This is a genomic window from Streptomyces sp. NPDC020192, assembly GCF_044388685.1.
In the GTDB taxonomy this organism is placed as follows: domain Bacteria; phylum Actinomycetota; class Actinomycetes; order Streptomycetales; family Streptomycetaceae; genus Streptomyces.
This window is the reverse complement of record NZ_JBIRXG010000033.1, coordinates 1-55,220: the sequence shown is the minus strand read 5'-3', so window position 1 is coordinate 55,220 and position 55,220 is coordinate 1. Positions and strand designations below refer to the sequence as shown.

General features: G+C 69.0%; 56 protein-coding genes and 8 pseudogenes (1 of these 64 running past the window's edge). 28 read left to right on the top strand and 36 right to left on the bottom strand.

The annotated features are described in order from the left end of the window. The 4 genes from ACH47Z_RS39595 to ACH47Z_RS39580 form a co-directional block, all read right to left on the bottom strand. Positions 1–231, bottom strand: partial view of a hypothetical protein gene (locus ACH47Z_RS39595; protein ID WP_399082967.1) — the 5' portion only. It extends 30 nt beyond the left edge of the window; 231 of the gene's 261 nt are visible here — the first part of the coding sequence; the start codon lies at positions 229–231; the stop codon falls past the left edge of the window. Between the two features lie 24 nt (positions 232–255). Beyond that, positions 256–891 (bottom strand): SDR family oxidoreductase, encoded by a 636-nt coding sequence (locus tag ACH47Z_RS39590; RefSeq protein WP_399082964.1) that lies wholly within the window; start codon positions 889–891, stop codon positions 256–258. Between the two features lie 3 nt (positions 892–894). Then, on the bottom strand, positions 895–1,323 hold the full coding sequence (locus tag ACH47Z_RS39585; RefSeq protein ID WP_399082961.1) for a PPOX class F420-dependent oxidoreductase: 429 nt from the start codon (positions 1,321–1,323) through the stop codon (positions 895–897). A 171-nt stretch (positions 1,324–1,494) separates the two neighbouring features. Continuing rightward, positions 1,495–2,514, bottom strand: coding sequence for an FAD-dependent monooxygenase (locus ACH47Z_RS39580; protein WP_399083048.1), 1,020 nt, complete (start codon positions 2,512–2,514; stop codon positions 1,495–1,497). Positions 2,515–3,215: 701 nt separating this feature from the next. Here ACH47Z_RS39580 and ACH47Z_RS39575 point away from each other — a divergent pair. Then, entirely contained in the window at positions 3,216–3,821 is a 606-nt protein-coding gene (locus ACH47Z_RS39575; RefSeq protein ID WP_399082958.1) for a dihydrofolate reductase family protein, read from the top strand. 16 nt (positions 3,822–3,837) lie between these two features. Here ACH47Z_RS39575 and ACH47Z_RS39570 read toward each other — a convergent pair whose 3' ends face one another. Together ACH47Z_RS39570 and ACH47Z_RS39565 are read right to left on the bottom strand one after the other, a co-directional pair. Then, positions 3,838–3,984 (bottom strand): hypothetical protein, encoded by a 147-nt coding sequence (locus ACH47Z_RS39570; protein WP_399083054.1) that lies wholly within the window; start codon positions 3,982–3,984, stop codon positions 3,838–3,840. 776 nt (positions 3,985–4,760) lie between these two features. Beyond that, positions 4,761–5,165: an ATP-binding protein gene (locus ACH47Z_RS39565; RefSeq protein WP_399082954.1), complete on the bottom strand. Its 405-nt coding sequence runs from the start codon at positions 5,163–5,165 to the stop codon at positions 4,761–4,763. Positions 5,166–5,529: 364 nt separating this feature from the next. Between ACH47Z_RS39565 and ACH47Z_RS39560 the strand changes: the two genes are divergently transcribed. The 4 genes and pseudogenes from ACH47Z_RS39560 (at position 5,530) to ACH47Z_RS39545 (ending at position 8,445) form a co-directional block, all read left to right on the top strand. Continuing rightward, complete coding sequence (locus ACH47Z_RS39560) at positions 5,530–6,396, top strand: helix-turn-helix domain-containing protein (RefSeq protein ID WP_399082951.1); 867 nt, start codon at positions 5,530–5,532, stop codon at positions 6,394–6,396. 29 nt (positions 6,397–6,425) lie between these two features. Further along, entirely contained in the window at positions 6,426–6,644 is a 219-nt protein-coding gene (locus ACH47Z_RS39555) for a DUF397 domain-containing protein (RefSeq protein WP_399083045.1), read from the top strand. A gap of 82 nt (positions 6,645–6,726) precedes the next feature. Further along, a complete protein-coding gene (locus tag ACH47Z_RS39550; RefSeq protein WP_399082948.1) occupies positions 6,727–7,542 on the top strand; it encodes an SAM-dependent methyltransferase in 816 nt (271 codons plus the stop codon). 265 nt (positions 7,543–7,807) lie between these two features. Beyond that, positions 7,808–8,445: pseudogene (locus ACH47Z_RS39545) on the top strand (helix-turn-helix domain-containing protein). A 178-nt stretch (positions 8,446–8,623) separates the two neighbouring features. Here ACH47Z_RS39545 and ACH47Z_RS39540 read toward each other — a convergent pair. After that, positions 8,624–8,938 carry a hypothetical protein gene (locus tag ACH47Z_RS39540; protein ID WP_399082945.1) on the bottom strand — a complete coding sequence of 105 codons (315 nt, stop codon included), beginning with the start codon at positions 8,936–8,938 and terminating at the stop codon, positions 8,624–8,626. Between the two features lie 163 nt (positions 8,939–9,101). On the opposite strand from ACH47Z_RS39540, the pseudogene ACH47Z_RS39535 reads away from it, so the two are divergent. Next, positions 9,102–9,718, top strand: a pseudogene (locus ACH47Z_RS39535) (transposase). A 6-nt stretch (positions 9,719–9,724) separates the two neighbouring features. Here ACH47Z_RS39535 and ACH47Z_RS39530 read toward each other — a convergent pair. Beyond that, a complete protein-coding gene (locus tag ACH47Z_RS39530; protein ID WP_399082942.1) occupies positions 9,725–10,636 on the bottom strand; it encodes an ADP-ribosylglycohydrolase family protein in 912 nt (303 codons plus the stop codon). Between the two features lie 101 nt (positions 10,637–10,737). Between ACH47Z_RS39530 and ACH47Z_RS39525 the strand changes: the two are divergent. Next, positions 10,738–10,848: pseudogene (locus ACH47Z_RS39525) on the top strand (IS5/IS1182 family transposase); the annotation flags it as partial. A gap of 84 nt (positions 10,849–10,932) precedes the next feature. Here the strand turns inward: ACH47Z_RS39525 and ACH47Z_RS39520 are convergent. Next, positions 10,933–11,859 carry an NmrA/HSCARG family protein gene (locus ACH47Z_RS39520; protein WP_399082939.1) on the bottom strand — a complete coding sequence of 309 codons (927 nt, stop codon included), beginning with the start codon at positions 11,857–11,859 and terminating at the stop codon, positions 10,933–10,935. A gap of 148 nt (positions 11,860–12,007) precedes the next feature. On the opposite strand from ACH47Z_RS39520, the pseudogene ACH47Z_RS39515 reads away from it, so the two are divergent. Continuing rightward, positions 12,008–12,217: pseudogene (locus tag ACH47Z_RS39515) on the top strand (helix-turn-helix domain-containing protein); the annotation flags it as partial. Positions 12,218–12,626: 409 nt separating this feature from the next. On the opposite strand, the gene ACH47Z_RS39510 reads toward ACH47Z_RS39515, so the two are convergent. The 6 genes from ACH47Z_RS39510 to ACH47Z_RS39485 form a co-directional block, all read right to left on the bottom strand. Beyond that, on the bottom strand, positions 12,627–14,474 hold the full coding sequence (locus ACH47Z_RS39510) for an RICIN domain-containing protein (RefSeq protein ID WP_399082936.1): 1,848 nt from the start codon (positions 14,472–14,474) through the stop codon (positions 12,627–12,629). A gap of 63 nt (positions 14,475–14,537) precedes the next feature. Beyond that, complete coding sequence (locus tag ACH47Z_RS39505; protein WP_399082933.1) at positions 14,538–16,274, bottom strand: amylo-alpha-1,6-glucosidase; 1,737 nt, start codon at positions 16,272–16,274, stop codon at positions 14,538–14,540. An 81-nt stretch (positions 16,275–16,355) separates the two neighbouring features. Further along, positions 16,356–17,180, bottom strand: coding sequence for a carbohydrate ABC transporter permease (locus ACH47Z_RS39500; RefSeq protein ID WP_399082930.1), 825 nt, complete (start codon positions 17,178–17,180; stop codon positions 16,356–16,358). After that, positions 17,177–18,160: a carbohydrate ABC transporter permease gene (locus ACH47Z_RS39495; protein WP_399082927.1), complete on the bottom strand. Its 984-nt coding sequence runs from the start codon at positions 18,158–18,160 to the stop codon at positions 17,177–17,179. The genes ACH47Z_RS39500 and ACH47Z_RS39495 overlap by 4 nt, the downstream gene beginning before the upstream one ends. Positions 18,161–18,180: 20 nt before the next feature. After that, on the bottom strand, positions 18,181–19,428 hold the full coding sequence (locus tag ACH47Z_RS39490; RefSeq protein ID WP_399082924.1) for an extracellular solute-binding protein: 1,248 nt from the start codon (positions 19,426–19,428) through the stop codon (positions 18,181–18,183). A 140-nt stretch (positions 19,429–19,568) separates the two neighbouring features. Further along, positions 19,569–20,582: a LacI family DNA-binding transcriptional regulator gene (locus ACH47Z_RS39485; protein ID WP_399082921.1), complete on the bottom strand. Its 1,014-nt coding sequence runs from the start codon at positions 20,580–20,582 to the stop codon at positions 19,569–19,571. Positions 20,583–21,001: 419 nt separating this feature from the next. On the opposite strand from ACH47Z_RS39485, the gene ACH47Z_RS39480 reads away from it, so the two are divergent. Together ACH47Z_RS39480 and ACH47Z_RS39475 are read left to right on the top strand one after the other, a co-directional pair. After that, the gene (locus ACH47Z_RS39480) at positions 21,002–24,667 is read left to right on the top strand and encodes a LamG-like jellyroll fold domain-containing protein (RefSeq protein WP_399082918.1); all 3,666 of its coding nucleotides are present in this window, start codon (positions 21,002–21,004) and stop codon (positions 24,665–24,667) included. Between the two features lie 344 nt (positions 24,668–25,011). Further along, positions 25,012–25,509: a hypothetical protein gene (locus ACH47Z_RS39475; protein ID WP_399082915.1), complete on the top strand. Its 498-nt coding sequence runs from the start codon at positions 25,012–25,014 to the stop codon at positions 25,507–25,509. On the opposite strand, the gene ACH47Z_RS39470 is transcribed toward ACH47Z_RS39475, so the two are convergent. Together ACH47Z_RS39470 and ACH47Z_RS39465 are read right to left on the bottom strand one after the other, a co-directional pair. Next, positions 25,462–26,163 carry a carbonic anhydrase gene (locus tag ACH47Z_RS39470; protein ID WP_399082912.1) on the bottom strand — a complete coding sequence of 234 codons (702 nt, stop codon included), beginning with the start codon at positions 26,161–26,163 and terminating at the stop codon, positions 25,462–25,464. The two genes, ACH47Z_RS39475 and ACH47Z_RS39470, sit on opposite strands and share 48 nt — an antisense overlap. Positions 26,164–26,348: 185 nt before the next feature. Beyond that, on the bottom strand, positions 26,349–26,483 hold the full coding sequence (locus tag ACH47Z_RS39465; protein WP_399082909.1) for a hypothetical protein: 135 nt from the start codon (positions 26,481–26,483) through the stop codon (positions 26,349–26,351). Between the two features lie 210 nt (positions 26,484–26,693). On the opposite strand from ACH47Z_RS39465, the gene ACH47Z_RS39460 reads away from it, so the two are divergent. Continuing rightward, complete coding sequence (locus ACH47Z_RS39460) at positions 26,694–26,969, top strand: hypothetical protein (protein WP_399082906.1); 276 nt, start codon at positions 26,694–26,696, stop codon at positions 26,967–26,969. A gap of 137 nt (positions 26,970–27,106) precedes the next feature. Here the strand turns inward: ACH47Z_RS39460 and ACH47Z_RS39455 are convergent, their stop codons facing one another. Further along, the gene (locus ACH47Z_RS39455) at positions 27,107–27,706 is read right to left on the bottom strand and encodes a hypothetical protein (protein ID WP_399082903.1); all 600 of its coding nucleotides are present in this window, start codon (positions 27,704–27,706) and stop codon (positions 27,107–27,109) included. A 349-nt stretch (positions 27,707–28,055) separates the two neighbouring features. Here ACH47Z_RS39455 and ACH47Z_RS39450 point away from each other — a divergent pair, with 349 nt between their 5' ends. Next, positions 28,056–28,691 (top strand): hypothetical protein, encoded by a 636-nt coding sequence (locus ACH47Z_RS39450; protein ID WP_399082900.1) that lies wholly within the window; start codon positions 28,056–28,058, stop codon positions 28,689–28,691. Between the two features lie 50 nt (positions 28,692–28,741). Here the strand turns inward: ACH47Z_RS39450 and ACH47Z_RS39445 are convergent, their stop codons facing one another. Together ACH47Z_RS39445 and ACH47Z_RS39440 are read right to left on the bottom strand one after the other, a co-directional pair. Next, positions 28,742–29,179, bottom strand: coding sequence for a VOC family protein (locus tag ACH47Z_RS39445; protein WP_399082897.1), 438 nt, complete (start codon positions 29,177–29,179; stop codon positions 28,742–28,744). A gap of 430 nt (positions 29,180–29,609) precedes the next feature. Then, positions 29,610–30,014, bottom strand: a complete 405-nt coding sequence (locus ACH47Z_RS39440) for a hypothetical protein (RefSeq protein WP_399082894.1) — start codon at positions 30,012–30,014, stop codon at positions 29,610–29,612. A 68-nt stretch (positions 30,015–30,082) separates the two neighbouring features. On the opposite strand from ACH47Z_RS39440, the gene ACH47Z_RS39435 reads away from it, so the two are divergent. After that, positions 30,083–30,211: a hypothetical protein gene (locus tag ACH47Z_RS39435; RefSeq protein WP_399082891.1), complete on the top strand. Its 129-nt coding sequence runs from the start codon at positions 30,083–30,085 to the stop codon at positions 30,209–30,211. A 612-nt stretch (positions 30,212–30,823) separates the two neighbouring features. Here the strand turns inward: ACH47Z_RS39435 and ACH47Z_RS39430 are convergent. Then, positions 30,824–30,946, bottom strand: coding sequence for a hypothetical protein (locus tag ACH47Z_RS39430; protein ID WP_399082888.1), 123 nt, complete (start codon positions 30,944–30,946; stop codon positions 30,824–30,826). Further along, positions 30,946–31,311: a hypothetical protein gene (locus tag ACH47Z_RS39425; RefSeq protein WP_399082885.1), complete on the bottom strand. Its 366-nt coding sequence runs from the start codon at positions 31,309–31,311 to the stop codon at positions 30,946–30,948. Before ACH47Z_RS39425 ends, ACH47Z_RS39430 begins: the two co-directional genes overlap by 1 nt. Positions 31,312–31,856: 545 nt before the next feature. Here ACH47Z_RS39425 and rox point away from each other — a divergent pair. Then, a complete protein-coding gene (rox, locus tag ACH47Z_RS39420; protein WP_399082882.1) occupies positions 31,857–33,401 on the top strand; it encodes a rifampin monooxygenase in 1,545 nt (514 codons plus the stop codon). 117 nt (positions 33,402–33,518) lie between these two features. On the opposite strand, the gene ACH47Z_RS39415 is transcribed toward rox, so the two are convergent. Then, positions 33,519–34,379: a hypothetical protein gene (locus tag ACH47Z_RS39415; protein WP_399082879.1), complete on the bottom strand. Its 861-nt coding sequence runs from the start codon at positions 34,377–34,379 to the stop codon at positions 33,519–33,521. Between the two features lie 127 nt (positions 34,380–34,506). Here ACH47Z_RS39415 and ACH47Z_RS39410 point away from each other — a divergent pair, with 127 nt between their 5' ends. Further along, on the top strand, positions 34,507–35,040 hold the full coding sequence (locus ACH47Z_RS39410) for a GNAT family N-acetyltransferase (protein WP_399082876.1): 534 nt from the start codon (positions 34,507–34,509) through the stop codon (positions 35,038–35,040). A gap of 753 nt (positions 35,041–35,793) precedes the next feature. Here ACH47Z_RS39410 and ACH47Z_RS39405 read toward each other — a convergent pair. From ACH47Z_RS39405 to ACH47Z_RS39390, 4 genes are all read right to left on the bottom strand, one after another. Beyond that, on the bottom strand, positions 35,794–36,366 hold the full coding sequence (locus tag ACH47Z_RS39405) for a TIGR03086 family metal-binding protein (protein ID WP_399082873.1): 573 nt from the start codon (positions 36,364–36,366) through the stop codon (positions 35,794–35,796). Next, complete coding sequence (locus tag ACH47Z_RS39400) at positions 36,341–36,571, bottom strand: hypothetical protein (RefSeq protein WP_399082870.1); 231 nt, start codon at positions 36,569–36,571, stop codon at positions 36,341–36,343. The genes ACH47Z_RS39405 and ACH47Z_RS39400 overlap by 26 nt, the downstream gene beginning before the upstream one ends. A gap of 105 nt (positions 36,572–36,676) precedes the next feature. Continuing rightward, entirely contained in the window at positions 36,677–36,817 is a 141-nt protein-coding gene (locus ACH47Z_RS39395) for a hypothetical protein (RefSeq protein WP_399082867.1), read from the bottom strand. Positions 36,818–36,892: 75 nt separating this feature from the next. Continuing rightward, a complete protein-coding gene (locus ACH47Z_RS39390) occupies positions 36,893–37,102 on the bottom strand; it encodes a hypothetical protein (RefSeq protein ID WP_399082864.1) in 210 nt (69 codons plus the stop codon). 228 nt (positions 37,103–37,330) lie between these two features. Here ACH47Z_RS39390 and ACH47Z_RS39385 point away from each other — a divergent pair, with 228 nt between their 5' ends. The 3 genes from ACH47Z_RS39385 to ACH47Z_RS39375 all read left to right on the top strand — a co-directional run bounded on the left by ACH47Z_RS39385 (position 37,331) and on the right by ACH47Z_RS39375 (position 39,739). Next, positions 37,331–38,443 carry a hypothetical protein gene (locus ACH47Z_RS39385; RefSeq protein WP_399082861.1) on the top strand — a complete coding sequence of 371 codons (1,113 nt, stop codon included), beginning with the start codon at positions 37,331–37,333 and terminating at the stop codon, positions 38,441–38,443. 52 nt (positions 38,444–38,495) lie between these two features. Next, on the top strand, positions 38,496–38,792 hold the full coding sequence (locus tag ACH47Z_RS39380) for a hypothetical protein (protein ID WP_399082858.1): 297 nt from the start codon (positions 38,496–38,498) through the stop codon (positions 38,790–38,792). A 281-nt stretch (positions 38,793–39,073) separates the two neighbouring features. Further along, entirely contained in the window at positions 39,074–39,739 is a 666-nt protein-coding gene (locus ACH47Z_RS39375) for a hypothetical protein (protein ID WP_399082855.1), read from the top strand. Between the two features lie 349 nt (positions 39,740–40,088). Here ACH47Z_RS39375 and ACH47Z_RS39370 read toward each other — a convergent pair. Then, positions 40,089–40,268: pseudogene (locus ACH47Z_RS39370) on the bottom strand (IS630 family transposase); the annotation flags it as partial. Positions 40,269–40,302: 34 nt separating this feature from the next. On the opposite strand from ACH47Z_RS39370, the gene ACH47Z_RS39365 reads away from it, so the two are divergent. Continuing rightward, entirely contained in the window at positions 40,303–40,683 is a 381-nt protein-coding gene (locus ACH47Z_RS39365; protein WP_399082852.1) for a hypothetical protein, read from the top strand. A gap of 47 nt (positions 40,684–40,730) precedes the next feature. On the opposite strand, the gene ACH47Z_RS39360 is transcribed toward ACH47Z_RS39365, so the two are convergent. From ACH47Z_RS39360 to ACH47Z_RS39330, 7 genes are all read right to left on the bottom strand, one after another. Next, a complete protein-coding gene (locus ACH47Z_RS39360) occupies positions 40,731–41,252 on the bottom strand; it encodes a hypothetical protein (protein WP_399082849.1) in 522 nt (173 codons plus the stop codon). Further along, complete coding sequence (locus ACH47Z_RS39355) at positions 41,236–41,727, bottom strand: RNA polymerase sigma factor (protein WP_399082846.1); 492 nt, start codon at positions 41,725–41,727, stop codon at positions 41,236–41,238. The genes ACH47Z_RS39360 and ACH47Z_RS39355 overlap by 17 nt, the downstream gene beginning before the upstream one ends. 120 nt (positions 41,728–41,847) lie before the next feature. Continuing rightward, the gene (locus tag ACH47Z_RS39350) at positions 41,848–42,468 is read right to left on the bottom strand and encodes a class F sortase (protein ID WP_399082843.1); all 621 of its coding nucleotides are present in this window, start codon (positions 42,466–42,468) and stop codon (positions 41,848–41,850) included. Then, positions 42,465–42,866, bottom strand: coding sequence for a sortase-dependent protein (locus ACH47Z_RS39345; protein ID WP_399082840.1), 402 nt, complete (start codon positions 42,864–42,866; stop codon positions 42,465–42,467). The genes ACH47Z_RS39350 and ACH47Z_RS39345 overlap by 4 nt, the downstream gene beginning before the upstream one ends. Positions 42,867–43,510: 644 nt before the next feature. Further along, positions 43,511–44,269, bottom strand: a complete 759-nt coding sequence (locus ACH47Z_RS39340; RefSeq protein WP_399082837.1) for a hypothetical protein — start codon at positions 44,267–44,269, stop codon at positions 43,511–43,513. A 363-nt stretch (positions 44,270–44,632) separates the two neighbouring features. Next, positions 44,633–44,953, bottom strand: a complete 321-nt coding sequence (locus tag ACH47Z_RS39335; protein WP_399082834.1) for a hypothetical protein — start codon at positions 44,951–44,953, stop codon at positions 44,633–44,635. Between the two features lie 44 nt (positions 44,954–44,997). Next, complete coding sequence (locus ACH47Z_RS39330) at positions 44,998–45,222, bottom strand: hypothetical protein (RefSeq protein WP_399082831.1); 225 nt, start codon at positions 45,220–45,222, stop codon at positions 44,998–45,000. An 82-nt stretch (positions 45,223–45,304) separates the two neighbouring features. On the opposite strand from ACH47Z_RS39330, the gene ACH47Z_RS39325 reads away from it, so the two are divergent. From ACH47Z_RS39325 to ACH47Z_RS39285, 9 genes and pseudogenes are all read left to right on the top strand, one after another. Then, positions 45,305–46,111, top strand: coding sequence for a VOC family protein (locus ACH47Z_RS39325; protein ID WP_399082828.1), 807 nt, complete (start codon positions 45,305–45,307; stop codon positions 46,109–46,111). Positions 46,112–46,425: 314 nt separating this feature from the next. Continuing rightward, positions 46,426–47,628, top strand: a pseudogene (locus ACH47Z_RS39320) (FAD-dependent oxidoreductase); the annotation flags it as partial. Further along, positions 47,623–48,537 (top strand): LysR family transcriptional regulator, encoded by a 915-nt coding sequence (locus tag ACH47Z_RS39315; protein WP_399083042.1) that lies wholly within the window; start codon positions 47,623–47,625, stop codon positions 48,535–48,537. The pseudogene ACH47Z_RS39320 and the gene ACH47Z_RS39315, both read left to right, overlap by 6 nt. Positions 48,538–49,244: 707 nt before the next feature. Then, positions 49,245–50,219, top strand: a complete 975-nt coding sequence (locus ACH47Z_RS39310; protein WP_399082825.1) for an aldo/keto reductase — start codon at positions 49,245–49,247, stop codon at positions 50,217–50,219. A gap of 496 nt (positions 50,220–50,715) precedes the next feature. After that, entirely contained in the window at positions 50,716–51,201 is a 486-nt protein-coding gene (locus tag ACH47Z_RS39305) for a hypothetical protein (RefSeq protein WP_399082823.1), read from the top strand. 287 nt (positions 51,202–51,488) lie between these two features. After that, positions 51,489–52,673, top strand: a complete 1,185-nt coding sequence (locus ACH47Z_RS39300) for a YbfB/YjiJ family MFS transporter (protein ID WP_399083039.1) — start codon at positions 51,489–51,491, stop codon at positions 52,671–52,673. Positions 52,674–52,766: 93 nt separating this feature from the next. Next, positions 52,767–53,326 (top strand): annotated as a pseudogene (locus tag ACH47Z_RS39295) (flavodoxin family protein). Positions 53,327–53,569: 243 nt separating this feature from the next. Next, positions 53,570–53,872, top strand: a complete 303-nt coding sequence (locus ACH47Z_RS39290; protein ID WP_399082819.1) for a muconolactone Delta-isomerase family protein — start codon at positions 53,570–53,572, stop codon at positions 53,870–53,872. A 162-nt stretch (positions 53,873–54,034) separates the two neighbouring features. Further along, positions 54,035–54,277: pseudogene (locus ACH47Z_RS39285) on the top strand (nuclear transport factor 2 family protein); the annotation flags it as partial. A 694-nt stretch (positions 54,278–54,971) separates the two neighbouring features. Here ACH47Z_RS39285 and ACH47Z_RS39280 read toward each other — a convergent pair. Next, a partial coding sequence (locus ACH47Z_RS39280; protein WP_399082816.1) for a SpoIIE family protein phosphatase occupies positions 54,972–55,220 on the bottom strand: 249 nt, incomplete at its 5' end.

The window sequence follows — 55,220 nt, the reverse complement described above, 5'->3', positions numbered from 1 at the left end:
AGCGAGGCGGGCGATGGTGTCCTCGGCCGTGGGGGCGGGCCCGAACAGCTGGATCTGGCGGATGGTGTCGGCGACGTAGCGGCCGGTGTCGAACCAGCGGAACATGGCGGCCATGTCCTTGACGATCGGCTTGAACGGGCCGACGAGGGCGCCCGCTGCCCGGATGACCGCGGATGGCACGGCCCGTACCTTGATCGGCTCTCCGGCCCGGCTGCCGAGCAGGCGGGCCACCTCCCGCATGCTGACCGGCCGGTCTCAGCCGATGTCAACGCGCTCGGCGGGCGAGGCGTCGGCGTCGACCGCGGCCGCCAGGTAGGCGGCGAGGTCGGAGGTGTGAACGAACGTCAGGGGGATGTCGGGCTTGGCCATCCAGAGCACCCACCCCTTGTCGAGGGGGTTGCCCGCCAGCGTGGTGACCTGGGCGAGGAAGGCTCCAGGGCGCAGGGCGACGAAGGGGACGCCGAGCTGTTCGAGCTTGTCCTCGGCGAGTTTCTTGTGCCAGAAGTGCGGCACGTCGGGTGTCTGGTCGCTGGTGAGGATGCTGGTGAGGGCGAACCGGCGTATGCCGGTGCGGTGGGCGGCCTCGGCGAGGTTGGCGTTGCCGAGCGTGTCGACGTCCTGTGCCTTCTTATCGCCGCCGGTGTAGCCGGCGGCGGTGGTGATGACGGCGTCGGCACCCTGCATGGCGGCGGTGAGGGAGTCGAGATCGAGTATGTCGCCGCGGGCGATCTCGACGCCCTTGTCCTGGAGCTTGCTCGCGTCACTGGTGGGACGGACCAGCGCACGGACCGTCTTGCCGCGGGCGAGGAGTTCATCGACGACCCGGCCGCCGAGCGCACCGGTCGCGCCGACAACGAGGACGGGGGGTGCGGTGGGGGCGGGGGCGCTCATGCGTCACTCACTTCCGTCGGGCTGCTGATGCTGGGTTTTGCGGGGGCGTAGCTGGTGGGCGCTGCCGGGAGACCAGGTCGCGGACAGGTTCATGCTCCAGGAGGTGACCGGAGTGATCTTCATGATCTGCTGCCCCCCGGTACGGGTTGCTCGGGCCACCAGCTCGGCTGTGCCGTGTACGCGCAGGTAGCGTGGTGTCCACGGCTCGGTGGAGGCGAGATCGTCGATGACGAGAGCCACCTTGTGGTTGCCGTCACGCACGTTGCGCGCGCGACGGGTGTTGGTCGGGTCGAAGCCGCCGATGTAGAAGTGCTCGCTGTCGAACTCGAACACGACCGGGGTGACGTCGGGCTGGCCGGCCGCCGAGACGTTCGCGATGCGAGCCAGGCGCTGTGAGCGGATGTAGGTGATCTCTTCTCCGGTGAAGGACATGGTGAGGGTCGTCCTTTTCGTCAGGGGGGAGTGAGCGGCCATGTAGGCACGTGCTGTCAGGAGGTGAGGTAGCCGCTGTTCCTCGACGGCCTCGGCGGGACGGAAAACTCCCCGGCCGGGTGACCGGCGCGAGGGCCCTTCGCCTCCGACGCCGTGGGCCCGAGGCTGCGGTCAGGAGGCCCCCCAGTCGGTAAGTGCCGCCCTGACCTGGTCGGCGTCCGCCACGCTCCACGCGCGGGCGATGTATCCGTCGGGGCGTACCAGCGCGGCTGCCAACCCGGACCAGGGCCCGGCCGGGACCACCTCCACCGCCGACGAGTCCAGCGCGGCCAGCTCCCCGGCCGGGGTGAAGTCCAGCAACAGGAAGCGATCGACGCGCAGTCGGCGCAGCACGGTGTCCCCGTCCGGCAGACGCAGGTTCGGCGCGCGGTGCCCGTCCAGGGGATGGCCTGCATCGGGGGTGTCGTAGGACACGCTGAGCCCCGACAGCAGTCCGGCCAGGTGTGCGTTGGTCTCCGGCCGGGCGAGCAGCGTGCTCATCAGCTCGCGCAGGGCCGCGCCTTGGGGCGTGAACGTGGTCATCAGCGCCGTCTGGGCCTGCGTGTTCTGCGCCAGGGACTCGGCCACCGGGCGGCGTTCACGGTCGTAGGAGGCCGCGCCGCCGGTGATCAGCGGGGTGGCCTGGCCCTTGATCTCGGCCGCGAGCTTCCATGCGAGGTTGACGCCGTCCTGCATGCCGACGTTGACTCCCTGGCCACCCGCCGGGAAGTGCACGTGCGCGGCGTCACCGGCCACGAAGACACGGTTGACCCGGTACCGGGTGGCGTGGCGGGTGGTGTTACCGGCCGTGGAGATCCACACCGCGTTGCGCAGCCCGTAGTCGGTGCCGGCGACGCGCTTGAGGATGCCGCGCAGGTCCTCGAGGGTGAGAGGTTGGCTCCGCCTGGCGGTGACCTTCTCCGGCGTCAGGCCGGTGTCCTCGGGCAGAACGCCGAACACGCGGTGGATGCCGTCGAAGAGCGGCACGATACTGACCCAGCCGTCCGCGTGGTCCCACACGTGGGTCGCGTTTTGTGGTGCCGCGTCCAGTTCGACGTCTGCAAGGTAGGACACCGTGTTGCCGGGCGGGCCGGGAAACTCGATGCCGGCCTGCTGCCGGACCGGACTCCACGCGCCGTCGGCTCCGACCAGGTATCGGGCGAACTCCGCTCGCCCCCGGGTGATGTCGAGCTAAGCGCAGCCAGGGGCAGGCCCGATCGCGTTGTGCACCAAAGCGTTTCGATCTCGGCCGGATCCGGTGCCTCGACCACCTGCGGGCTGACACCGTGGTGCACTGCCGGGATACGGCCACTGACCTAGAGATGCCGATGAACGAGACCGTGCCGGACAAAGCGTCCGCCGCGCTACATGAGAACCTGGGGCACGTGCTGTAGACGTGCGCACTGATGTGCGTCATCGCTCCCGACAACGTCCAGGGCAAAGCCGTCCTCCAGGCCGCCCCGCCCCCGCCAAGCGGCACGGACGCAGGACGCGATCGAGGAACAACTCGGGCGACACCCCCGGCCGGCAGCCATCGTCCACAACGCCCATCTTCTGCACACCGACGCCCTCTACTACCTCTACCGGCTATGGGACTCCTTCCAGGAACACGAGCCACGCCTGCCCGTCGCCCTCGTCGGGCCCGAACGGCTCCAGGCCGTCCTGAACCGGCCCGCGCTTGCCAGCCTGAAAGGCTGCGTCTACGTCTGGCACCACCTCACGGACAGCTGAAGCAGTCCAGGCCGGGGTGCCGGGTGACCAGACTGTCAGCGGGCCAGCGGGCCAGCGGGCCAGCGGCTGCCGATGAGTTTCCGGCGGTTGTGCGGTCTGCCCGTCGACGAAGGGAGCGCACCATGCGCAAGATCATCGTTTGCACGTTCCTGACGCTGGACGGCGTCATGCAGGCGCCGGGCGGTCCGGATGAGGACGCTCAGAGCGGCTTCGAGCACGGTGGCTGGCAGAAGCCGGTGGCCGACGACGAGGTCGGCACGGCCATCGCCGGTTGGTACGAGTTCTCCGACGCGATGCTGCTCGGCCGCAAGACGTACGAGATCTTCGCGTCGTACTGGCCGACCGCCGATCCCGACAACCCGTTCACCATTCGGATGAACAGCATGCACAAGTACGTGGCGTCTCGGACCCTGACATCCGTCGAGTGGCAGAACTCCACGCTGCTGGAGGGCGACATCGTCGATGCCGTACGCAAGCTGAAAGCGTCCGACGGCGGCAACATCAACGTCGTGGGCAGTGGCGACCTCGCCCAGACCCTCATGCAGCACGCCCTCGTCGACGAGTACCGGCTGACCATCCATCCGGTGATCATCGGCACCGGCAAGCGGCTGTTCGCCGACGAAACGATCCCCACTGCGCTGGAGCCGGTCAGCGTCTCGACGACGAAGGGCGGCACCATCGTCGGCGTCTACCGGCCGAACGGTAAGCCCAGCTACGACAGCTATTAGGGCGGCTCCGTTTGGATCACCGGACAGACCACAGGAAGATACCCGCGACGTGGAGTCCGGCCAGATGGATGGTCGCGGTCTTCTCGTAGCGGGTGGCGATGCCGCGCCACTGCTTCGAGCGGTTGATGCATCGCTCGAGCATCTCGGCGATCTTCGCGAGCACACCCGCTCCGCTGCCGCCTCCTTCTCCGCCCGCGAACCGCGCCGCGTCGCCGCCTTCTTCTGCTCCTGCGCGTGTTCCTTCATCGCGGCCCGCTCCTCGGCGGTGAATCCGTTGTACTGCTCGGCGGCCGTGCCGGAGTTGTCGACCAAGGCGACAAAGCGGAAGAATTACCCCGAAGACTTCAAGTGGGATGCGGTGGGTCTGGTGCGCTCCTCGACGCCAAGGGCGCCCAGGTGTACCAGACGCGCACACCGTGGTCGTGGAGCCAGGCGGTCTCGCGGTACCGGAGATCATGCGCGGACTCCGGTGCAATGGCGCTGGGCCAGCGGACGAGTACCGCGGTGACGTGGCCAGTCTGTACCAGCTGTCTCACACGCCGCCACCCTCTGCGCTGGGCCGGGTCGGGCTCACCGTACGTGTCGGTGACGACCTCGGCGATCGCCAGTCCGCGCTCCCGGGCGAACGCATGGCCTTCTGCCCGCGCGCACTGCGTGGCTGCCCCGGGCGCGCCCGGGGCTCGGTCGGCGCATACGTAGAGCACGACAGGAGAAGCGGTTTCGCCGTGGGAAGTCATGGGCGCCTTCTGTAGATGGATCGAGGAGAAGGGATTCCTCGCAGCGCGAAGCGCACGTAGCGGGGCCGTGCGGTGCCGACTGCGTCTCTGCCGTTGGACGGGCAACTGGTCCGGAGCGCAGCCGGCCGGTCCTGGCCACGCCGTATCCGGGCTGTCGCTGCCGGGCGAGCCCCATATTCAGCACCGACCGGTGCCCATGGCATCAGGGGTAGGCCGTCAACTCCGCCCAGACAACCTTTCCTTCGGCCCGCGTCGAGCATGCGGAACCCCAGCGGTCGGCGAGTTGCTGGACGAGGAACAGGCCCCGCCCGCTCTCCTCGCCGAAGCCGGCGTGGTGCTGGGGCGGCCGGACCGGGGTGCGGCCGTCGTCGTGGAGTTCGATACGCAGGCGCCGCTCGTCGCCGGTCAGCGTGAGGCCACACAGGACATGACCGCTGTCGGTGTGGAGTACAGCGTTCGTGGTCAGCTCGGAGACCAGCAGCACCGCGTCGCAGCAGGTGTCGCCGGGTACCTTCCAGGCACGGAGCCGGTCGCGCACGGTGTCGCGGGCGGATCTCACACTGGTGCGCAGGGCGGGTAGGCCGAACCAGTACTCCCGACGAGGCATGGTCGTGGCTAAGGCGGGGGCCGGGGCTGAGGGCGTGGGCAGAGTCACGGATGTCGCCTTCCAGTGCCTTCTCGAGGGCGGGCGCGGCGTGCGGATGGGGGCTCCAGCTTGCGTGGTGAGAGGCGTATGACGAGGCAGGCGCCCTGCGCTGGGGTGCCGACGACGGCATCAGCATCACGTGTCCCGTCCAGGCCGGATGCTGCGTCAGAGCTGTGACTTGACCGCTCACATGCCAACTATGCGCGTGATCGCGCTCACGCTGCAACCGACTCCCTGATAATTTCAGCAGCGCGGGTATCACCTTGGCGTCGACATCAAGTCACTGTCACAATGGAGTTGTTGATGGCCCCTCAGGAGGGTGGGCGTGAGCGAAGCCCGTTCCAGCACCAGCGCACCGACAGTCCTGCGTATGATCCTCGGCCGTCGGCTGCAGGACATGCGGCTCGACGCCGGTGCCTCGCTGGAGGACGCGGCACAAGCCCTGCGCGTGAAGACCCTGACGATCCGCCGGCTGGAAAAGGCCGAGGTCGCGCTGAAGCCTCTCTACGTGGAGAAGCTCCTGGAGACCTACGGGGCGGACCGTCAGGTGATCGACGAGTTCGTCGACCTGGCCGAGCAGGCCAACCAGCCCGGCTGGTGGCACTCCTACCGCGACGCCGTCCCCAGCTGGTTCACCGCCTACGTCAGCCTGGAGACCAGCGCCAAGACCCTACGCACCTATGAACCCCAGTACGTCACCGGCCTTCTGCAGACCCCCGACTACGCCCGCGCCGTACTGCGCGGCGGGTTGCCGCACGGCAGCGAGGAGGAGCTCGCGCGCCGCGTGGAGCTGCGGCTACGCCGCCAGAGCCTGCTGGAGCGGGAGGACGCCCCCACGTTGTGGGTGGTCATGGAGGAAGCCGTCCTGCACCGGGCAGTGGGCAGCCCCGACGTGATGCGGGAGCAGATCGAGCGGCTCCTGGACATGTCCGAGCTCGCGCACGTCAGCGTGGACATCGTGCCCTTCGCCGCGGGTGCCCATGTCGGGGCATGCGCGCCGTTCACGTATTTCCGGTTCGAGGAACCCGAGCTGCCCGACATCGTCTACAGCGAACTCCTGTCCGCCTCCGTCTACCTGGACCAGCGCGCGGACGTCGTCGCCCATCTTGAGGCGCATTCCCGTATGGCTCTGCTGACGTCGTCCGAGGACAGCAGAGCGCTCTTGAACCGCATGCGCAAGGAGTACTCGTGACATTCACCGACGAGGGCGTCTACAACGGGATGCCGGCCCGCGACCTCGGGGAACAGGGCTGGGAGCGGCCCTGGAGCGGACCGAACGGCGGTCAATGCGTCGAGACGAAACTACTCGCCGACGGCCGCGTGGCCGTACGGCAGTCGACCGACCCGACAGGGCCGGCGCTGATCTACTCGCCGGAGGAGATCGCCGCTTTCGTCCGCGGGGTCAAAGAGGGCCTGGCCGATCACTTGGCCGCCGGGTGAACCGGCGGCGGACATGAGGGACGACGACACCGGTCCCGCTCCTGGCCTGCGGGCCGACAGACACACGCGTGAAGGGGAGAACATGACCACCAGGCAGGCCGGCCGGGATCTCGACACGAGCAAGGCGCACTCGGCCCGGATGTACGACTACTTCCTCGGCGGCAAGGACCACTTCGAGATCGACAAGGAGGCGGCCCTGGTCGCCGCCAAGGCCCACCCCGGCATCTACGTGACCGCCCGCGAGAACCGGGCGTTCATGCACCGGGCCACCCGGGTCCTGGCGCAGGAGCACGGCATCCGCCAATGGCTCGACATCGGCACGGGCATCCCGACCGAGCCCAACCTGCACCAGGTCGCCCAGTCCGTCGCGCTCGATGCCCGCGTCGTGTACGCCGACAACGACCCTCTCGTCCTGAAGTACGCCGAACGCCTCATGCGCAGCACGGCGCAGGGACGCACGGCCTACGTCGAAGCCGACGTCAGGGACCCCGATGCGCTGATGAGCGCCGTGGAGGCCTCGGAGGTCCTGAACTTCGACCAGCCCATCGCCCTCTCCCTCAACGCGCTCATGCACTTCATCACCGACCCGCACGACCCGTACGCCATCATCCGCCGGCTGCTCGACCCGCTCCCGGCGGGCAGCGCCCTCGCCATGAATCACTGCACGCCCGACTTCGACCCCGTCACCTGGAACAAGGTCGCGGAGGTCTACACCAAGTCCGGGTCTCCGGTGCAGTTCCGTTCGCACAGCGACGTCCGCCGCTTCTTCGACGGACTCGACCTGATCGACCCCGGCATCGTCTGCTGCCACCGCTGGCGGCCCGCCGGACCCGCCGACGGAACGGAGCCCACGGACGCCCAGATCAGCCTGTTGGCGGGCGTAGGCATCAAACGCTAGTGGCTCGTCACGCACCCTTGGCCGGGTAATCGGTCCATGAGCGGATTGGTGAGTCGGGTGCGAAGGCCGTCTTCGGTTCGGCGCAGGCATTGCGCCAGCGGACGCAGGCGGCGATGGCCGCGTTCTGCTCGTCGTGGCTGCGGTGGTGGGTGCCGTTGAGGGCAAATTGGCGCAGGGCTGCGAACTCGGCCTCAAAGTTGTCAAGGCCCGGGCCCGCATACGGCGGCGGGCCCGGTGCGCGTCCGGATCCGCGTATCCCAACGACCTGCTCAGCCGTGTGCCGGCGTCACCGCCCGGTCCAGGACCGGCAGAAACAGGCAAAAAACGCCGCGCCGAGGTCAGCCCCGAGGAATCAGGGCTCGTCACAGCCGGTCGGGCGCGCCGTGTCCCTGGCCTGCGCCGCGAAGAGGTCGCCCAGCTCGCCGCGATCAGCACCGACTACTACACCCGCCTGGAGCAGGGCCGCCTCCAAGCCTCCGAGCCGATCCTCGCCGAGCTGGCCAAAGTACTGCGGCTCAACGAAGATCAGCGCATCTACTTGTTCAATCCCGCCGGGAAGGGAATGGCAACACTGTCGGCCCCGGAAGAATGACACCAGGTACAGATCCAACTGCGCCGCATGCTCGACGACCTCAACACCACGCCGGCCTTCGTCGTCGGACGGCGCACCGACATGCTCGCCCAGTCGCCCATCTGAGGATGGAGGCCGCCCGACACCCCGGCGACCGACGACTGGCCGAACTCGTACGTGAACTCTCCCAGCGAGACCCCGACTTCGGCGAGATCGAGGTTGACTGGGCCACCCTTCTCTGCGCTGAGGACCCCGACCAGTAACTCGTCATGTGGACCGCCGAACCCGGCACCCCCGCCCACGACGCCTTCCGCCAGCTCAGCGCACGATGAACGTCCTCAACGCCGACCATGACTGGGCACCCACCTGCGCGGCTTCTCATTGGTGGATGCGTTCTCCTTCAACGCTGCTCCGACGTCCTTCGGGCGAGATCGGTGATCCAGATCCGGGTCGCCGATGCGGGATGGGGATCCCCTCGGCCGTCCCGCCGGGCCGACTCGGCAGTTGTCCTCAGACGTGTCGCCTCTCGGGGTACGGAGACAGGGCATATCCCGGCAGCCGTACCTGGCGTGAGTACACCGGCAAAGTGCCCTCGGCGGGAGCAGGCTCTGTGTAACACTCAAGAAGCAGGTCGCCCCGCAGGTCGTCGAGCTCGTCGGGTGAATCCTCCAGCAAGGCGTCGGCCCACACTTCGAGGGACGCGTTCTTCAGGGCATCGTTCGGAACCTGGCCGACCGGCTTGGGACCCAGCACCGTGAACTCCGGCTCACCGTCCGCACGGAACAGCAGCCGCCACCAATAGGGTTGCCAGGAGGTCTTCTTCAACGAGAACCAACCTCCCGACTTCGTTGTGGACGGTGGCTGCCCGGTCGGAGTGGGCCTCCATGCCTGGTGACGCTTCGTCGATCAACAATAGCTCCAGCATCCGGACATGACTCCGTTGCCCCCGTCGACGGGCCTGGACAACCCACCGCCGGGACGTGGTTGGATTGCTCCGGGCCTGGTGATCGAGCCGCTGCTGAAGGTGGAGCGTCGGAGCCGGCTTCCTGGGCGCAAGCGGCATCCGGTCCGGCCGGTGTTCCAGGGCATCCTGTTCGTGCTGCATACCGGGATTACCTGGGAACACCTGCCGCAGGAGCTCGGCTTCGGCTCGGGCATGACCTGCCGGCGCCGCCTGCCGAATGGACCGGGCCGGTGTGTGGCCCCGCCTGTACGAGGTCCTCCTCGCCAAGCTGCGCGGTGCGAACGCCCTGGACTTCTCCCGGGCGGCCGTCGAGGCTCCCGCATTCGGGCGTTAAAGGTGCGAGGCAAGCGCGGCCGGCCCCGGCGCCGACCGAACATCGTACTGGCGACCGCGGCTACGAGCACGACACGTACCGCCGCCTGGTCCGGGACCTCGGCGTGAGACCGTTGATCGCCCGCCGAGGCACCGAGCACGGCTCCGGCCTCGGCACCCAGCGTTGGGGCGTGGAGCGCGCGTTCGCCCACCTGCACTGGTTCCGCCGCCTACGGATCCGCTGGGAGATCCGCGACGACATCTACGAAGCCCTCCTCAGCCTCGGATGCGCACTCATCTGCTGGAGACGCCTGAACTCATCCCGATAGGAGTGCTTACTCCGTCACGACCGGGGGCAGCGGTTCACAGGCTGCGTGCCAGGCGGGAGGGAGCGCGGCGACGCCCGTGCGCGCGGCGATCACCCCGCCCGCAATAGCGCAGGTGGTGTCGATATCGCCGCGCCCAGCGACCGTGAACCACAAGCCCTCGTGCAGGTCGTCGAGGTGCCCCGCCGCGCACCACAGGGCGTACGGAACGGTGTCAGGCCCTGACATCCGGTAGCCGGAGCCCAGGACCTCCGCGGCGTGCCGAACCGACGTGCGCTCCGGCATCCGGGCCGCGACCCGCACTCCCGACCGGACGTCGCTGTCCGGGAGTCGTTCGGCGACTGCCTGAAGGAAGTCCGACCTGGCCGGGGTGTGCCCGCCCCGGCTGCGGGTGGCCAGCGCCGCGGCAAGGGCGACCGCCACCGCTGCGGCGACCGCCTCCGGGTGATGGTGCGAGACCGCGCCCTGGCGGGCGGCCTGCTCAGCGACCGCATCGAGGTCGGCGGAGTGCCAGGCGCCGAGCGGGGCGGCGCGCATGGCTGCGCCGTTGCCCCAGGAGCCTTGGCCGCCGAACTGTCCGGCGACCACCTCCTGCCAGGGCTCGCCCGCGCCGATGCGGCGGAGCACGTCATGCATCGAGGCTCCGTACCCGCGGTGCGTGTCGTCGGCGTAGGCCGCCGCGAAGCGAAGGGCGAGGCGGTCCTGGTCGACGGTGCCGCCGCCCTCGACGAGTTCCCGGACGAGAACGAGCGCTTGGGCGGTGTCGTCACTCCACCGCCACAGCGGTTCCGGGGGCAGCGTCCGCGCCTCCAGGCATGCCGAACCGTCCCGGCGCAGGATGCCGAACCAACGGTCACCGAAGGCGTCGCCGAACGCGAGCCCGTACAACGAATCCAGCACAGCAGTAGGCACGGTGATCATCGGGACAGTGTCGCAGCGCGACGGCGCTTCTGCGCTCCTTTTTTGGAGCGGACAGGCTCCTGATCTGGACATGGTGCCGGGCAGCCTGGTCTGGGACCTCGAAGCCGCCGAACGCTCGCCGGTGTACCGAGCACGGCTCCGCACTCGACACCCAGCGTTGGATCGTGGAGCGCGCGTTCGCCCACCTGCACTGGTTCCGCCGCCTACGGACCGACGACTGCGCAGCCCTGCCGCGGGGTAGGTGTCGAGGTCGCCCGCCCAGATCCCGACGCGCCCGAGGTCGGGTATACCGGCGCTCATGCGTGCCGCCCTGTGGTGGGCTGGGTGGCCAGGAAGGCGGCGATCTGGGCAGCACCCGTGCGCTCCAGCCAGGTGAGGAAGTCCATCGCTCCGGGGTGGATACGGCGGGTTGCGGTGATGTCTGCGCGGTAGCCGTGTTCGTTGAGCCACTCGTTGGCGAACGCGAAGTCCTCACGGAGGGCCCGGATTGCTGCGATCGGGATCCGGACGTACGGCAGCGGGCGTCCGAGTGCGTTCTCGATGGCCGCGGCGATCTGGACCGGTGCGAGTTCGTCTCCGGCCAGGGCGACTTCGCGGCCGATCCAGTCCTCGGGCCGGGAGAAGGCCAGTGCGGCGACGAAGCCGACGTCGTCCACGGCCATGATCTGCTGCGGAACCTCGGGGGCGAGGGCGGTGGCCAACGCCCTATCCTGCAGGGCATATGCGTCGGTGAAGTTCTCCATGAAGGAGACCGGCCGCAGGATCGTCGCGGGCAGACCGAGCGCGGCGATGTGCTGCTCAATCCGCCACTTGCTGACCAGGTTCCGTGGCAATCTCTCGCTGCCGTGACGGTCCGCGCCGGCCACCGAGGTGAAGACGAAGTGCTCGATGTCGGCGGCACGCGCAGCCTCGGCGACGTTGATCCCCCAGCGGACCTCGTCATCGGCGCTGAAGTCCGGCGCCGTCCCGGGGCAACCAACCGTGGGCTGGACGCTGAACATGCCGTATGCGCCGTCTGCCGCGGCGATCAACGAGGCGACGTCCTCCATCTGCGCGCGCACGATCTGCGCACCGGCGCTCACCAGGTCCTTGGCCGGTGTCCCATCCGGATCGCGGGTGAGTGCGCGTACCTGCCAGCCGTCGCTGAGCAAGTGCCGTGTCACCGCCCGGCCCTGCAGGCCGGTCGCCCCCACCACCACGACGATCTTTCCTGTCGGTTCCACGAATCTCCCCGCGTCGCATGCCGACGAGGGCCCACGCCCATCACTGGGGTGGCCCTCCGGTTATCGGCCGATATGGAGGACCACCCCAGTTGGCAAGTCGTCAGGAGTTTCCGTGCCCAAGAGCCCAGCTGACCCGGCTTCGCGGCCGATGCGTGCCGACGCACGCCGCAACTACGACCGGATCGTGGCCTCCGCCGAGCGCCTTGTCGCCGAACACGGCGCCGAAGCCTCACTGGAGGAGATCGCCCGGCACGCCGGAGTCGGCTCAGCCACACTCCACCGACACTTCCCCTCACGGCAGTTGCTCCTGGAAGCCGTCTTCAAGGGCCGGGTGGACGCCCTGTGCGCCAAAGCGCGATCAGAGCACGGCGCACAGCACAATGCCTTCTCCCAGGAACACGTGCCCGCCTGTCTGCCTGCCCGCCGCGAACGGACGCACCACAGGCCCGTGATTCACCCGACCGGGGACGTCCGCGCACCTGCGCACGGCTCTCGCTGTCACGCGAGTCCACGGCAACGACCTCGACCAGGACTAGGACTAGGACTAGGACGCGTCGGACACGGGCGGCACGCGGAAGCGGTCCGGCACCTGCGGTTCGCCCTCGCCGCGCCGCAGCATGGCCGTTTGCGCAACGACTACCCGTCCGCGTCACGGGTTGGGGAAGCGAACGCCCGAGAGCAACGGCAACCGGCGAAGGAAGCGCGGCCGTCCCACAGCGATATCGGACGGCCACGCGTGCCAGACAGGTCTGGAGAGGTACCGGGTGTCAGCTCTTGCCGGAGAGACGCCAGATCTGGTTCTTCTTGGTGCTCAGTGCGCTGGCCGGGTCGCAGGTCCACTGGTGGATCAGGGCGCCGGCCGTGGTCGAGACATTGCTGACGTCGACGCACTTGCCGCTGTGAACGGCAACCAGCTGGTAGTCCTTGCTGTTGCCCAGTGCAGCGACGGGGTTGAGCGTGAACTGCTGGTTGGTGCCGCCGTTGCAGGTGTACTGAATGACGGCGGCGCCGTCGGCGGTGGACGCCCCGGAGACGTCGAGGCACTTGCCGCTGAGCTCGTTCACCACGGTGTACGTGTTGGTCTTGCCGCTCACCGGCTTGAGGTCGAGCATCTGCTGGTAGCCGCCCTCACAGTAGTACTGCTGGTACTGCGTGCCGTTCGCGGTGCTCAGGTTGGTGTCGTCCAGGCACTGCCCGCTGTTCTCGCTGACCGCGACGGTCGAGATCGTCGTGTTGGACGGCGGAAGGAGGGTGACGGTGTAACCGTCCTTGGCGTTCGACCAGGGGATGTTCACCGAGGCTGTGTTGTTGCTGACGTTCAGGGTGGTGTCGGAGATCGTCTCCGGTCCGGCCACCGGGGCGCCGTTGTTGTACGAGACGCGCTGGACGACCGCACGGACCTGACTGTTCTCCACCACCGACGTGGTGTTGAGGCCGGTGAGGTTGACGGTGACCGTGCCGGTGTTGCCGTTGCTGCCGAGTAGGATCCTGGCGTTCTTGGCGGTGTTGTCCTTGGTGGCCAGGCCGTCGGTGTTGGTGCCGGGGACGAAGTTGACGATGTTGCCGGTCTGCGAGCCGTAGTAGCGGTACATGAACCACTCCCCCAGCGGCAGATACTGGCCGGCGCTGTTCTTGGTGAGCAGGTTCGCCTCGTCGTCGTGCAGTCCGGTGCCGGAGGCCCAGTTGCCCCGCAGACCGTCGGCGCCGGCTCGCTCCAGGCGGCCGATGAACCAGGCGCCGCCGCCCGGGGACTGCATGGACAGGGTGGCGTACTCGTTGATCTGGTACGGGCGGGTGTTGGTCAACCCGGCCGCTGACAGCGTGGAGTTGGCGCGGCCGACGTCGGTGGCGGGGTCGCCCGGCTCGTCGTGCCAGCTGTAGATGTCCGGGGTGACGTTGTTGGCCTTGACGTAGTTCAGGTAGGTGGTCCACCAGGTGTTGGAGGAGTTCGGCTGGGAGGCCGTGCTGGGTCCGACGATGAGCTGGCTGGGGAAGGCCGCCCGGACCCGGGCGTAGAAGCGCGACCACATCTGCAGGTACTGCGCCTGCGAGGGTTTCCAGAAGCCGGCGCCGTCGGGCTCGTTCCACAGATCCCACTCGACGGTCATGTTGTTGGCCTTCACGTCGTTGATGAGCTGCGTGACGAAGTTGTCGAACTGCGTCCAGTCACCGTTGTCGCCCGGCCAACCCTGGTTGGTGGTCCCGTCCGCGCCCCACAGGTCGTGCGGGAGCAGCACGAACGTGCCGCCGAGCGCGACGGTCCGCTTGTACTGCGCGAGGGTCGAGTTCCAGCGGGTCTGGTAGTCGGCCAGGCTGGTGGCGTACCCGCCGCTGTTGAGCTGCGCGCCGCCGGCCCGCATGAAGTGCCACTTGATGTCCTTGAAGAAGTGGTCCTGCGGCAGCGAACCGTCCGGCGTCATGCCGTAGATCATGCCGGACGCGTGGTAGGTCGGCGCGCCGCCGGCGGTGGCGAAGTCGACGGTTACGCTGGTGTCCGCGGCCTGCGAGGGGGTGGCGGGCACCAGGGTCGAGGCGACGGCGGCCATGAGGACGGCGACGGTCGGGAGGGCTCGGCGTCCGGTGTGGGTGGCGGTTCTGGGGGTGGGCGACTTCATTGTGCGGCTCCTGGGGAATGAACCGGGGCCCGAGTGGTCCCGGGGCTGTAGCGAGGCAACCGGTCAGTGGCCGTCTCGGTGTGCGTGCGCTTCCGCAAGGAGGAGGTAGCTCGCGGCGGTCCAGGTGTAGGCGCGGTCGCGCAGGCCCGTTCCGGTGAGGGCGTCGAAGTTCTCGGCGAAGCCGTGGATTTCGCACAGGGCGCGGAAGCGGACGCTGATGTCGTCCGCCAGCCGGTGGTGGCCGGCACGGCGCAGGCCATCCTCGATCAGGACGGTGGCAGGTGCCCAGATCGGGCCGCGCCAGTAGCCGTCGGCGAGGTAGTGCGGCGAGGTGGTCAGTTCGGTGGCCAGGCCGTACGGCGTCAGGTGGGCCTTGATGCGGTCGGCCAGCACACTGCTGATCTCGCCGGGCAGGTGCTCGCCCAGCGCGATGGGCATCAGATCGAGGAGACTGGCGCTGCTCCAGGTGTCCCCGGTGTCGGCCCCCCGGGCGACGAACCGGTCGCCGGTCCAGAGCTGGTCGAGCAGGGCCGTCTGCATCTCCTCGGCCGTGCCTGTCCACCGGGCCGCCTCGTCCGGCCTGCTCAACTCGATGGCCAGATCGGCGAGTTCGTGCAGCTGGAGAATGAGGAATGCGGCCAGGTCGGCGGTGACGACCACCCGCTCGGGGTCGAAGGTGGTGGCGTTGTCCCAACCGCTGTCGTTGCCGTGCTGGTAGTAGGCGAGTTCGGCTTCGGGCGCGCGCCGTGCGGTGAGCCAGAAGTCGGTCCAGCGCGTCAACCGGTCGTATGCCTCGGCCAGTTCGTCCTGGCTGGGCGGTGTCGCAAGCCGGCGGCGGAGGTGGCCGAAGGCCCAGCCGTGGATGGGCGGCTTGACGAAGTTGTGGAGGACCTCGGAGTGGGTGATCGAATCTGGCAGGGCGCCGGCGGCGTCCTGGTGGTCGAAGGGCAGGTGGAATTGGTCCAGGGCCAGCTCTGGTGATCCCGGGGCCAGGGCGAGAGCGTTGAAGCAGTGGTCCCAGCTCCAGACCTTGTCCATCCAGTGCTTGGACATCAGCACGCCGGGCCGGGTGACCAGGCCCTTCGGCTGTACGGTCGCCGACCAGAGGACGTAGGTGGCGAGTTCGGCAGCCGGGGCGGCGGACGAGCGCCAGGGGGCCACCGCGTCCACGAAGTCCGCGAACCCGCCCCGCGCGGACTCCACGATGTCGTCGAAGCCCGCTGAGGACGCGTACGGCGGGCGGGCGGTGTCGAGTTCCTCGACCGCGATCTCCCAGGTGTCGTTCGCCTCCGCGGTCACGGCGACACCGCGTTCGGCTCTGCCCAGGGCCTGGGCTCCGGCTGCCTTGGCGAGAGTGCCCGAGAGCAGGGTGACGCGGTAGCGGCGGCCAGTCTCGTATGACGTGAAGATGTGCGCGTCCGCCGCGGGGTCGTGAAAGAAGTACGTTCCGCTGAACGGGGTCAGGGTCTGCGCGACGGCGAAGACACCGATGCCCAGGCCGCTCCCCCGCAGGCGCACGGTGTCCGGCGACTCGTAGGCGAGGTCGACGCGCCCGCTCTCGCCGATCCAGCCGAGCAGGGCTGGGGTCGCCTCGACGCGGGTCTCGGCGCGGTCGCCCGTCGTCGGGTCCAGCGGGACCAGACGCAGGACGCCGTGCATGCCGTTCTGGTGCGAGACGAGGTGGAGGTCCTCGGCGTACGTCTTCTCGGCCACCACCGGCGAGATGTCGAACCAGGATCCGTACGTGCTGAACGGGATGTCGTGGACGGAGAAGGCCGGGCCGGATCGGGCGGCGGTCATGTGGTGTGACTCGTTTCTGGAGCAGGGGGCGATGGCCGGCCGACGCGCGAGTGGGTCGGCCGACGTGGCGGGGGTGGGGGCTCAGTCCTTGACGGCGCCGGCGGTCACGCCGGCGGCGACGTAGCGCTGGGCGAGGACGAGGATGACCGCGGCCGGCAGCGAGGCGACGACGGCGGTGGCCATGATGGCGTTCCACTGCTGGTTGTTGTTGCCGATGTAGTGGTAGATACCGAGGGTGATCGGCTCGTGGTCGCCGCCGTTGACCAGGGTGCTGGCGAAGACGAAGTCGGACCAGGACCACAGGAACGCGAAGAGGGACACCGTGACGACGGCGTTGCGGCTGATCGGCAGAACGATGGACCAGAAGGTCCGCAGTGGCCCGGCGCCGTCGGTGGTCGCGGCCTGGAGCAGTTCGCCGGGGATGCCGGACATGAACGCGGTGAAGATGAGGACGCCGAAGGGCACTGCCAGGGTGGAGTCGGCGACGATCAGGCCGGGCACGGACTGGAGCTGTCCGAGCTGGAGGTAGATGGCGTAGAAGCCCATCGCCATGATGATGCCGGGGATCATCTGGGCGGCCAGGAGTACGAAGTTGAGGATGCCGCCGCCGCGGGGGCGCAGCTTGGCCAGGGCGTAGCCGGCGGGGGCGGACAGGGCGATGGTCAGGACGACGGTGCCGAGGCCGATAACGAGGCTGGTGCCGAGGTAGGGCAACTGCTCGTCGAGGACGGTGCGGTAGCCGGCCAGGGTGCCGTGCAGCGGCAGCAGATCCGGTGGGCTCTTGCGCATGTCCTGGTCGCGGGTGAGAGAGACGTTGAGCATCCAGTAGACCGGGAAGAGCATGATGCCGGTGAGCACGACGCCGATCGTGGTCTTCACCCACGTACGCCTGCGGATTCGGTTCATGACAGGGCCTGCTTTCTCTGGGCCCGGACGTAGACCAGGCCGAAGACCAGTGCGGCGACCACGAGCAGGTTGCCGACGGCCGCGCCGGGGCCGAAGGCCGGCAGGAGGTTGCCGAAGCCGAGCTGGTAGGACCAGGTGGCGAAGGTGGTGGACGAGTCCGCCGGGCCGCCCTTGGTCATGATCCAGATGATGTCGAAGACCTTGAGCGTGTAGATCAGCCCCAGGAGCAGGGTGATCGCCGACACCGGGCGCAGCAGCGGGAAGGTGACGCGCCAGAAGCGCTGCCAGGCGTTGGCGCCGTCGATGGCGGCGGCCTCGTACAGGCTCGTGGGGATGGACTGCAGTCCGCTGTAGAGCACGACCAGGTTGAACGGGACGCCGATCCAGATGTTCGCGATGATCACCGAGGCCAGCGACCAGGACGGCGAGGTCAGCCAGTTCACCGGTCCGATGCCGATGGTGTGCAGGGCGGAGTTGACGACGCCCGATTCGCTGTTGAGCATCCACGACCAGGTGGAGGCGGAGACGATCAGCGGCAGCAGCCAGGGCACCAGGAACAGGGCGCGCAGGGTGGCCGAGAGCCGGAAGTTCTGGTTGAAGAAGACCGCGAGGGCGAGTCCGATGGCGTACTGGAAGACCAGGCACACGGCGGTGAACACCACGGTGTGGAGCAGCGCCGGAGCGAAGGTCGGGTCGTCGAAGACCTTGCGGTAGTTCGCCAGGCCCGTGAACGGCGCATCGCCCTGGACGAAGGAGCGGACGGTGTAGTTGCGAAGGCTCAGGTCGAGGTTGCGGTAGAGCGGATAGGCGTAGAAGAGGGCGAGATAGACGGTCACCGGGGCGAGGAAGCCCCAGGCGGCCCACTGTGTGGAGGGGGGCCGGCGGCGTTTCGTGGCGGGGGCCGGGGGCGGGGCGGCGGCGGCCGCCCCGTTCCGGACGCGCTCGGACCGGTGTTCCGGCAGGTTTGTCGTGTGGTTCATCAAGGACCCTTGGGGGCGGGTTACTTGGCGGCGGACTGTGCTTCGGACAGCGCGTCCTTGGGCGACTTGGACCCGCTGAGTGCGGACTGGACGGCCTTCCACATCTGCTCGGAGATCTTGGGGTACTTGGTGCCCAGGTCGTCACTGGTACGGCCCTTGGCCGCCTTGACCGCGTCGACCCACGGCTTCAGGTCGGCGTTCGCGGCGATCTGCTTGTCCTGGACCTCGCTGGCGGGGGCCACGTAGGACAGGGTGGTGTCGGTGTTGTAGAGGTTGTCGGTGCTGGTCAGGCAGGTCACCAGCTTCTGGGTGGCGGCGTAGCGGGCGGTGTCCTTCTGGGCCGGGACGGTCACGAATTCGCCACCGGTCGGGGCGGCGGCGTTGCCGCCCGCGGCGGCCGGGATGGGCAGCACCCCGTAGTCGAAGCCGGCCTTCTTGGCGTTGGCGAGCTGCCAGGTGCCGTTCTCGCTGAACGCGTAGTCGCCGCTGGCGAACTCCTGCCAGCTGGTGGTCTGGGTGTTGTTGAGGACCGAGTTGGGGGCGTAGCCGTTCTTCAGCCAGTCCTTCCACAGGGTCAGGGCGGATACGGCCTGGGAGGAGTCGAGTTCGGTCAGCTTGGCGCCCGAGCCCCAGAACCACGGCAGGAACTGGAAGCTGCCTTCCTCGGTACCGATGGCGGAGAAGGTGATGCCCTTCTTGCCCGCCTTCTTGACCTTTTCCAGCGCCGCCGTCAGCGACTTCCAGTCCTTGACCGAGCCGATGTCGACGCCTGCCTTCTTCAGCACCTCCTTGTTGTAGTAGAGGGCGAGGGTGTTGGCGCCGATCGGCGTGCCGTAGGTCTTGCCGCCGGACTGGCCGGCCGCGAGCAGATTGGGGTCCACCTTCGAGGTGTCCAGCTTGGTGTCGTCGGTCGCGGTGAGCACACCGGCCTCGGCGAGGGTCGACACCACCGGGTTGTCGACGATGAGGACGTCCGGGGAGTTGCCCTGCTGCGCTGCCAGCAGGGTCTTGTTGCCCAGGTCGCTGGTGTCGAAGGCGGTCCGCTTGATCTTCACGCCGGCCTTGGTGCCGCACTGGTCGAGCAGCTTCGCCCAGGCCGAGGTCTTGTCGAACTGCGGGTACGGGTCCCAGATGGTGTACGTGCCGCTGCTGGCGCTCTGGGTGCCGCTGCTGCCCGAGCCGGAGGAGCAGGCGGTGGCGCTCACGGCCACGGCCAGGGCTGCCACGGCTGCGGCGGTCAGACGGCGCTGTCTGGAGGAGCGGTTCATGGCGAGGGTTCCTTTGTTCTGGGCATGCGGGTGCCGAGGGCACGGGATGGTGAGGAGGAACGGGCACGCCGAACAGCACCGATGAGCTGTCGGGCGATCGGCGGTGGAGTAAGTGCGCGGGGGTTACCCGTGGGGTGGGGTCAGGACGCCGTGGCGGGCCCGGTGCTGGCCCGCAGGGAGATGGGCGGCGCGAGGAGGTGGTGCCGGGGCGGCGCGTCGGGATGGTCGAGCCGCTCCACCAGCAGGTCGACGGCGCGCCGCCCCATTTCCTCCGCCGGTACGTCCGCCGCCGTGAGCTGCGGGGTCACCGTCTCCGCCCAGCGGCCGGCCACGACCCCGGTGATGGAGAAGTCGCGCGGCACATGGCGGCCCGCCTGGGCGAGCCCCCGGTACAGGCCGCCCAGCGCGGCCTCGTTCAGCGTGACCAGGGCAGTCGTGGCGGGGTCGTCGTGCAGAATCTGCTCCAGGCATGCCTGGCCCGAAGCCGCGTCGTCCCCGCAGCAGTACGTCCGCACCGTCAGCCCGCGCTCGGCCGCGGCCTTGGTGAAGCCGTCCAGGCCGCGGTGCGCGGACTCGTATCCGGCCCGTAGCAGCTGCTCGGGACGGTTGACGAAGGCGACCCGGCGGTGGCCGAGATCCGCGAGGTGGTGGACGCACGCCGCCGCCAGCGCTGTGTGGTCCAGGCCCACCCACCAGCTGCCCTCCGGACGGGCGGTACGGCCGATGGCGACGGAGGGGAAGTCCAACTCGGCCAGGTGATCGACCCGGTCGTCCTCCAGCCTGATCTCCATCAGGATCGCGCCGTCGACGCGCCGCTCTCCCAGCAGCCGCTGGAAGGAACGGTCGCTGTCCACGCCGCTCGGTGAGAGCAGGACGTCGTAGTCGTAGGCCGCGGCGGCCTCCACCACGCTGCCGATGAAGTCCAGCTGCATGCCGGTGTAGTGGTTGCCGGCCGGCGGGAAGACCAGGCCGATCGTGCTGGTCCGGCCGTTGGCCAGGGCGCGGGCGCTGGCGTTGGGCCGGTAGCCCAGCTCGTCGATGACCTGCTGGATCCTCCGGCGCGTGTCATCCGAGACCGGGCGCTTGCCGCTCAGCGCGTAGGAAACGGTGCTCCGCGAGACACCGGCCCGCCGGGCGATCTCACCGATGTTCACGGTGACTCCTTGCTCGAACCGGCTCGACACCTCCGAAGAGGGAGCGGCCGCCGGTCGTGAGGGCGTGGATGGGTGAGGGGCGAGAGCCGGCTGTCGAACCGGTTCGCGTTGAAGCGAACGTAGGAACTCCTCGAACTCCTGTCAACACTTCTGGATCGACCTTTCCGACCCGTATCGCTCCGCGGAGAACCTTGTGCCGGAGGGATTGCCGGTCAGCCTCACCAGTGCTAGCTTCCCGAACCGGTTCGATGAAGCAATCCTTCCGACAGCCATGGCCGTACGCCGCGCCTCCCCCGGAACACGGGGGCGGGGCCCCGCCATCCGGAAGATCTTCATAGCGCCGTCGCTGTGGAGTCGAACCGGTTCGATGAGCGCCGCCATCGAGATTCACGTACTTCAGGAATCGGAGGACGCAATCCATGCCATCCGCTGACAGACCCGCCCGGCGACGCCGGGCGTCGGCCGCCGTGGCCGTCGCTCTGGGCGCGGGCCTGCTGGCCACGCCGGCCGCCCCCGCCCAGGCGGCGGACCCGCCCCAGCCGGCGGCCCACTACACCTTCGACCAGGACGACCTCGCCTCCGGAAAGATCGCCGACAGTTCCGGCAACGGGCTCACGGCGAGCCTGGTGAACGGCTCCACCGCCCAGTCCGTCGCGGGTTCGGACGGTGGCAAGGCTCTGGCCTTGCCCGGCGGGGCGCCCGACTCCGAGGGTGCGTACGTCCGTCTGCCTCGCGAAGTCCTCGGGGGCGCGGCCGACCTGACGGTCTCCGCCCGGGTGAGGTGGAGCGGTGACGCCTCGCCCTGGCAACGGATCTTCGACCTGGGCACCAACACCACGAAGTACCTTTTCACCACCCCGTCCAACAACGGCGGAGTGCTGCGCACCGCCGTCACCACCGGCGGTGGCGGCGCCGAGGCCCAAGTGAGCGGCTACGCCGCGCTTCCCGCGGACCAGTGGCGAACCGTCACCGTCACCCTCGACAGCTCCGCCCAGCGCATCACCACCTACCTCGACGGCGTCGCCGTGTCCTCCGCCGCGACCGGCGTCAAGGCCAAGGACCTCCTGGACAGCTCCGCCACAGCCGCCGGCTACATCGGCAAGTCCCTCTACCCGGATCCCCTTTTCAAGGGCGCGATCGACGACTTCACCGTGTGGCACACCGCGCTCACCCCCGAGCAGGTGGCCGGTACGGTCGAGCACGTGCCCACCCTCCAGCAGCTCTCGCAGGCATCGTTCGAGGTCCGTACGACGACGGGGACCGCCCCGCCCCTCCCGGCCGCCGTCCGCTCCTCCTTCTCCGACGGCTACGACCGCGACACGCCGATCACCTGGGATGCCGTCCCCGCCGAGAAATACGCCCAGCCGGGCACGTTCACCGTGGCAGGAATGGCGGCCGGGCAGGCCGTGAAGGCGACCGTCACCGTGGTCCGCGAGGGCCGGCTGAGCGTCGACCTCGGCTCGGACACCGGCGCCTTCCACGGCGGCGCTTCCGGCACCCTGTACGGCGTGTACGGACCGGGCGTCCCGACCAACAACCTCATCGAGGGCATGGGCCTGCGCACGGTCTCCACCAAGGCGCAGGACGGCCCACAGCACCCCGGTGCCGACGCGCTGGAGGTGGTGAAGCCGCTCGCCGACTCCACCCACGGTGACGTGTACGTCTACATGACCGACATCCACCGCGGCTTCCCGTACGAGTGGCCGGGCGACACCCCCGCGGAGAAGCTCAAGCTCTACGAGGAGAAGATCGCCAAGCAGGTCGACCAGGTCCTGCAGCTGCCGAAGCAGTACCAGGACCACATCGTCTTCGTGCCGTTCAACGAGCCCGAGGGCAACATGTTCGGCACCGGCGAGTGGAGCTACGACAAGGTCAGCTGGCTCAACGACCCCAAGGACTACTTGGCCGCCTGGGACGAGGTCCACAAGCTGATCAAAGGCAAGATGCCCGGTGCCCGCATCGCCGGCCCCAACACCAGCGTCCTGTTCGACCAGGTGAAGGGCTTCCTCAGCCACGCTCTGGCCGCCGGCACCCTCCCGGACGTCATCACTTGGCACGAGCTGAGCCACCCGGAGGCGGTGCGTCAGAGCGTCGCCACGTACCGGGCGTGGGAGAAGGAGCTGTTCAAGGGCACCGACAAGGAAGGCACCCAGCTCCCGATCAACATCAACGAGTACGCCTTCAACTACCACACCTCGGTCCCCGGCCAGATGATCCAGTGGGTCTCCGCGATCGAGGAGTCCAAGGTGGATGCCGACATCGCCTACTGGAACATCGACGGCAACCTCTCCGACTCGGCGGTGCAGTCCAACCGCGGCAACGGCCAGTGGTGGCTGCTGCACTCGTACGCCTCGATGAGCGGGCACACGGTGAAGGTGACCCCGCCGTTCCCGGGCGAGAACTACACCATGCAGGGCGTGGCCACTCTCGACAATCAGAAGAAGCAGGCGCGGCTGCTCTTCGGCGGGTCCAACGGGAAGGGCCACATCACCTTCACGGGCGTCCCCAAGAAGGTCTTCGGGGATCGCGTGCACGCCTGGGTGCGGGAGATCGAGTGGAGCGGGCAGATCGGCGACAACTCCGGCCCGAAGCTGCTCACGGAGACGAACCTGAAGGTCGATGACGACGGCAAGGTAGTCGTCGACTTCGACGACGGCGCGCTGCCGAAGCTGAAGGAGTCATCGGCGTACGAGATCGTCCTCAGCCCGGCCGGCAAGGCGAAGGGCACGCAGTCCCCGCCTGTGCGCTGGCAGGGATCGTGCGAGGCGGAGGACGCCGCCCACACCGGGTCCGGCTACTCCAGGAACGGCCCGGAGGGCTCGACGAGTGACGTGTCGAAGTTCTACACCTCCGGCGGCTACGACGTGGGCGGCCTGCGCACCGGCTCCGACGTCATGCTCGACTTCAGCGTGGACGTGCCCGAGGACGGCACCTACGACCTGAGCGTCTTCGCCAACTCCCTCAACACCTTCGACAAGGTGAAGGAACAGGGCCCCACCAATGTCTTCCTACGCGTGGACGGCAAGGCGGACAGCGAGCAGGAGCTCTACCTGCCGCTCGGCTACAAGTGGGTGGTGTGGGACCACACCGACACCCAGGTCCACCTCACCAGGGGCAAGCACACCCTGACGCTCGCCGCGAAGAGCCTCGACGGCAAGCGCGCCACCAAGGGCGACGCCATCGTCGACCGCCTCACGCTGTCCTTGCCTGAGGCGTCGGCGTCCACCCAGGTCTACGAGGGTGAGCTGGCCTGGATGAGTGGTGGGGCGCGGCCCGTTTACGACCTGCCGAAGCACACCACGACCCCCGCGACCGGCTCGGGCGCGGTCCGGCTCGCGAGGAACCAGACGGCCACGTTCTGGGTCTACTCCCCCGCCGACCGCGAGGCGACCCTCAGGGTCGACACCCTTGGCGGCACGGGCGCCCGGCTCTCGGTCAACGGGTACGACGTCCTGCGCCTGTCCAAGGGCAAGGACGAGGTGGCCGTCTCCCTCTCGGGCGGCATCAACAAGGTGACGGTGACCGGCGGTTCGTCCGCCACGTTCGTCGACCGGCTCACGGTCAGGCTCACTGACGGCACGCTGAAGGCGCGTACGTACGAGGCGCAGGAGGCCAAGCTCAGCGGCTCGGCCATGCTGACCCCGCTGTCCCTGGCGACCGACGGCACGGCGATCACCGGCATCGGCGGCGATCCCGGCAACGAAAACACGGCGACGTTCACCGTCACCGCGGACAGGGCGGGCCTGTACGCGCTGCGCATCCGCTACTCCAACCCCGAACAGTCCGAGGCCACCCACTACAATCCGGACCCGCTCGCCCGGCACGCCGACATCACCGTCAACGGCGGCGCGATGCAGCGCGTCAGCTTCCCGCACACCTTCCACCAGAACAACTTCTGGGAGCTGACCGTCCCGGTCCACCTCGAGAAGGGACAGAACACGGTCACCTTCCGCTCAGAGGAACTGCCGAACTTCGACGGCACCACCTACGCCTCGGACACCTTCCCCGGCGTACTGCTCCGCTCCCGCTATGCGCCGCTGATCGACCGGATCAGGGTCGCGCCGTACGCACGAGAACGTCGATGAGGTGTGATCGTCAACGGCGGCGAGGCAAGGCGACGATGGCGTGCCCTGCAGGTCATCATCGACGCCAAGAGCAGCTCCGTCGTGACGGTCAGGGCCCGGCAGTCGCAATGGCTGCCGGGCCTTGACCGAGTCCGGTGTCGACCGGGACTCACAGCCGATCGTCGCCATCGCCGGCCCCGGTCCAGAGTGGTTCGTCACTCCACCGCAACCTCTGGGAGAAACTCGCCGACATCAAGCCGGAGCGTCCTGTGATCGCGGATCCGCTGTGAGCCACTGCCCCTCGTCGAAGTCGGTGCCGGCCGTGGTGCGGCCGTCCAACCCGCGACGATGACCGTGGTGAGGCCGTGATTGACCGTCCCCAGCTGCTGACCAGCGTCAGGCACGAAGCCCCCACTCCTGCGATCCTGCGTTTCATCGGCGAACTCGTCACCGGCGGCGCCCCCGTCGTGAGGCTGGCTTGCCCGCGCTGCCACGGAGTGAAGGCGCTGTCGAAGCTCCTGGACGGCCGGCGGATCTGCCGGGCCTGCTTCGCCAAGCACGCGGCCGTCCCCTGCGCACGCTGCGGCGCCGTCCGCGAACCCGCCACCCGGGACGCCGACGGTCAGCCGCTGTGTCCCAACTGCCTGATCCGCGACCCTCTCAACCTGGAAGTCTGCGTCGGCTGCGCTCGCCGTCAACCGGTCGCGGTCCGGCTCGCCGGCGTTCGCCCGTACGTCCGGCGGCGCGGGGCCGGGGACCTGCGATGGCGCGAAGTGCAGGATGCCGTCCTACGCCCGTCCGTCTCTCCGAGCGGTTCAGGAGGGCGGGCCGGCCAGGACTTCCACCTTGCCGGTGTCGAGTGAGTAGTACGCGCCGACCACCGCCAGGGAGCCCTTGCGTACCAATGGGGCGAGGTCCGCGTTGGAGCGAAGCGCATTCGTGGTGAGCTTCGCCTGAGCTCGGGCCATCGTCTCGACCGGGTCGGCGCCGCCTTCCCTCACTGCCTGCTCGTACGCCGGCCGCAGAGCCGTGACGATCGCTTGGAGGGTGCCGGTCAGGGGTTTGCCGTCACGCAGGGACTGGTACGCCGCTTTGACGGCGCCGCAGCGTTGATGCCCCAGGACGACGACGAGCGGGGTGCCACTCGTCATCGGGCCGTACTCGACAGAACCAGTGACCACCGGACCGACCGCCTGCCCTCCCGTGCGCATCACGTAGAGGTCACCCAGTCCGGTGTCGAAGAGAAGTTCAGGCGGAACCCGGGAATCGATGCACGACAGAACCGCCCCAAAGGGCTCCTGTTCCTGAGCCACGAGCTGACGCCGGTCGGGGTCCCGGTCGGGGTGCTGGAGGTTTCCGCTCACCCAGCGCCCATTGCCATCCATCAGTCTCGCGAACGCTGCGGCGGGCGTGGTCGGGCGCGGACTGGGCGAAGCGCTGAACGCCGACGTGGCGGCGCTCGTCGATGAGCACCCCGCAAGGGCGGCCGCGGCGCCCGCGAGCGAGCCGGCCAGCACAGCCCTACGGTCCAAACGCCCAACTGTGCCCATCGGTCGGTCCCTTCTGCGCCGTACGAACCCCTGTGGCCGCCTACGGACCAGGGCCATTGTCCGGCGTGGTGCGGCGGCCCGGCGGCAGGCACAAGTGGACACGGCCGCAGTGCACACTGACGGCCCACAGAGACGGGCTCTTCCCACCAGGATCAGCCGAGCCGCACCATCGAGCGCAGCAGGGCGTGACGTAACGCCTCCGGGGCGGGGAGGCCACCGTGGCCGGCCTTCTGCTCCTGGTCGTGCCGCTCCTCCTGACGACGCTGGCCGCCCGGCTGGGGCTGCACGCGTCGACGGCCCCTGCCGGGGGGCTGGTTCGTCGTAGGTGGCCATGGAACCCGGGACAGTCACCGGGTTCGGCCCGAACCGCAGGCGGTCACCATCCACGGTCTGGACGAGGGTACGGCCTCGGCGAGGCGTGGCGGCCGGTCGTAGAGCGGCTCTCCGAGCGGGTCGCGACCTGGCCTCCTGCGGCCCCGGAACCGGAGGACTTCGGCGTGGACGCACCCGTCGACGTGCTGTGGCACGAGGGAGTGCTCGTCTGGGCACACACCGGTGCGGGCGGTGCCGTCCTTCTCGGCGGCCAGTTCGACGCCGAAGGTCTGCGGTGCGGAGCACTCAACCCACACAACCCGGGAGACCACCTCGACACGTGGCACGTGGTGATGCGCCGTGGAAAGTCACTGGAGGCCCTGGCCGACGAGTTCCTCGAGTGGATCGCCCACGAGAACTCGGCACCGCCGACCCCACCGACTGCGGCAACTCCCCCATGACCAATGCGTTCCGTGTCCTCGTCTCCGCGTTGGCCGCCGGCGACACCCGCCGCAACAAGACATACTGCAAGGGCACCTGCGGACACGCATGACACAGCCTTCCCCCGACAGCCCAGGGGGCGTCTTTCAGAAGTGGATCAAGCCTCGTGGTCGGTTGGGCGGGGTGTCTCGTCTGTCCAGCCTCGGGTCAGGGCCAGTCGGCCTGACCGGTGTGCCTCGCGCTGTTCGGTGACCCATCGCTCGACCCGGTTCACGGATGTCGCGAGCGACTGGCCGGTGGTGTCGATCAGGTGGGTGCGCCATCGCGGGTCCTCGGCGGTCCACGTGGCCCACCGGTGCCAGGCCATCTCCGGCCAGCTCCCGTCGATGATGACGTCAGGCCGGAAGCGCGGATCGCGGGCGTGCCCGCGGTGCCAGGCGGCCCAGCCGCAGAAGGCGTCGGTGGCGGCCTGATCCCATCGGCCGCCGTCGCGTGCGGCGAGTCGGTCGCGCCGGTCCTGGTCGGCGACGTCGATCAGGCAGACTGCGATCCCGTTCAGCGACGGGGCCGAGAGGGCGGCCAGGACTTCGCCCAGCGGCGAGTTCCCGGACAGCAGCAGGTCCATTCCACGGACCTGATACTCCAGCGCGCGGCGCACCCACACCTCGGTCATGCGATTGCGCCAATGGGGAGGGATCGGAGGGTCCGGGACACCGACTTCGTCGAAGGATCCGTGCTTGTACAGCACGGTCAGCATGTCGGCTCGATCAAGGCCGGCAATGTCGATCCCTCGTTCTGCATAGGTCGAGACCGGGATCAGCACTACGACAAGTGAACGAACAGACGGGAGTTGTCCCGTCTCATCCCAGCTGGCAACTGCTGGGTCTCTGGTCCACGAGGTTGCCAGGCGGTCTGAGTATGTCGGCGGGCGTCATTCTCAGGCGAGTTGGCTTCGACGGAAGCGGCGCTCCCAGCGGGTTGGTCAGCCAGGCCTGGCTGACCAACTGTCTCATGAACCGACCGACACGTCATGGCCGGTTCGCCTGCCGATGCTGCCGGGCGCCCGGGTTAGGGTGAGCGGCCACCACGCTCAAGGAGCCTGAATCATGACCATTCATCCTGATGTAGAGGCCTTGCTCAGAATTGTTCCCGCAGAACACCGGGGCGAAGAGCGTATGGACTGGACGGCTGCGGAGGCCGCGTTGGGTACGAGGCTGCCGAGCGACTACATGTCATTCATGGACACCTATGGTGTGGGTGACATCGAGGAGTTGGTCATCCTTCCGCCACTGCCTGTCAACGTTCCCAGTCTCAGTGACTGCCACATCGGAGCCATGAGTGAGGGACTTCGCTGGGTGTGGGAGAAGGAGGGTGGTGCGCCAGGCGTATCTGCTCGCCCAGAGACCGTTCTGCCGTGGGGTTCCGGCTGCAACGCCAACGAGTTGGCTTGGCTCATGACCGACTCGGACCCGGACAAGTGGCCTGTGGTGGCATGGCGGCGCCAGGTTTCCTATGGCGAGTCCCGGTGGGCGATCTTCGACTGTGGCATGGTCAAGTTCCTCACGCGCATGATGCTCGCGGAGTTCGACAAATGCCCGCTCGGTGACGCGTCACTTTGGGGACGTCCTGGAACCTTCGTCAGCTGGCGCGAGCAGCGCCGCCGACTCGTCGCCGGACTGGACCCCTTGACCGGCGAGCCGGACCCTTATGCCGAGATGTTCCCGATCTCCGATGATGACTGAGATACCTCAGTGGGCGGTGCTGCACGAGGTCCCGTGATCCTTCGCTTAACTCAACCAGCCGGTGGGGGCTCTTCGCCGAAGACCCAGGGCGCCAGTACGACCTGCCAGCCGTCCGGGTCCTCGAAGAGAACAGCGCCGTGTTCCGGCCAGTAGGGGTTCGCGGCGGGAACCGGGCTGTACCCGAACTCGGCGAGCCGCCGGGCGGCGACCGCGACGGCTTCGGGGCCGCGAAGGTAGAGCACCAACTGGTTCTCCGGGTGCGGCTCGGGGATGCGGGGTGGGTCGCCGTGCTGCAGCAGTTCCATGTGCACCAGGGTGCCTGGCAGGCCGAGGACGACGCCGTCGTAGCCCTGGTGGCCGCGCCATTGGGCGAGCACCGGCAGGCCGAGGACGTCACGGTAGAAGACGAGGACCTCGTCGTACTTCGCGGTCGGACGGGCGAAGCGGACCGCTCCGACGTCGAGGTGGCTGGGCCAGGAGTGTGCCATGGGACGATCCTGCCACGTCCCCACCAGGAGCCGAATCGGGGACCTACGGCGGGAGGGCCGGAGTTTCGCTTGTTCGGCGGAGGCCGATGTCTGGTGCGGGCCGAGCATGGCGGAGGAGCTCGGGGGACGCGGCAATGACTTCCTGGTGCGAGCCGCTGTGGCCGTGACTGCGGGTACTTATCTTCCTGGCGGCGGTGGGCGGGATCGTCTCCTGTGCGCGGGCGGCGGGCGAGCTCCGGGGTGAGGGGCTGCGGTTGTGCCCGGTGTGCGAGGTGCTGGGTGGCCGGGGTGGACCATCGCAGCAATGCGCTGTTCTGCTCGACGAAGTGCCGCCGCGGGGCCTGGGTCCGCCGAAAGGAAGCATTCGCAGAAGCGTCCGGATAGACGCTTGGGCGTACGGCTCTGATGCGCAGTTCTTGGGATCGCTCGGCTACCAGCCGACTGTGTGCCGAATGTTTTCGATGAGGCTGTTCACGGTGGCGGCCGACGCCGAGGTTGTGCCCACCGCTGCCAGCAGCCGCGCCGCGGCCTGGTGGAACCGCTCGCGCTGCCCGGGGACGGCTTCAGGGGCGGCGACCACGCTCTCGAGCTCCTGCGCGCTGGCGACAGCTTGCGACGCATCCCACAGCGCACCGCTGGCGGCCTGGCTTCGTACGAGGGTGACGATCGCGACTGCAATGTCCTGGGCGCTGGGCTGATTCGCCGGGGCGCCGATGGTCATCTGGTGCTGGTGGTGCGGTCCCTGTCCGAGGTTGCCCTGGTTGCCCGGGGCGGAGTAGCTGTCTCCGTTGCTCGCGCTCACGACGATCCTCCTGTCGACGACGATGCTGGTCACGCCCGGATTGGCGGGTGGTTGTGGGGTCGGGCGAGTCCTTGCTGCGGTCGCGGTCGTGACCGGCCCGCATGTCGAACCAGGAGACCGTCACGCCCCAGGCGCTGGCGGCCTCGGCCAGGACCTTGTGGATCTACTCGCTCAGTCCCCGCAGGCTGATGACGGCATCGCTGCTCTCCATCGTCGCGATGGAGTTGTAGAGCTCGTAGCTGTGACGCACGGGTGGCGGCACAGCGGAAGGGGCCTTCGAGGCCCAAGTCGTGGGCGCTGCGCATGGCCTCGGTCAGCCACCGCCGGGGGTCGTCGGCGATGTGCGTCAGGCACAGGCTGGAGATGACGCTCAGGTGGACGTCGCCTCGGCGCTGGATCGAGCGGTGGGCGGTCACCGCGCTGTCCGCGTCGTGGCGGGCGATGCCTCGTGCGATGAGGAGGGCCTCGTGGGTCATGGGTGTAGCCGCCTCCTCGTGCAGGGTTTCCCGTTCGTCCAGGGCCTGCTGGACCGTCTGCGGTCCGTCCTCGAGGGCGGCGAGCGCCACGGCTCAACGAGCCCCCACCGCTGCGGCACCCGGTGCCTGCGCGTAGTGGATGAGCTGATCGCCGCGTGGCGGGAAACCGGCCCGGGGTACGGAGGGCACGGCGGACGTGGTGGCGTACGCCGAGCGGACCGGTGTCCCGGTGCGGGTGCTGTGGCCCCAGGGCGCCAGCCGATGACAGCAGCAGGCTCGCTGTGATAGCCGAGGATGGTCAGGACGCCGGGCAGATGGCACGGGCCGCTCGGACATTCGGCGTATTCATGTCCCGGTCGGCGCGCGCTACTGCTGCCAGGCGTCGGCGCTCTGGTCGAAGGCCTCCTTGTAGGCGCGGCGCCGGGTGAGGTCGGATCCGGTCAGCTGCGGGTGCACCGGCGGCTGCTGGGGGGCGGCCCAGAGTTGCATCAGGTGACGTTCACCGCGAGCGGGCCGTCTTCGGGTTCGGCTTCTTCGAGGTCTCCGCTACCCAGGATGTAGATGACGGGGGCGTCCTCGGTGGCGTGCAGGCTGATTTCTTCCGCAGGCCCCCAGGCCGGCTCGGTCTCGGGTGGGGGCGGGGCGTCGTGGGTTTGGACGGTGATGGTGCCGGTGCCGGTGTCGGTGTCGGTGTCGGTGTCGGTGTCGGTGAGGATGTGCGCCGTGTCGCTGCCGATGGGCCCGCACCGCCAGCCGTATGGCCACTGGGGCGGCCATGCGTAGTCCTCGCCGAGCGCGAGGAGGTAGCCGTACTCGCCGGTCTCCGGCGCCAGGGTGGGCTCAGCAGTGATCATGGTGGTTTCCTCACGCAGAGGGGGCACCCCCGGCTCGCGGAGGTTCCCCTTGGTGCCGTACGGCCCAGCCTGTCAGACCGTCAGGCGACGACGTGGAACGGCCCCGGACTCCCATCTCTGACCCACGGTGCAAAGTAGCCGCGCGGGGCGGCCGGTCACTCTGCTCGTGGGCCTCGCGCAGCTGCTCGTGCTCGTCAAGCGCATCCGGTTCCAGCGCGCAACGCCTTCCGAGATCCGGGCCGCCTCGGTGCGGCGAGGATCAGATCGTCGACCGGCACCGGGACCGGGACCAGTCGGGACGCCACGCCGGATTCGCCCCGCAACCGCACGGGCCCGTTCGGAGTCGTGATCACGTGGCTGGAAAAGGATTGGACGGGGTGATGCTCGGGCTTGTAGCTTGCAGTGGACCGTGACACCGCCCGAGGAGGTGAGACCCATGAACGCTGTATCGACGTGGGTGCTCCCCCTTCCCGTCACGGCCGGCGATTGACGTAGGTGTCGCCGGGAGCGCCTCCACAACAAGGCACTCCCGAAAGGCAACACCTATGCACTCTCCGCAGTTCACCGCCGAACCGTCGTCGAACGGTACGGTCGAGCGCGACTTCACCGTGGGCGACGTCCCCGGACTCCGGTCGTCGGCCTCCGGCGCCGATCGCGCGCCCCTCATGTTCGACGTGATCATTGCCGGGTGCGGGCCAACTGGCGCAATGCTGGCCGCCGAACTGCGGCTGCACAAGGTGCGGGTACTCGTTCTCGAGAAGGAAACCGAGCCCGTGTCGTTCGTCCGCATCGTCGGTCTGCACATTCGCAGTCTCGAGCTGATGGCCATGCGCGGACTGCTGGATCGCATTCGCGAACACGGAAGACAGCGTCCGGCCGGCGGATTCTTCGCCGGCATCAACAAACCCGCGCCCCAGGGCCTGGATTCCGCGCACGCCTATCTGCTGGGCATCCCGCAGCCGGTCATAGTTCACCTGCTTGAAGAACATGCGACCCAACTGGGTGCGCAGGTCCGGCGCGGTTGTGCGGTGGCCGATTTCGAGCAGGACGACGAGGGTGTAACGGTCGAGCTGACCGACGGCGAACAGCTGCGTTCGCGCTATCTCGTCGGCTGTGACGGCGGGCGCAGTACGGTGCGCAAACTGCTCGGCGTCGGCTTCCCCGGCGAGCCCTCGCGGACCGAGACGCTGATGGGCGAGATGGAAGTGGGTGTGCCGCAGGAGGAGATCGCCGCCAAGGTGACCGAAATCGGCGAGACCAACAATCGGTTCTGGCTCAGGCCCTTCGGCAAGGGGGCATATAGCGTCGTAGTCCCCGCCGCCGGAGTCAGCGATCGCGCGGAACCACCCACCCTCGAGGATTTCAAACAACAGCTGCGCACCGTCGCCGGAACCGATTTCGGCGTGCACTCCCCGCGCTGGTTGTCCCGCTTCGGGGATGCCACCCGGCTAGCCGAACGCTATCGGGTCGGGCGGGTGCTGCTGGCCGGCGATGCGGCACACATCCACCCACCCACCGGCGGACAGGGCCTCAACCTGGGCGTTCAGGACGCATTCAACCTCGGCTGGAAACTGGCCGCACAAATCCGCGGCTGGGCGCCGGAAACACTGCTGGACACCTACCAGGCCGAACGTCATCCGGTCGCCGAGGACGTGCTGGACAACACCCGCGCCCAGATGGAACTGCACTCCGCCGAACCGGGCCCGCAGGCCGTGCGCAGGCTGCTCACCGAGCTGATGGACTTCGACGAGGTGAACCGCTATCTCATCGAGAAGATCACCGCGATCGGCATCCGCTACGACTTCGGCGAAGGCCCCGACCTGCTCGGCCGCCGCCTGCCCGATATCGACATGAAACACGGCCACCTCTACGGTCTGCTGCATCGTGGCCGCGGCCTGCTCCTGGACCGCACCGAACGCCTGACCGTCGGCGGCTGGTCAGACCGCGTCGACTACCTCGCGGGCCCCACTGCGGCACTGGATGTTCCCTGCGTCCTGCTACGCCCCGACGGCCACATCGCCTGGATCGGCGACGATCAGCAGGACCTGGACGACCACCTCTCCCGCTGGTTCGGCAAGCCTGCCAACTGATTTCGCCCGAGCAACCGAAAGGGCCCGTACGACTGGTGAGCTCGCATGTTGCGGTGTCGCGTATTCTCCGGGGCCTCCGGCCTAGGTCACCATGAGTTGTCGTTGGTGCTCTGCTGATCAGTCTGGGCCGTCGCAAACGGGAGCGTGAGGCGGGATCGTCCAGCGCATCATTGTCTGGCCTTCCGGGCTGGGCTGAAGAGTCACGGGGTAGACCTGCCCGAAGCGGCGTTCGCCACGATGTCTCATTGAGTGGTCGCCGTTGTCCCAGTTGATCCCCAGAACCGGGCAGCCGGCGACCTCGATGGCGCCGATCCGAAGCGGGTGGGTCCAACTCGCGCGGTTGAAGCGGTGGAAGTCGGTGTGCTCATCGACCGCAACCATGACGCCCCGGCCCTGCTGGTCACCTTCCCAGGCTTTGAGGGCGTCGACAATCTTCTCGGCGTCGTCGGGAGGCAGGTCGAGCCACCCTCGCACGTGGCTGCCGTGTTGCGGGATCAGCTCTCCGCCGTACTGAAGGTGGGCGGCCTCCGCGTAGCCGCCCCAGTATGTGACGTCGGCAAGGCCGTCGGTTGACGGGTGGCTGTCTCCTGTCCAGGAGTCCAGGGCGACCGCGTCACCGAGCACCATGCCGCACCGGTCGACCGGCAGATCGCCGAGAATGATCGGTTCGTTCCCTGCGGTACCGGCCCATGGCAGGCCGAGATCGATCTCAAGGACCGCAATCGTCGGTCCGCCGTCGAAGGGCGACGTCGTCGTGCCGGCCCGCACCATCAACGCTTTGTCATCCGCAGCGGGAACCGCGACCAATTCACACATCCAGTCCTGGACGTGTCCGCCGCCGATCGACGCCACGGCACTTGCACGCTCGGACAGTGGTTGGCCGAGCTGCGACCAATGATCGATCCACGACGCCATCCCCAGCACAAGGACTCCTGATGGCGCCGTCACGACTCCCAGGTCAAAGTCAGTCTCAGCCATCCGGCGATTCAACCCTTCTCCAGCCCTGAGGATCAAGGTCGGCCGGGTCAGCGACTGTGGCCACCGGGGGCATACCGGGCGAGCGCCGGATTACCGACGAGGCGCTCGCCTCCGGCAGGATGGGCGCATGACCGAGATCCGCACACCCCGTCTCCTCCTCCGTAGCTGGCACGACGACGATCTCGCGCCGATGGCGGACATCAACGCGGACCCACGGGTTATGCGCTGGATCGACGACGGCTCGGTGCGCGACCTGGACCACACGGCCGAGGCCATCGAGCGATGGAAGGAGGAGTGGGACGAGGAGGGCTTCGGACTCTTCGCCGTCGAGTTGCTGGCCTCGGGCGAACTGATCGGCTTCACAGGACTGTCCGTGCCCGAGTTCCTGCCGGAGGTGATGCCCGCCGTGGCGATCAGCTGGCGGCTCGGCTCACAGTTCTGGGGCCAGGGATACGCCTCCGAAGCCGCGCACGCCACGCTGGAGTTCGCGCTCCAGGACCGCGGCCTGGACCGTGTCATCAGCATCAACCGGGTGGGGGACAACGCCTCCGAGAACGTCATCCGCAAGCTCGGCATGGTGCCCGAGCGGGAGACGGCACACCCGGTGTATGGCTACCCGCTGCGCGTTCACTCGATCGATCTCACCGAGTTCCAGGCGTGAACCGGGCGAGCCGTCGATCATCACAGGACAGCCGACCACTGTCCCTACGTCCCCGAGCGCATTGATCGCAACGGTACGGACACCGAAGGACGGATGGTGTCTTCCCGTCCCTGACCTGCGCTTTCACGGAACTGTGGCCAGAGCCTTTGTCAAAAATCGCCATCCCCGGTGCGCACGATGCCCTTCACCAACCGCTCCCGGTGCGCGCCTCCGTACGCAATCCAAGGACGGGTGCGCACCGGTGCCCGAGCGCGGCGCTCACCGGTGGCGGTGTCGGATCCTGCGCGCGTAGTGCCACAAGTACGTCGGCCACTGGGGTACTGCCGTGAACGGCGCCGGACCGGCGGCCTGCGCGCCGGGCCGAACTCCTCGGCCAGATCTGCGACTTGCAGACGGAGTGGACCGAGGACGATGTCCGCGAGCTGGGGCAGGAGAACCGGCGAGAGACCGACCGGCTGGCCGCGGCCCACAGCAACGTCCACTTCGCCGACGAACGCATCGCCGACCTCGAAGCCCAATCGACCGCGACGAGCTGGAACTCGAACAACTCCACCTCGCGGCGCGGGGAGGAGAAAGGCTGGAAGCGTTCTACGAGAGGCTGGGCTGGCGAGAGGCCGGCCGCTGGCCCGGAGCGCTCCGTCTCGCGCCCGAGGACACCTGCGGCGAGGTCCTCATGATCCTCGCTCCACTCTGATCACGCGGTTCGTCGAGCAGCCCACCCGGGAAACGGCAGAGGCCGTTCCACGACCGCGTTCACGGCGTCCACGGGACCGGAAGGCCGGTGAACGCGACCAGCCGTTCGAGCGCGGGTGCGTCGTCTCGGATCGGTTGTGGATCGGCGAAGCGTCCGGCGCGCGATGGGGCGGGCAGCTGGGCCCGAGCGAACGCAAGCGACTGCTCGACGAGGTAGTCGGGCCATTCTGCCGCAACGCCGGTGGCCTGGGCGAGGTCCCATCCATGCACGATCAGATCCGCGACGCGCCACTGCAGCCGCACGGCGCCGGCGGCAACATCCACCCACGACGAGCTGCTTCGCTCCAGAGCCTCTGGAAGGACGGCGGCGGCCAGCAGCGCCGCGGCGGATCGGCGGTGGGCCCCGGCCGGATCGGCGCCGAGACAGTCGGCCGCACGGTCGGGCATCGGGCCCTCCTCGAACATCGCTACGAATACGAGGTTCACCTCGACGAGGTGGCTGACCACATCTCGCACGCTCCACTCCGTGCACGGGGTCGGAGCCGTCCACTGATCACCGGCTATACGGTCGATCATGCCGCCCATAACTGCGGATGCACGTACGAGATCATCGACGATCGGGGAGTTTGTCACTCGGCGAGGCTACGACGTGCCGCACTCGATGCGCCGGTTTACCCAGCGCGGCGAGGCGGTCATGGGCAAAGTAACGGTCGCTGGTCGTGCCCGACGTGGGGCGGAGGGTGATGTGGCCGGCCGCCGGGTCGTGCGCGGCGAGCGCCGCGCGGGTGATGACGGCATCATCGCCGGGATCGAGCAGGACAGTGACGTCAGGGGACATGTCGTTCACGGGATGCGGCAGTCGGGTCGGTACCGAAGGAGCGGACACGGCGGGCGGGAGCGGGAGTGCTCACAGCAGGGTGCGGCGGCCGAGTTTGCTGAAGACTCAGCGCAGCAAGCCCCGGTTGACCCCGAGGCCGGGCGTGGCCTCAAGGGCGCGCCCCAGGTGGTAGGTGATCTTGGCCAAGGTGCGGAAGACACCGTGCGCGGCCACGTCGTCGCAGGACAGCAGGTCGCCGGGATCCACGCCGTGCCACACCTGGTGCTAGGCGAAGATCGCGGTCAGGACCTCCCCGCAGGCCAGGAGCCGGAACTCCTGCCCTCACGGCGGCGATGCCGGTGGCCGCGGTGAAGTAGCGGACCCGACCATGGTGGAGACCTTCAAGAACGGGCGGGCGGCCAGGGCGGACGCGAGCAGGCTCTGAGCGCGGCCGGTGCGGTGGCTGGTGGTGGTGTCGACCCACTGTGCGCCGCAGGCGGCCGCACGCACGGCCGCCTGCGGGATCACCCAGCACCGGTAGCTACGCAACACGAGCTGCGCGGTCACAGTCAGTCGCCGACCGGCAAACCGAACGGTCGAACCACTGAAACCTCAAACGCCGAACATCACATGGCCGACCACATGTCACTGCCGGGGGATGCGGCTGTCCCCAGCGGTATTCGGCGACGTCGAGACCGGTCTGCGCGGCGCTGTGACGGCGATGCCGGCTCCTGTGGCCGGACGGCAGCGGCTCCGCCGAGCGGGCGCGAGAATGAGTCCATGGAATGGATCTCCGGCGTGGCCGGAGCGCTGGCCCTTGTCGTGGTGCTGAGCAGTATCCTGCGCACCCTGGTGGTTCCAAGAGGCCTGCACTCCGCACTCGTCTTCCGCCTCTGGTGGGTGTTGCGCCGAACGCTCCGGCTCACCGCCCCGCGCGGCGGGTACGCCGCCATCGACCGGGCCCAGACCTGGTTGGCCCCGCTCATGCTCATCGGCATGCTCGCCACCTGGCTGTGCGGAGCCCTGCTCGGCTTCGGGCTGCTGCTGTACGCGCTGTCCCCGCTGTCCTGGACCACCGCGTTCCGGGAGGCCGGCTCCAGCCTGTTCACGCTCGGTTTCGCCAGTGGCTCCCGGCTGCGCCTCTCCGCTCTCGACTTCGTCGCGGCGGCCACCGGACCGGTCCTGATCGCCCTCCAGATCGCCTACCTGCCCACGCTCTACGCCGCCTACAACCGTCGCGAACTGGAGGTCACCCTGCTCCAGGCACGGGCCGGCGAGCCCGCCTGGGGACCGGAGATCCTCGCCCGGCAGTGGCTGGTCGACACCGAGACCGCGCTGCCCGAGCTGTACCGCGCCTGGGAACGCCTCGCCTCCGACATGGGCGAGAGCCACTCCACCTATCCCATCCTGCTGACCTTCCGATCGCCGCGTCCGCACCGCAGCTGGCTGGTCGGGCTCATCGCCGTGCTGGACGCGGCCGCCCTCCAGCTCGCCCTCGCTCCCCGGCACGCGCCGCCGGAGGCCCGCCTGGTGCTGAGGGCGGGCTTCACCGCCCTGCGCGACATCGCCCGCGCGCTGCGCATGCCCTTCGACGCCGACCCCTCGCCGGACGCGCCCATCCGGCTCACCTTCGACGAGTTCGACGCGGCGGTGGCGATGCTGGAGGCGGCCGGCTTCCGGGCCGAACGCCCGTCGAAGGAGGCCTGGCCGCATTTCCAGGGCTGGCGGGTCAACTACGAGGCGATCGCCTACGAGCTGTGCCGCCGCTGCGACGCCGTACCCGCCCTGTGGACCGGTCCCCGCGACTTCACCGGCGGCGCGATCCCGCCCGCGCGCCCGGTGGACCGGCGACCCGACCGAAGACGGCCGGAACTACCCCCCAAGGAGAAGTAGTTACCTCGCCCTCCGCGCGGGAAGACCCCAGCGGGAAGCCGGCCTTACGGGTGTGAAGCGGGCGATCGTCGTGAGGGTCGTCCTGCCGGCCGAACGGGCCCCGTCCACCAGCGTCGCGATCAACCGCTCGTCCGCCGCCGCGCTGGACGCCTCGGCCGGGGAGAAGAGCATCGGTTCCCTCCGAGCACGCGTGCACATGTCAGCTCTTCGCGGCTGCTTGCAGAATGAGCCCGCTGATCACTTCCGGACGGGTCACGAGCGACAGGTGACCTGCATCGACACCCAGTTCGACAAGGCCAAGTCCGGCATCACCACGGCTCAGGTGGGCGCGAGAAGCAACTCATCGTGATCCAGGCCCAGTTGGCGCCCGTGCAGAAGGCCTACCCCGACAAGGTCGCCTCCACAGACGCGGCCGCCAAGCGGGCACACGGACTATGAGATGTCCGTGATCGCGAGAGCTGTCGCCCATGGTCAACGCCCGTGGAGTTCGGTGAAGTTCTATTGTTCCTCGGGTCCCGGTGGCACCATGCGGCTGGACCCTCCGATGGATATGCCGGATCTGTCAGTGCTGGGGAAACCTGACCCCGTGAAAGGTTCTGTCATCGGCTACTGTCACTGCTGAGGAATCGAATGAATATGGGCATCCACCGGACAGACCTGTACCCGGACGTGACCGCTTCGGGCGGCCTTGCGGCAGCCATGAGAGAGGCAGCGGAGCTACGCGGATGCGACATCGGGCTGTCGCCTTGGCTCACCGGGGTCATCAGTATCGAAACAGCGAGGGGTTTCCTGTTGGTCGATCCTGCGGCCGAGGAACGTCTGTTCCGGCTGCATGTTCACATCCCCGGGTACGCCTGGGAGATCGGCTCGACGGGGGATCTTGGATTGCTTGTGGAGGCGGTCGCTGCATGGCGGGAAGGCATACCGCTGGACGAGTTGAAGGAGAGATTCGAGTTCATGGAGCTCGAAGAATTCGCCCGGGCGATCGAAAGTGGAGAGCCCACCTCGTTGCAGTGGTACGACCTCCTTTCGTTCGACTTCCACCGGCGACAGTGGAACCTTCTGCGCCGCCTTCATGCGGATGAGGTACTGCAGAACATGTTCCCGACGATCACGCACGGTGCCGTCCGCCTGCAGGTGGATCCCTTGGACGGAACGAGCCGTCAGGTTCTGGTGCATGAGCTGGACGGGGAACGTTATGAGGTCAGGCGTGTCGGGGTGCCTGAGGCCGCCTGGGTCGAGGTGCCGACCGGTGATCTGATCGCCTACCTGCGAGCTGTCTTGAGCCAAGAGTGATCTCGACAGATCGATGAAGTCGAAACCCCGCCAGGTAGTCCCTGGCGGGGTTTCTTCATGCTACTTACGCGTTCGGTGCGCGCGAAGGCGACCTGGGGTCACCTCAACCGACCGATGGGCCGTCCAGGACGCCAGTACTCGTTGATGACGTCGCCGAGGACGCGAGGTGCGCAGGAGCTTGTGCGTATCGAAGTCGTGCACGGTGGCCGGCTGTTGGACCGAGTCGGGTGGCAACTGACGACGGGCCCGATGGGGCCGATGGGGCCGATGCGCGTTGTAGTACTTCTTGTAGGCGGCCAGGACCTGCCGGGCATGAGCCTCGCCCATGATGAGGACATGATCGAGGGCTTCGGTCCGCGCTGGCGAACGTCACCTCGGCGATCTTCGCCACGGGCATGCCCTGCGCGGACAGCAGCACCAGCTGTGCCCGCCGCCAGGTCACCACCGACCCGGTGCCCCTGCGTACGATCCGCAGCAGGCGCCGCCCCTCGTCGTCACCGATCTCGCGGACGCGTACTCGCTCAGCCACCCGGACCACCGACCTCATCGGCCGCACCGTCGCCGTGCGGCGCGCGCTCGACGAGGACGCTGACAGCCTGAACCTGGCGGCTGCCGCGTTGGGCATCTCACCAACGACAGTCGCCGCACTCCATCGGCAACCGCGTACCGCACCTGCTGAAGACGATGAAGAACCGCCCGCACCCGGTTATACCCTGACCGATCCCGAACACGTCGCTGTCGCACGGGACTTCACCAGCACGGTTCGGGCCGCCCTGGCCCGCATCGACCCGCGCGAAGCCGAGGCGTTGATTCGGCGGTACGGCCTGGACGACCGGCCGGAAAGGTCATTCCGCCAGATCGGCCGTCCCCTGGGCACCTCCGACCACGACCGCTCTCGAACTCGCCCCAGCCCTTGGAATAGATCATCTGGAACGCTGCCCTGAGCTGGACAGAAGTCAATGCCCGTCGTCCCCGTGGCCGGTCCCAGGGGTCATGGGCGGGTGCCGGCGGCGGAAGGGGACGCGGAGCGCGCTGGGTCCGTCGACGGCTCCACCGTGCGCGTGCGCGGAGTGGGGTCCGAGGGCCGGCGTTCTGTCCGGGTTGTCGAGGGGGCGGCGGAGGGTGCGGCGGTCGTGGCCGGGGGGCGGGTGGGAATGGGCGTCGTACCCGTCGAGGGGCGGGCGCTGGGGCGAGGGGTGCCACTCACGGGAGCCGACTCGGCCGGGGTCGGTAGGGCCGTGGCGCTGCTCGCGGAAGGCGGAGCGAGGGGGACTGTCGGGGAGGCGGGGGCCTGGTGGGCGGTGCGCAGCAAGGGTATGGCGAGGAGGGCAGCGACGGTGCAGATCGCGCCGGCTCCGACGGTTGCGCGCAGGATGCGGCGGCGGGCCGCGCCACGGCGGACCTCCTCGTACCGGCCGGCGGGCGGGGCGAGGTGCTCGAAGGGCGGCCGCATGATGACGGCGAGGGGATCGTCGGGTTCGAAGTCCGGACCGTCGTCATTGTATGTGATCAAGGCTTCTCCTCAGGTGGGCGCGGAGCAGTTCGCGGGCCGCGTGCAGGTCGGCCTTGACGGTTCCTTCCTTGCGCCCGGTCAGCACGGCCACCTCCCGGATCGGCAAGTCAGCGTAGTAGTGCAGGAGGGTCGGTATGCGCAGTCGTTCGGGGAGCGCCTGGACGAGCAGGCGGACCGAGGGGTCGGTCTGCTCGGTGGGCGGGCGGACGGACGCCTCGACGGTGGCGCGACGCATGGCCTTGCGCTCACGCTCCAGGCGGCGCCAGTGGTCCCGGACAATGTTGGCGGCCGTGACGTAGAGGAAACCTCGGGGCTCTGACACGGACGTCCAGCGGGCCCAGAGGCGGGTGAACGCCTCCGATGCGATCTCGTGGGCGGTCTCGTCGTCGTCGACCAGGCGGCGGCACCAGCCAGCCAGGCGCGGGTAGAGAGCGGCGAACAGCTCTGCTGCCGCCTTCTCGCGGGACCGTTTCAACGCTCTCCATAGGGGGTGAGGGCTCTCGTCACGCCCGGGGGGCGCGGGGCACCCGTGGGGAAGACCCCGGACCGACGGCGTACGTTCCATCGGCCCGGGATCGGGGCGGGCGGCAACCGGTCAGTGGCTCGCGGTGCTCAGCGCGGCGAAGACGATCACGTTGTCGAGATAGCCGTCGCCGGTGCGGGGTCCGCCGCACGTGATGAGCCGTAGCTCGGGCCGGTCGACGTCGCCGTAGACCGCCTTCGTCGGAAAGGCCGCCTTGGCGACGGTCCGCACGGAGGTGACGGTGAACTCGGCCGATCTGCCGTTCTCCAGGCGCACCGTGATCCCGTCGCCCCGGCGCAGCCGGTCGAGGTGGCGGAAGACGCCGTCCCCGTAGGCGCCGACCGTGACATGGCCGAGGATCACCGACGGACCCGTCTGGCCCGGCGTCGGGGAGTGCTGGTACCAGCCCGCCTGGTCGTGCGCGGTGATCGGGGGCACCTGCACGCTGCCGTCCTGCGCCAGCCCGAGTCGCATGACCGGGGTGTCGACGCCGATCTCGGGGATCCGCAGCCGCGTCGGGACCGAACGGCCCAGCGGGTACGGCGCGTTCGCCGGGTCCGCGGAGGACCGGGCGGACACGTGCGTGCCGCTGGGGCGGGTGGCCGACGCCCCGTCGCCGCTGTGGCCGGCACAGCTCACGAGCAGCGAAGCCAGCGCCGCGGTGACGAACGCGCGCCTGGAGAGGTGAGTCATGCCCCGGTCGCCCGTCGGCGGCGCACGAGGAAGACCGCCGCGCCGCCCACCGCGAGGGCGCCGGCGGCACCGCCGCCGATCAGCATGCCATCCGAGCCGGAGCTGTTCGAGCCGGTGGTCACGCCGGTATTGGGAGCACCACTCGGTACGACGCCGACCTGGCCGCGCCCCTCGCTCGGCGCGACGGTCGGCACGGGGGTGGCCGCCCGGCTCGGCTCCCGGGTGGGGACCGCGCTCGGCTCCGCGCTGGCCGGCGCGCTCGGCCGGGCCGACGGCGCGGAGGTGGCGGAGGGACGGGGTGTCGCAGACGCGCTCGCCCCGTGGGCGAACGCGGGCACCGTGCTCGCCAGCACGGCGACGCACGCGGCTGCCGTGGCGCTGAGGACTGTTCGGCGCATGAATCGCTCTCTTTCGTCGGCCGGCCCGGTGGGTGGCCGGGCGGGCTGTGTGATGGATCGAGCGGAGAGACGAGACAGGATCAGCAGAGGTTGTAAAGGGTCGGCAAAGTCGCGCGGGGCGCGGGCTGTGAGGCGCGGTCGGTCCTCGGGCCGGGGCATGCCGGTCGCGGGCCAGCCGCCGAGAGGCGGCGGCATGTCAAGCACAAGCGACCCACCGCAGCCCGCTGGGGCCTTGGCGGAGCCGAAGCCGTCCTCAAGCCCCGGGCGCACAACGGCGACTTCGAAACGTACTGGCGCCATCACCTCACCCAAGAACACGAACGCCTCTACACCACCACCGGCCGGCGCGACTACCACCTCACGGCCTGACCAGCGATCTTCCCTCAGCGCGAGCTACACCCATCGACGATCACCACACGCTGGTACGACCACCAACAACACCTGCACGAGCGCTGGCAAAAACGCCACCACACCCAGCACGACTGCGCGGCACAAACAGCGAGGTGCCGACCGTGACGTTGGGCCAGTCCACGGGTGGCGGTGCGGGCGGGATCAGGTCGGGCAAGGCCAGAGAGCCGGAGCCCGGGTCCCGCCCCGGTGCCGCGGAGCCTGGTGCCGGGCTGTCGGACAGGGCGCTGGGGCGCTCACCCTGACTTGTTGTCCGCGATGATCTCCTCGGCCACGGCGATCTGCTTGTCGTAGCCGCTCTGGACAGCGACGGTGATCCCCATGAAGTTCGTGGATTGCTTGCAGGCCATGTCGGTGGTGGCGGTCGCGAGCTCGGCCCGGCTGTGGGTCACGGAGCCGTGGCTGCTCATTGCCGGGGTGCGCCAACGCGGGTCCGTGTAGGCATCCGCAGGAGTCGCGTACACGAACCCGTGCGCCTTCATGCAGGCACTCCATTGGTGGTCGGCGTCTACAACGCGCGGATCGCGCACTGGTTCCTTGGGGCCCCCGCCCGGCATCGCCAACGCATCTGCTCCCAGGAGGAGCGATCCACCAACGGCGTCGAGACCTTCCTTCAGGCAACCTCCCCTGGGCACGGCCTTGCCCTGGAAGAACGTGACCACGGCGCCGGTGTCCTCTCGGCCGAAGTAGACCCGCCGAACCGAATCCGGCATCCGTGTCCGGGACTGGGGCATGACGACGGCGTCGTACCCCTTGGTCGCTGCCTGGTCCGGGACGAAGTAGCCGTAGAGCTGCGATCGCACATCGCGCCGTGCGGTCTCACCCGTTGCCGGGTCCGGGCCGGGCGCCTGTGAGATGCCGAACCGCTTCAAGCACTTGATGCTCGACACACAGGCGGCGCGTTCCACGGTCCGGCTCTGTTCTACAGTGGGAAGGTAAGCGTCGATCGGCCGCACGACCTGGTCGACACGGGTGATGGCGGGAGTCTTGCCCACCGGCGGTAGAGCCGGCCGCCCAGTGTTGGAACGCGCGGCGGACCTGTTCCACCGGCACCGCGACCGCCAGGACGAGGCCGCGTGCTGGCAACTGATCGGCGACCTGGACGCCGCCGCCGGCGTCCACGACCTAGCGCGCCGGCACCGCGGGCGGGCACTGCGGTTATGGCAGACGATCGGTGACATGCAACCAGACGAAGGCTACAGCGCCACCATCGTCGCCGTGACCTGGCTGGGTTCGCCGTGCCGTCTCACGTGCGCTGCCCGAGAGCTGGCGGGCGAGGGCACCCGGGTCGCGGACTGTCGACGACGGCGCAATTCCCCAGGGGCTGTGGTCACGCAATTCTCCAGGACCTGACGGGCTCAGGATCCATCGAACGGTTCGTCACTCCACCTGAACCAAGCATGGCCGTCGTCGATGTGCAGGAGGAACTCCGCGACCGGTCCTGACGGGGCCACCAGCGACAAGGCGCCCGCGATCCGGTCATAGGAGTCGTCGAACCGCTCGTACTCCTCCGCCTCCATCAGAGCCAGCGACGCGTCGAACCACGGCTTCACCTCTGCGAAGGCCCGCGTTGGAAGAAAGCGCCCATTCAGCCACGGAAAGTCGGCCTCGTCGATCGTGATCTCGCCGAGCAGCTTGTCTTGCCGCATCAGTCGCCAGACTTCGCCCTCGAAACCCATCCCGCCAGCTCTCCGATCCATCTCGTGGTGTAGTCGGCAGCCTCTCACGCGGTAAGGACACCTAGGCGGGAGGGCTTGTCCGTGGGGTCCTTGGGCGGCTTGTTGAGCCAGTAGCTGGGGCCGCTCGTGATCACCTGGTGGCTGGTGTTGATCAGCCGGTCCAGGAGGGACTCGGCGGCGATGGGGTTGAGGAAGACATACGTATGCCCCGTATGGACCGCGCCGAGGCCGCCCGTCGGATCACCGCGGATCCGGAGTCGCAGACCCATGTCCTCGTCCTCACCGCGCGCTCCGCCGCCCGCCAGAGTCCGCGGCGCCCACGCCGCGAATGCCCGGGTCGACGAGTTGGGTGTGCCCCTCGTCGAGTACGCGCTCAACGACGCCCATGACCGGGTACGCCCGACGTTGCTTCGAGGAAAGAGTGGCGCTGCTGTGGCTGAGCAGTATCGTGGAGGGGTCTCTTCGGTGCGCTGTATCCGCCAACCCGGTGCGAAAGCCGGCGCGCCGGTGGCGGCCGGCCTGCAGTGGTCTCGGGCCTGGTTGCGCATGCGCAGTCTCTCTTCCACCCGATGGCAGGGCTTCCACAACAACACTGCTGCGGCGCTCAAACAACCCTCACCAGGTGTTTCACAGGCGCACCCCTGCGTGCCAGAGCGCGGGAGTCGTGGCGATCGGCGAGGTGCACAACTGCCGGAAGGGCAGGAGGACTCCACCATGGACATGAAGCTCGAAGTCGTGGTGATCCCGGTCTCCGACGTCGACCGCTCGAAGGGCTTCTACAAGTCGCTGGGTTGGCGGCTGGATGCCGACTTCGTCGCCGGTGACGGCTTCCGCGTGGTGCAACTGACACCGCCGGGTTCCCCTTGCTCAGTGATCTTCGGCAACGGGGTCAGTTCGGCCGTGCCGGGATCTGCGGAGGGCCTGTATCTCGTGGTCTCGGACATCGAGGCGGCACGAGCGGAGCTGGCACGGAACGGGGTTGAGGTAAGTGAGGCCTTCCACGACTCAGGCGGAGTGTTCCACCACGCAGGCAACAAGGACCGGGTGCCCGGTCCGGATCCCGAGCGGCGCAGTTACGCGTCGTTCGCCTCGTTCGCGGACCCGGACGGCAACGGCTGGATGCTGCAGGAAATCACCGAGCGGCTTCCAGGTCGGTGATGCCGCTGTGCCCCTGGCAGGCAGCTGACGGGAGAGAAGCCGATCTCCGTGACATGAGTTCGGCCGGCGAGCAGCCCCAGGCCCTCGTACGTGCGGAACAGGCGCACGGGCGGTACGAGGAGGAGATCGGGCACCGTGATCTGAACTGGCCGCTCTGGTGCGCGCCTCCGCGGGCGAGAGCAGACCGGGCGACTCGACGTCGGCTCGGATGACTCGACGCGAACCGGTGTGGGGTTGCTCGTTCCGGAGCCCGGCGGTCGATGAGTCGCCGCCCGCTGTCGGCGTGACAGGCAGGCGGAGGGCACTGAGCGGTGATGGGAGGAATCGGCATGACCGCGACTGTGGATCCAGACCGCTCAGCGTGGGATGTGATCGTTCTGGGCGGTGCCGCTGCCGGTGAGAACGCCGCCCAATATGCAAGCCAGTTCTCCGGCCTGTCCTCGGTGCTTGTCGAGAACAGCCTGCTCGGGGGCGAATGCTCGTACTGGGCCTGCATGCCCAGCAAGGCACTGCTGCGGCCGGTCGAGGTCGTGGACGCGGCCGCGCATCTGCCGGGAGTGTCAGCCCGCCTGGAGGCCGCCGGGGTTCTCGCCCGGCGTGACCGTGTGATCAATCAACTCGACGACGGCTCGCAGATATCCTGGGCCCTTTCCACCGGTATCGACGTCGTCCGCGGTTACGGACGGCTGATGGGCGAGCGCACGGTGAGTGTGCACCGCCCGGACGGTTCGGCCAGGACACTCACGGCCGGCCACGCCGTGGTCATCGACACGGGCTCCCGCCCGGCCGTACCGGACGCTCCCGGGTTGCGTGCGGCCCTGCCATGGACGTCGCGCGACGTGACCACGATGCGTGAGGTGCCGGATCGGGTGGTCGTCCTGGGCGGCGGCGTGGTCGCCTGTGAGGCGGCCACCTGGCTGCGCGGGCTGGGCGCGAGCGCGGTGTCGATCGTATACCGCGGCGATCGGCTGCTGGCCCGGCAGGAACCCTTCGCAGGCACACTTGTCGGCCAGGCCTTGCAGGACAGTGGCGTGCATCTGTACTCGGGGCGCACCCTGTCTCTGGTCAGGCGGGTCGATCCCCGTGACACCGGGCAGGGTCACATCCACGGCGGGGAAATCAGCCTGACGCTCGACGACGGCACGCTCATGGTCGCCGATGAGCTGGTCGTGGCCACCGGGCGCATCCCGAACACCGAGGACATCGGTCACGACACCGTCGGCCTCCGCCCCGGCGGCTACCTCCCTGTCGACGACCACCAGTGCGTGCGGGAGGTGACCGGCAGCTGGCTGTACGCCATCGGTGACGTGTGCGGCCGCGCACTGCTGACGCACATGGGCAAGTACCAGGCCCGGATCGCCGGAGAGGTGATCGCGGCACGTGCACAAGGCTCCGCCCAACTGCCTTCTTCCGCCGCCGGACACATCGGGCTGCCCCAAGTCGTCTTCACCGACCCGGAGGTCGGCAGCGCCGGAATGACCGAACAGCAGGCACAGGACGCGGGTTTGGACGTGGAAGTCGTCGAGTACGACCTCTTCCTCGCGGTGGCCGAGGAACTGAACTTCGGCCGGGCCGCGAGCCGACTCCTGATCGCCGGTCCGTCCTTGTCCCAGCAGATCAAGGCGCTGGAGCGCGACCTCGGGGTGCGTCTGTTCGACCGGGACCGTCGCTCGGTCACCCTCACACCGGCTGGAGCGGCGCTCCTCCCGGACGCCCGCGCCCTTCTGGACAGCGCCGACGCCCTCCGTCACCGCGCGGCGAGGATCGCCGGCTCGGAGCCTGTCCGGCTCGGCTACGTCAGCTGGCTGCCCGCGGACCTCACCGCGCGGACCTCGGCCGTGGCGCGTGTGCACGTCGATGCCTGGGTCGCGCCCTCGCACACGCAAGCCGCGCGGGTCGCGGACGGCAGCCTCGACCTCGCGGTCTGCTGGGTCCGCCGGGAGGACCTGGACGCACGGGGTCTCAGCTCCCGGCTCATCGGCGCCGACCGCCTGTACGCGGTCTGCGTCGGCCGTGACGCAGCTGAGGTCCGTGCCCGGGACGTCGTTGTTCTTCTGGACGACGATGCGACCACATGGCTCTCCTGGAACGCCTACGCCGAGCAACTTGCCCGCGACACCGGCGCCCGTGCGGCGCGCATTTCCGACGGCGGCATCACAGGGCCGGCGTTCTTCGACCACGTGCGACGATCACGCCGACCGATCCTCAATTCACCGAAGGCCCAGACCACCCCGCTCCCGCCCGAACTGGTAGCCCGTCCCGTGGTCGAGCCGAAGGTCTACTGGACCTGGTCCCTGGTGTGGCGACGCAGTGAGAGGCGCCCTGCTGTGCTGAACACCGTCGACGCCCTGACGGACGGCCTCGGCGACCTCGGCATTCACGACTTCGACGCCTGGCTTCCAGACGACGATCCGTACAAGCAATAGGCATTCACTCAGCCGCCCCGCGCCGTGACGCGCCGTTCCTGTCGCCCGCCTGGCTTTGCCGGTCCGGGCCGGTGTTCTGGTCGGCGGATTCAGGGGGCGTGTGGGGTGCCGAGCATGTCGAAAGGAACCATGGCGTAGGCGGGCTCGGCCGCAGGGTCTCCGGCAGAAGCCTGACGCGCCCCGCGGGGCTGGGCGTGGTGCGCAGCTCGGGGGTGTTTCGGGCGACCCGGGCAGCCAGGTGGCGCAGGTGCTCACTATCGCCCCCAAGGTGCAGCACGCAGCCGAGGAAGTCGACAGCGGTGGGGCTACGGCGGGTCTCCCTGCCGCGCTCCATGCAGGTGTAAGTAGTCGATGCCGGCCCCGGCAATGGCGGCGAGTTCCTGGCAGCGCAGTCCCAGCGTGCGGCGGAGCCCGGGGCTGGTGGGAAGGCCAACCTGCTTGGGGGTGAGCTGTGTTCAGCGGTCTGCCGGTCGCCGCCGTGCACGCTGCTGCAGCGGAGACAGAACGCCACACCATCGGGGCCGCCGCCGCACCGACGTGCGCTGGGAGTCCGGACCTATCAGCTGCGAGGAATCAGGTCCCGGCTCACGTCCCCTTGGCCTTTGACTCCCCCAGCCCTGCCACCTACGTTGCAAATAGACGACCGGTCGTCTGGATATGGCGTCGGTCGCGTCAACCTCCGATCCGCTACGAAGGCAGAACACAGCATGCGCACTATCACCCTGGGCACCCGCGGACCGCAGGTCGGTGTCATCGGCCTGGGCGCCATGGGGATGAGCTTCGCCTACGACATGGCCTCCCCGCGCGACGAAGCCACCTCCGTCTCCGTCATCCACCAGGCTCTTGACCTGGGCGTGACGTTGATCGACACCGCCGACGTCTACGGCCCCTACACCAACGAGGAACTCGTCGGCCGGGCCCTGGCCGGCCGGCGCGAACGCGCGGTGATCGCCACCAAGGTCGGCATGGAGTGCATCGACCCCACCGGCGGCCCCGGCGGTGCCCCGCTGGTCAGGCCCAACGGCCGGCCCGAGCACGTCCGCGCCGGCATCGACGCCAGCCTGCGCCGCCTGGGCACCGACCATGTCGACCTCTACCAGCTCCACCGCGTCGACCCCGACGTCCCGATCGACGAGACCTGGGGTGCCCTGGCCGAGGCCGTCACCGCCGGCAAGGCGCATCACATCGGCCTGTCCGAGGTCAGCGTCGAGCAGATCCGGCGCGCCGAGGCCGTGCACCCGGTCGCCACCGTGCAGTCCGAGTTCTCCCTGTGGACCCGCGACGTCCAGGCCGAGGTGCTGCCCTACTGCACGCAGCACGGCATCGGCCTCCTGCCGTACTCGCCGCTGGGCCGCGGCTTCCTCGTCGGCCGCTTCGCCTCCTTCGACGAACTGCCGCAGAACGACCAGCGGCGGCGTCTGCCCCGCTTCCAGCAGGACAACCTGCGGGCCAACCTCGACATCGCGGTCAAGGTCCGCGAAGTCGCCGACCGGATCGACGCCACCCCTGCGCAGGTCGCCCTCGCCTGGCTGGTCGCCCAGGGCCCGCACGTCGTACCCATCCCCGGCACCAAGACCCCGAAGTACCTCGTCGACAACGCGGGCGCCGCAGACGTCAAGCTGTCCGCCGCCGACCTCGCCGACCTCGACGCCATCCCGGCCCCCGTCGGCGCCCGGTACTGACACCCCGCCACCAGGCGCCACGCGTGAACGTCTCGCCACTTGAGTTGCTTCGCGGCCAAGAGGGTGCCAAACGGTTCGCGATGCGGTTCCCCTGTGTACGCACAGCCCAGCCTCCCGAGCGCCCGCCCGACGTGAGGGGCTGGTAACCGATCGATGATTGGCTGTCCGTTTCCAGGAGACGTACCGCGCCCAGTACCTGTCCCGTGGTGCGCGCTGTGAAGCGAGATGACGCCGCCACCACCCCGCGTGGGCGGCGCGGCTATGACGGCAGCGCAACAGAGCCGGCGCGCGTTGTGCGTTCGGCGCGGGGCCGGCCGTGTTCGTGGCCGCCTCGGCAGCCTGCGGACTCGCGCCGGACCTGCCAGGCGGCAGCCGTCGCCTGGCATCGCCGCTGATGTGGGCGTGCCATGTGACGCAACTTCTATGAGGCTGAGGCTCCCAGCAAAGAGGAAGCCGATCCTGGAGTCTGCCCAGGTGACGGGCGCACTCTGGGCCCATGGGAAACGGACAGCACGTCAGCTACAAGGCTGCGGGCAGCAGACCGCAGTCGGTCACCGCACGGCCGGCCGCCGGGCCGACGGCACTGCTGGAGATCGCCGGCCTGCGACTGCTGACCGACGACGTCGCCGGCGTACCCGTTCAGCACTGCCAGGACGGCTCCCAGCACGTCACTGGCGGAGCTACGGGCTTCACGTTGACCGGCACGGACATGCGCACGGTCTACATCTCCGCCGTGGTGGAGCGGTTCGGTCCGGTCGACCTCGCCCTGCTGCCCGTGGACGCCGCCCGCACCCCGCCGCAGGACGGCTACCCGATGCTGACCGGCGACCAGGCCGCGGAAGCGGCCACCCGCCTCGATGCTCGTCGGGTCGCCCCTCTCCCACGGGGGATCTCAGGTCCTCGCCCCATGCACCGACACGGTCCGCGCCGCCTTCGCCCGACGCGCCATGGGCGTCCGTCTGACCGGCCTCGGAACCGGTGAGCGCTGCATCGTTCGGACTGAACCCCCATGGAAGCTCCACGTCACCGCCTCGGAGCCGCACCCCGGCGACGCATCCGGTGCCAGCAGCACAACGTGACCGCCGCAACCCGCCGAACCCGCCCCGGACGACCGCACCGGCCCCTGCCGTTCCGACTGATCTGCCGAACACCCTCAAGGGACTTCGCATGACCGCAACACCGTCACGAGACGACACCTCCGCCCCCGGAGGCACGCGCTCTTCACCCTGGGTCCACGTCGCCCAAGCCGCTGCCGCACTGGCGACCGGCATGGGTGTGGGCCGCTTCGTCTACACCCCGATCCTCCCGCTGATGCACGCACAGGTCGGGCTGTCGGCCGGGGCGGGTGCGAACCTGGCCACCGCCAACTACGTGGGTTACCTCGTCGGGGCTCTGGCCGGGACCTTCCTGCCGCGGCTGGTGCGCTCCGCGGCCGTGTTGCGCGGCGGCCTGCTGGCGCTGGTCGCCTCCCTGGCCGCGATGCCGCTGACTCACTCCACCACCGTGTGGTTGCTGCTCAGGCTGGGCGCGGGCGCCTTCAGTGCGCTGATCTTCGTCATCGCCGCCAGTTCACTGCTCAGCCACCTGCGCGAACACCCGGCCCACCTGCCCGGCTGGGCGTTCGGCGGAGTCGGCGCCGGCATCGCCCTGTCGGGCCTGCTCGTCCTGGTGCTGCGCACGGTCGGCACCTGGCAGGCCGCGTGGTGGGCTTCCGCAGCCCTGGCCGCGGCGCTCACCCTCGCCGCCTGGGGCCTGCGGCCCGAGCCCGCCCACCGGACGGCCTCTGTCGCGTCCGGGACGCGCGTACGGACGTCCGGGCCGCGTACCCATCGCTGGTTCGGCGCCCTGTTCGCGTCCTACACGCTGGAGGGCATCGGCTACATCATCGCCGGCACCTTCCTGGTCGCAGCCATCGAGCAGACCTCGCCCGGCTGGATCGGCAGTGGCGCCTGGGTGCTGGTGGGGCTGGCAGCGATTCCGTCCTCCGCGGTGTGGGCGTGGCTGGGACGCCGATGGTCCCGCCCCGACCTGCTGATGGCCGCGCTCGGCGTGCAGGCGGTGGGCATCGCACTGCCCGCGCTGGTGGGCGGGGTCGCGGCAGCACTGATCTCCGCGGTGCTCTTCGGCTCGACCTTCATAGGCGTGAGCACGCTGGCCCTCGCGGCGGGCGCGCACCTGCGGTTCCCTCGCGCCGTGGCTCTGCTGACCGCCGGATACTCGGTCGGCCAGATCCTCGGCCCGCTGGTCGCCGCCCCCCTGCTCCGCCACGGCTACCACCAGGCCCTGATCCTGGCCTCCGCCGTCGTCCTGGCCGCGGCGCTCGCCGCCCTGATTCTCCGCATCGGGTTCCCGCACCACATGCCGACGCCGGGTCACCCCGCCCGGCGCTCCGAACCCACCCCCGGCCGCCCACTCGCCTCCCTGGACGCCGCCGAAGCCCAGGCGGCCGAGTGACCGCCGAGCATCTGCCCGCAAAAGACAAACGAGATCAAGCGCACGCGCACCAGCGGGCCCGATTTCAGCTGAGCCCGCTCTCAACTAGTCGACATCGCCGAGATCGCCGAGGAGCTTCGCGACGCCGGCGTCAAGGCCGGCGCAGAGGTCCGCCTGCTCAAGGTCGCCGAACTCGCTCCCCAAGCGGCCATCGACTCCAACCCCGCCCGGGCCGACAACCACGCCGCCACCACGGACATCCCCGAGGCCACCCCCGAGGACATCGACTGGGCCGGCGCCGTCCTCTTCGGCACCCCCACTCGCTTCGGCAACGTCTCCGCCCAGCTCAAGCAGTTCATCGACACCCTCGGCGGCCTCTGGGCCCAGGGCAAGCTCGCCGACAAGGTCTACGCGGCTTCGTCTCCGGCGCCACAGCCCACGCGGGCCAGGAGTCCACGCTGCTCGCCCTCTACAACTCCATCCACCACTTCGGCGGCATCACCGTCAGCCCCGGCTTCACCGACCCCGCCAAGTTCATCGACGGCAACCCGTACGGCACCTCTCACGTCGATGCCCAGGGCAACAACCCCGTCGACGACACCACCCGCGCCACCGCCCGCATCCAGGCCGAGCGCGCCGTCAAGATAGCCGCCGCGCTAAAGGAAGCTGCCTGACAGCCCGCTGGACGCAAACCTGTCGGCACCGCTCCTGCGGCGCCGACCCTCCCCTCCGCCGGAGGTCTGTCCGTCCTCCGGCACAGCGCTGCTGACGAGGATGACAGGTGGCTCCGCTTCGCCGTTCGGCTGAAGCGGCCACACCTGGCCGGCACCACCACGCCTCGCCGCCCGTTGACGATCGGCCGACCATGTCCCCATCGGGACCCACCACCCCTACCGAACTGAGAGAAGGAGAGGACCATGAAAGAGTTCCTGGTCGAGCTCACCACGACCGTGCCCGAGGGCACCGACCCCGCCGAGGTTGATCGACGTCGCGCCGCCGAGGCTGTCCGGGCGAAGGAGCTCGCCTCCGCGGGCCACCTGGTCCGGCTGTGGCGCCCGGTGGGCGAGCTCCGCAGCATTGGTGTGTGGCGCGCCGACGACGAGGCGGACCTGCGCGAGAAGGTCCTCGAAACACTGCCCCTGTGGCCCTGGATGACCGCGGTGGTCACCGCCCTGCAGGCGCATCCCAACGACCCGGGCCCGACCGGCTGCACGGCCTGATCGAGCCGCCCCTTGCGCATGCTCCCTGTGGCGGCCGAGGCGGCCGCAGGGAGCGACGTCAGATCCACTGCCCGTGCGATGCCGCGACCGGGCAGCAGACATGTTCGACGAGCGAGGAACGCCAACCACCGGGCGCCGCCCGTACATGAGAGGAGAACCCTGATGACCAGCACTGCAGCGCAGGAAGCGATTCTGCGTGGCGTCACGGACCGATGGAAGGCTGCGGTCGATGCACACGAGCCGCAGGAAGTCGCCTCGTATTTCACCGAGGACGCCGTCTTCCAAGGGCTTCATCCCTACGCCGTCGGCCGTCAGGGGGTCGCCGAGTACTACGATTCCCAGCCTCTCGGCTTGACGGCCAGCTACCAGGCACTGGAAACACGGCAGTTGGCCGAGGATGTCCTGCCCACTATCAGGTGTCGAAGCTGAATTGACGACCGGAGGATGCGGTGGGCCCTGCCCTGCACCGCTCCCGGCCCCACTGGACGAAGCGCCGGTAGACGATGGCCAGTCGGGGCCGAAGACGGACGGAAGCTGCCACCGGGTGCAGCCGGAAGTGGCTGGGGAGGATCACGGCCGGCCTCAGATGGCGCAGAGTCCCCATGCGGCGACCTCGGCCGCCGTGGGTCGCCGGTCCGGGTCGGCGTCCAGGCACGCCCGGATTGGCGTCGTCGTAGGCGACGGGCCGGTGTCCGGTCCAGCACCAGAACAGAGAGGCGCCCAACCCCCACACATCGGCCGCCGCCGTGGCCTGTACGTGGGTGTCGTCGGGTGTGGACAGGATCGCGTCGGCGATCTCGCGAGCGGTGGTGTGGGTGATCGCACCCCAGCAGGGCAGCCGGTTGGTGATGTCGGGGCGCAGGACAGAGCGAAATCGATGATCCCGGCCGTCCCGTCGCCGGTGATGAGGGTGTTGGTGGGCTGGGCGTCGGCGTGCGCCCACCCGACCGTGTACCGCAGGACCGGATCGATCGCCCATCCTGAGCGACATCCGCAGTGCATGTGCGCGACGTCCATCAGGGATGTCATGCACAAGCAAGCACGCTCAGCCCTCGGATATCGGCCCCGACGCCAGCAGCCCGCCCACAGCCTTCCGCCATCAGTACGGTCGGGTCGTTCGGTCCAGGCGGACGACGACGATGGCGATGTCGTCGTTGGCGCCGCAGGCGAGGCCGAGGCGGGCGAGCAGGGCGTCGGCGAGGTGTTCCGCGCCGAACTCGGTGCAGGTGGCGAGCGTGGAGGTCAGGCGGGTCAGGCCGGCGTCGATGTCCTCACCGCGGCGTTCGATCAGGCCGTCGGTGTAGAGGACGAGGGTGTCGCCGGGGGTGTAGGTCGCGTTGGCCTGGGG

What these genes read in the sequence shown, in the direction of transcription:
- ACH47Z_RS39590 (WP_399082964.1), bottom strand. Translation starts at nt 891, where the DNA reads ATGAGCGCCCCCGCCCCCACCGCACCCCCCGTCCTCGTTGTCGGCGCG.
- ACH47Z_RS39585 (WP_399082961.1), bottom strand. Translation starts at nt 1,323, where the DNA reads ATGTCCTTCACCGGAGAAGAGATCACCTACATCCGCTCACAGCGCCTG.
- ACH47Z_RS39575 (WP_399082958.1), top strand. Translation starts at nt 3,216, where the DNA reads ATGCGCAAGATCATCGTTTGCACGTTCCTGACGCTGGACGGCGTCATG.
- ACH47Z_RS39565 (WP_399082954.1), bottom strand. Translation starts at nt 5,165, where the DNA reads ATGCCTCGTCGGGAGTACTGGTTCGGCCTACCCGCCCTGCGCACCAGT.
- ACH47Z_RS39555 (WP_399083045.1), top strand. Translation starts at nt 6,426, where the DNA reads ATGCCGGCCCGCGACCTCGGGGAACAGGGCTGGGAGCGGCCCTGGAGC.
- ACH47Z_RS39550 (WP_399082948.1), top strand. Translation starts at nt 6,727, where the DNA reads ATGACCACCAGGCAGGCCGGCCGGGATCTCGACACGAGCAAGGCGCAC.
- ACH47Z_RS39530 (WP_399082942.1), bottom strand. Translation starts at nt 10,636, where the DNA reads ATGATCACCGTGCCTACTGCTGTGCTGGATTCGTTGTACGGGCTCGCG.
- ACH47Z_RS39510 (WP_399082936.1), bottom strand. Translation starts at nt 14,474, where the DNA reads ATGAAGTCGCCCACCCCCAGAACCGCCACCCACACCGGACGCCGAGCC.
- ACH47Z_RS39505 (WP_399082933.1), bottom strand. Translation starts at nt 16,274, where the DNA reads ATGACCGCCGCCCGATCCGGCCCGGCCTTCTCCGTCCACGACATCCCG.
- ACH47Z_RS39500 (WP_399082930.1), bottom strand. Translation starts at nt 17,180, where the DNA reads ATGAACCGAATCCGCAGGCGTACGTGGGTGAAGACCACGATCGGCGTC.
- ACH47Z_RS39495 (WP_399082927.1), bottom strand. Translation starts at nt 18,160, where the DNA reads ATGAACCACACGACAAACCTGCCGGAACACCGGTCCGAGCGCGTCCGG.
- ACH47Z_RS39490 (WP_399082924.1), bottom strand. Translation starts at nt 19,428, where the DNA reads ATGAACCGCTCCTCCAGACAGCGCCGTCTGACCGCCGCAGCCGTGGCA.
- ACH47Z_RS39480 (WP_399082918.1), top strand. Translation starts at nt 21,002, where the DNA reads ATGCCATCCGCTGACAGACCCGCCCGGCGACGCCGGGCGTCGGCCGCC.
- ACH47Z_RS39455 (WP_399082903.1), bottom strand. Translation starts at nt 27,706, where the DNA reads ATGCTGACCGTGCTGTACAAGCACGGATCCTTCGACGAAGTCGGTGTC.
- ACH47Z_RS39450 (WP_399082900.1), top strand. Translation starts at nt 28,056, where the DNA reads ATGACCATTCATCCTGATGTAGAGGCCTTGCTCAGAATTGTTCCCGCA.
- ACH47Z_RS39445 (WP_399082897.1), bottom strand. Translation starts at nt 29,179, where the DNA reads ATGGCACACTCCTGGCCCAGCCACCTCGACGTCGGAGCGGTCCGCTTC.
- ACH47Z_RS39435 (WP_399082891.1), top strand. Translation starts at nt 30,083, where the DNA reads ATGTCGAACCAGGAGACCGTCACGCCCCAGGCGCTGGCGGCCTCGGCC.
- ACH47Z_RS39430 (WP_399082888.1), bottom strand. Translation starts at nt 30,946, where the DNA reads ATGCAACTCTGGGCCGCCCCCCAGCAGCCGCCGGTGCACCCGCAGCTG.
- ACH47Z_RS39425 (WP_399082885.1), bottom strand. Translation starts at nt 31,311, where the DNA reads ATGATCACTGCTGAGCCCACCCTGGCGCCGGAGACCGGCGAGTACGGC.
- rox (WP_399082882.1), top strand. Translation starts at nt 31,857, where the DNA reads ATGCACTCTCCGCAGTTCACCGCCGAACCGTCGTCGAACGGTACGGTC.
- ACH47Z_RS39415 (WP_399082879.1), bottom strand. Translation starts at nt 34,379, where the DNA reads ATGGCTGAGACTGACTTTGACCTGGGAGTCGTGACGGCGCCATCAGGA.
- ACH47Z_RS39410 (WP_399082876.1), top strand. Translation starts at nt 34,507, where the DNA reads ATGACCGAGATCCGCACACCCCGTCTCCTCCTCCGTAGCTGGCACGAC.
- ACH47Z_RS39400 (WP_399082870.1), bottom strand. Translation starts at nt 36,571, where the DNA reads ATGTCCCCTGACGTCACTGTCCTGCTCGATCCCGGCGATGATGCCGTC.
- ACH47Z_RS39385 (WP_399082861.1), top strand. Translation starts at nt 37,331, where the DNA reads ATGGAATGGATCTCCGGCGTGGCCGGAGCGCTGGCCCTTGTCGTGGTG.
- ACH47Z_RS39375 (WP_399082855.1), top strand. Translation starts at nt 39,074, where the DNA reads ATGAATATGGGCATCCACCGGACAGACCTGTACCCGGACGTGACCGCT.
- ACH47Z_RS39350 (WP_399082843.1), bottom strand. Translation starts at nt 42,468, where the DNA reads ATGACTCACCTCTCCAGGCGCGCGTTCGTCACCGCGGCGCTGGCTTCG.
- ACH47Z_RS39345 (WP_399082840.1), bottom strand. Translation starts at nt 42,866, where the DNA reads ATGCGCCGAACAGTCCTCAGCGCCACGGCAGCCGCGTGCGTCGCCGTG.
- ACH47Z_RS39335 (WP_399082834.1), bottom strand. Translation starts at nt 44,953, where the DNA reads ATGGGTTTCGAGGGCGAAGTCTGGCGACTGATGCGGCAAGACAAGCTG.
- ACH47Z_RS39330 (WP_399082831.1), bottom strand. Translation starts at nt 45,222, where the DNA reads ATGGGTCTGCGACTCCGGATCCGCGGTGATCCGACGGGCGGCCTCGGC.
- ACH47Z_RS39310 (WP_399082825.1), top strand. Translation starts at nt 49,245, where the DNA reads ATGCGCACTATCACCCTGGGCACCCGCGGACCGCAGGTCGGTGTCATC.
- ACH47Z_RS39305 (WP_399082823.1), top strand. Translation starts at nt 50,716, where the DNA reads ATGGGAAACGGACAGCACGTCAGCTACAAGGCTGCGGGCAGCAGACCG.
- ACH47Z_RS39300 (WP_399083039.1), top strand. Translation starts at nt 51,489, where the DNA reads ATGGGTGTGGGCCGCTTCGTCTACACCCCGATCCTCCCGCTGATGCAC.
- ACH47Z_RS39290 (WP_399082819.1), top strand. Translation starts at nt 53,570, where the DNA reads ATGAAAGAGTTCCTGGTCGAGCTCACCACGACCGTGCCCGAGGGCACC.